General features: G+C 70.7%; 52 protein-coding genes and 1 tRNA gene (1 of these 53 running past the window's edge). 32 read left to right on the top strand and 21 right to left on the bottom strand.

Annotation, left to right across the window (positions count from 1 at the left end; genetic code table 11):
* A protein-coding gene (locus AB0I88_RS18060) for a polysaccharide deacetylase family protein (RefSeq protein ID WP_361025109.1) crosses the window boundary here: on the bottom strand, positions 1-847 show its 5' portion. It extends 443 nt beyond the left edge of the window; only the first 847 of its 1290 coding nucleotides appear in the window; the start codon lies at positions 845-847; the stop codon falls past the left edge of the window.
* A 244-nt stretch (positions 848-1091) separates the two neighbouring features.
* A complete protein-coding gene (locus AB0I88_RS18055) occupies positions 1092-2264 on the bottom strand; it encodes a glutamate--cysteine ligase (RefSeq protein ID WP_361025106.1) in 1173 nt (390 codons plus the stop codon).
* Between the two features lie 131 nt (positions 2265-2395).
* Between AB0I88_RS18055 and AB0I88_RS18050 the strand changes: the two genes are divergently transcribed.
* Positions 2396-3769, top strand: a complete 1374-nt coding sequence (locus AB0I88_RS18050) for a carbohydrate-binding protein (protein ID WP_361025103.1) — start codon at positions 2396-2398, stop codon at positions 3767-3769.
* A 129-nt stretch (positions 3770-3898) separates the two neighbouring features.
* On the opposite strand, the gene AB0I88_RS18045 is transcribed toward AB0I88_RS18050, so the two are convergent.
* A complete protein-coding gene (locus AB0I88_RS18045) occupies positions 3899-4546 on the bottom strand; it encodes a DedA family protein (protein WP_361025100.1) in 648 nt (215 codons plus the stop codon).
* 130 nt (positions 4547-4676) lie between these two features.
* On the opposite strand from AB0I88_RS18045, the gene AB0I88_RS18040 reads away from it, so the two are divergent.
* The 7 genes from AB0I88_RS18040 (at position 4677) to AB0I88_RS18010 (ending at position 11139) form a co-directional block, all read left to right on the top strand.
* Positions 4677-5024 carry a PadR family transcriptional regulator gene (locus AB0I88_RS18040; RefSeq protein ID WP_361025097.1) on the top strand — a complete coding sequence of 116 codons (348 nt, stop codon included), beginning with the start codon at positions 4677-4679 and terminating at the stop codon, positions 5022-5024.
* Positions 5021-6277 (top strand): hypothetical protein, encoded by a 1257-nt coding sequence (locus AB0I88_RS18035; RefSeq protein WP_361025094.1) that lies wholly within the window; start codon positions 5021-5023, stop codon positions 6275-6277. The genes AB0I88_RS18040 and AB0I88_RS18035 overlap by 4 nt, the downstream gene beginning before the upstream one ends.
* A complete protein-coding gene (locus AB0I88_RS18030; RefSeq protein ID WP_361025091.1) occupies positions 6270-7916 on the top strand; it encodes an alpha-amylase family protein in 1647 nt (548 codons plus the stop codon). Before AB0I88_RS18035 ends, AB0I88_RS18030 begins: the two co-directional genes overlap by 8 nt.
* A gap of 50 nt (positions 7917-7966) precedes the next feature.
* Complete coding sequence (gene fabG, locus AB0I88_RS18025; protein ID WP_361025088.1) at positions 7967-8731, top strand: 3-oxoacyl-ACP reductase FabG; 765 nt, start codon at positions 7967-7969, stop codon at positions 8729-8731.
* Between the two features lie 48 nt (positions 8732-8779).
* Entirely contained in the window at positions 8780-9172 is a 393-nt protein-coding gene (locus tag AB0I88_RS18020; RefSeq protein ID WP_361025085.1) for a hypothetical protein, read from the top strand.
* Position 9173: 1 nt separating this feature from the next.
* Entirely contained in the window at positions 9174-10637 is a 1464-nt protein-coding gene (locus AB0I88_RS18015) for a glutathionylspermidine synthase family protein (RefSeq protein ID WP_361025082.1), read from the top strand.
* 103 nt (positions 10638-10740) lie between these two features.
* Positions 10741-11139 (top strand): hypothetical protein, encoded by a 399-nt coding sequence (locus AB0I88_RS18010; RefSeq protein ID WP_361025079.1) that lies wholly within the window; start codon positions 10741-10743, stop codon positions 11137-11139.
* On the opposite strand, the gene AB0I88_RS18005 is transcribed toward AB0I88_RS18010, so the two are convergent.
* Together AB0I88_RS18005 and AB0I88_RS18000 are read right to left on the bottom strand one after the other, a co-directional pair.
* A complete protein-coding gene (locus tag AB0I88_RS18005) occupies positions 11087-11521 on the bottom strand; it encodes a hypothetical protein (protein ID WP_361025076.1) in 435 nt (144 codons plus the stop codon). The two genes, AB0I88_RS18010 and AB0I88_RS18005, sit on opposite strands and share 53 nt — an antisense overlap.
* A complete protein-coding gene (locus AB0I88_RS18000; RefSeq protein ID WP_361025074.1) occupies positions 11514-11879 on the bottom strand; it encodes a hypothetical protein in 366 nt (121 codons plus the stop codon). Before AB0I88_RS18000 ends, AB0I88_RS18005 begins: the two co-directional genes overlap by 8 nt.
* 446 nt (positions 11880-12325) lie before the next feature.
* Between AB0I88_RS18000 and AB0I88_RS17995 the strand changes: the two genes are divergently transcribed.
* Entirely contained in the window at positions 12326-12652 is a 327-nt protein-coding gene (locus tag AB0I88_RS17995; RefSeq protein ID WP_361025071.1) for a hypothetical protein, read from the top strand.
* 7 nt (positions 12653-12659) lie between these two features.
* On the opposite strand, the gene AB0I88_RS17990 is transcribed toward AB0I88_RS17995, so the two are convergent.
* Positions 12660-13640 (bottom strand): AraC family transcriptional regulator, encoded by a 981-nt coding sequence (locus AB0I88_RS17990; RefSeq protein ID WP_361025068.1) that lies wholly within the window; start codon positions 13638-13640, stop codon positions 12660-12662.
* Positions 13641-13930: 290 nt separating this feature from the next.
* Between AB0I88_RS17990 and AB0I88_RS17985 the strand changes: the two genes are divergently transcribed.
* Positions 13931-14287 carry an STAS domain-containing protein gene (locus AB0I88_RS17985; RefSeq protein ID WP_361025065.1) on the top strand — a complete coding sequence of 119 codons (357 nt, stop codon included), beginning with the start codon at positions 13931-13933 and terminating at the stop codon, positions 14285-14287.
* Positions 14288-14395: 108 nt separating this feature from the next.
* Here AB0I88_RS17985 and AB0I88_RS17980 read toward each other — a convergent pair whose 3' ends face one another.
* From AB0I88_RS17980 to AB0I88_RS17965, 4 genes are all read right to left on the bottom strand, one after another.
* Positions 14396-15904 (bottom strand): MDR family MFS transporter, encoded by a 1509-nt coding sequence (locus tag AB0I88_RS17980; protein ID WP_361025062.1) that lies wholly within the window; start codon positions 15902-15904, stop codon positions 14396-14398.
* Between the two features lie 51 nt (positions 15905-15955).
* On the bottom strand, positions 15956-16510 hold the full coding sequence (locus AB0I88_RS17975; protein ID WP_361025059.1) for a helix-turn-helix domain-containing protein: 555 nt from the start codon (positions 16508-16510) through the stop codon (positions 15956-15958).
* Between the two features lie 40 nt (positions 16511-16550).
* On the bottom strand, positions 16551-17012 hold the full coding sequence (locus AB0I88_RS17970; protein WP_361025056.1) for a hypothetical protein: 462 nt from the start codon (positions 17010-17012) through the stop codon (positions 16551-16553).
* Positions 17013-17295: 283 nt separating this feature from the next.
* Complete coding sequence (locus tag AB0I88_RS17965; RefSeq protein WP_361025053.1) at positions 17296-18951, bottom strand: CocE/NonD family hydrolase; 1656 nt, start codon at positions 18949-18951, stop codon at positions 17296-17298.
* A gap of 91 nt (positions 18952-19042) precedes the next feature.
* On the opposite strand from AB0I88_RS17965, the gene AB0I88_RS17960 reads away from it, so the two are divergent.
* The 4 genes from AB0I88_RS17960 to AB0I88_RS17945 all read left to right on the top strand — a co-directional run bounded on the left by AB0I88_RS17960 (position 19043) and on the right by AB0I88_RS17945 (position 23653).
* On the top strand, positions 19043-20554 hold the full coding sequence (locus tag AB0I88_RS17960; RefSeq protein WP_361025050.1) for a protein kinase: 1512 nt from the start codon (positions 19043-19045) through the stop codon (positions 20552-20554).
* Positions 20555-20640: 86 nt separating this feature from the next.
* Positions 20641-22533: a capsular polysaccharide synthesis protein gene (locus AB0I88_RS17955; RefSeq protein ID WP_361025047.1), complete on the top strand. Its 1893-nt coding sequence runs from the start codon at positions 20641-20643 to the stop codon at positions 22531-22533.
* Between the two features lie 191 nt (positions 22534-22724).
* Positions 22725-23258 carry a DUF1269 domain-containing protein gene (locus tag AB0I88_RS17950; RefSeq protein ID WP_361025044.1) on the top strand — a complete coding sequence of 178 codons (534 nt, stop codon included), beginning with the start codon at positions 22725-22727 and terminating at the stop codon, positions 23256-23258.
* Entirely contained in the window at positions 23258-23653 is a 396-nt protein-coding gene (locus AB0I88_RS17945; protein ID WP_361025041.1) for an STAS/SEC14 domain-containing protein, read from the top strand. The genes AB0I88_RS17950 and AB0I88_RS17945 overlap by 1 nt, the downstream gene beginning before the upstream one ends.
* Positions 23654-23816: 163 nt before the next feature.
* On the opposite strand, the gene AB0I88_RS17940 is transcribed toward AB0I88_RS17945, so the two are convergent.
* Positions 23817-24179 carry a hypothetical protein gene (locus AB0I88_RS17940; RefSeq protein WP_361025038.1) on the bottom strand — a complete coding sequence of 121 codons (363 nt, stop codon included), beginning with the start codon at positions 24177-24179 and terminating at the stop codon, positions 23817-23819.
* 99 nt (positions 24180-24278) lie between these two features.
* Entirely contained in the window at positions 24279-25298 is a 1020-nt protein-coding gene (locus AB0I88_RS17935; RefSeq protein ID WP_361025036.1) for a hypothetical protein, read from the bottom strand.
* Positions 25299-25698: 400 nt separating this feature from the next.
* Between AB0I88_RS17935 and AB0I88_RS17930 the strand changes: the two genes are divergently transcribed.
* From AB0I88_RS17930 to AB0I88_RS17920, 3 genes are all read left to right on the top strand, one after another.
* A complete protein-coding gene (locus AB0I88_RS17930; RefSeq protein WP_361025034.1) occupies positions 25699-27222 on the top strand; it encodes a glycosyltransferase in 1524 nt (507 codons plus the stop codon).
* 22 nt (positions 27223-27244) lie between these two features.
* The gene (locus AB0I88_RS17925) at positions 27245-28108 is read left to right on the top strand and encodes a glycosyl hydrolase (protein ID WP_361025031.1); all 864 of its coding nucleotides are present in this window, start codon (positions 27245-27247) and stop codon (positions 28106-28108) included.
* Positions 28109-28247: 139 nt separating this feature from the next.
* Positions 28248-29504 (top strand): nucleotide sugar dehydrogenase, encoded by a 1257-nt coding sequence (locus tag AB0I88_RS17920; RefSeq protein ID WP_361025028.1) that lies wholly within the window; start codon positions 28248-28250, stop codon positions 29502-29504.
* A gap of 266 nt (positions 29505-29770) precedes the next feature.
* Here the strand turns inward: AB0I88_RS17920 and AB0I88_RS17915 are convergent.
* The 3 genes from AB0I88_RS17915 to AB0I88_RS17905 all read right to left on the bottom strand — a co-directional run bounded on the left by AB0I88_RS17915 (position 29771) and on the right by AB0I88_RS17905 (position 31352).
* Positions 29771-29842 (bottom strand) — tRNA-Arg (locus tag AB0I88_RS17915).
* 107 nt (positions 29843-29949) lie between these two features.
* The gene (locus tag AB0I88_RS17910) at positions 29950-30564 is read right to left on the bottom strand and encodes a DUF305 domain-containing protein (protein ID WP_361025025.1); all 615 of its coding nucleotides are present in this window, start codon (positions 30562-30564) and stop codon (positions 29950-29952) included.
* 2 nt (positions 30565-30566) lie between these two features.
* Positions 30567-31352 (bottom strand): DUF3105 domain-containing protein, encoded by a 786-nt coding sequence (locus AB0I88_RS17905; RefSeq protein ID WP_361025022.1) that lies wholly within the window; start codon positions 31350-31352, stop codon positions 30567-30569.
* Between the two features lie 86 nt (positions 31353-31438).
* Between AB0I88_RS17905 and argS the strand changes: the two genes are divergently transcribed.
* From argS to thrC, 4 genes are all read left to right on the top strand, one after another.
* On the top strand, positions 31439-33103 hold the full coding sequence (gene argS, locus AB0I88_RS17900) for an arginine--tRNA ligase (protein WP_361025020.1): 1665 nt from the start codon (positions 31439-31441) through the stop codon (positions 33101-33103).
* Positions 33104-33106: 3 nt separating this feature from the next.
* Positions 33107-34492 carry a diaminopimelate decarboxylase gene (gene lysA, locus AB0I88_RS17895; protein WP_361025017.1) on the top strand — a complete coding sequence of 462 codons (1386 nt, stop codon included), beginning with the start codon at positions 33107-33109 and terminating at the stop codon, positions 34490-34492.
* Positions 34489-35787 (top strand): homoserine dehydrogenase, encoded by a 1299-nt coding sequence (locus AB0I88_RS17890; RefSeq protein ID WP_361025014.1) that lies wholly within the window; start codon positions 34489-34491, stop codon positions 35785-35787. The genes lysA and AB0I88_RS17890 overlap by 4 nt, the downstream gene beginning before the upstream one ends.
* A gap of 93 nt (positions 35788-35880) precedes the next feature.
* Positions 35881-36930, top strand: coding sequence for a threonine synthase (gene thrC, locus AB0I88_RS17885; protein WP_361025011.1), 1050 nt, complete (start codon positions 35881-35883; stop codon positions 36928-36930).
* On the opposite strand, the gene AB0I88_RS17880 is transcribed toward thrC, so the two are convergent.
* The gene (locus AB0I88_RS17880; protein WP_361025008.1) at positions 36927-37478 is read right to left on the bottom strand and encodes a MarR family transcriptional regulator; all 552 of its coding nucleotides are present in this window, start codon (positions 37476-37478) and stop codon (positions 36927-36929) included. The genes thrC and AB0I88_RS17880 overlap by 4 nt on opposite strands.
* Positions 37479-37517: 39 nt before the next feature.
* Between AB0I88_RS17880 and AB0I88_RS17875 the strand changes: the two genes are divergently transcribed.
* The 5 genes from AB0I88_RS17875 to AB0I88_RS17855 all read left to right on the top strand — a co-directional run bounded on the left by AB0I88_RS17875 (position 37518) and on the right by AB0I88_RS17855 (position 46657).
* Complete coding sequence (locus AB0I88_RS17875) at positions 37518-40784, top strand: efflux RND transporter permease subunit (protein WP_361025005.1); 3267 nt, start codon at positions 37518-37520, stop codon at positions 40782-40784.
* 60 nt (positions 40785-40844) lie between these two features.
* Positions 40845-42101, top strand: coding sequence for an MFS transporter (locus AB0I88_RS17870; protein ID WP_361025002.1), 1257 nt, complete (start codon positions 40845-40847; stop codon positions 42099-42101).
* A gap of 20 nt (positions 42102-42121) precedes the next feature.
* Entirely contained in the window at positions 42122-43066 is a 945-nt protein-coding gene (thrB, locus tag AB0I88_RS17865; RefSeq protein WP_361024999.1) for a homoserine kinase, read from the top strand.
* A 293-nt stretch (positions 43067-43359) separates the two neighbouring features.
* Positions 43360-45357 (top strand): transcription termination factor Rho, encoded by a 1998-nt coding sequence (gene rho, locus AB0I88_RS17860; protein WP_361024996.1) that lies wholly within the window; start codon positions 43360-43362, stop codon positions 45355-45357.
* A gap of 133 nt (positions 45358-45490) precedes the next feature.
* The gene (locus AB0I88_RS17855) at positions 45491-46657 is read left to right on the top strand and encodes a nitric oxide synthase oxygenase (RefSeq protein ID WP_361024993.1); all 1167 of its coding nucleotides are present in this window, start codon (positions 45491-45493) and stop codon (positions 46655-46657) included.
* Between the two features lie 514 nt (positions 46658-47171).
* Here the strand turns inward: AB0I88_RS17855 and AB0I88_RS17850 are convergent.
* From AB0I88_RS17850 to AB0I88_RS17840, 3 genes are read right to left on the bottom strand one after another with little or no spacing between them, the layout of a single operon-like run.
* A complete protein-coding gene (locus tag AB0I88_RS17850) occupies positions 47172-47789 on the bottom strand; it encodes an RNA ligase family protein (RefSeq protein WP_361024990.1) in 618 nt (205 codons plus the stop codon).
* Between the two features lies 1 nt (position 47790).
* Positions 47791-48687 carry an AAA family ATPase gene (locus AB0I88_RS17845; RefSeq protein ID WP_361024987.1) on the bottom strand — a complete coding sequence of 299 codons (897 nt, stop codon included), beginning with the start codon at positions 48685-48687 and terminating at the stop codon, positions 47791-47793.
* 10 nt (positions 48688-48697) lie between these two features.
* Positions 48698-49738 (bottom strand): RNA ligase, encoded by a 1041-nt coding sequence (locus AB0I88_RS17840; RefSeq protein ID WP_361024984.1) that lies wholly within the window; start codon positions 49736-49738, stop codon positions 48698-48700.
* 199 nt (positions 49739-49937) lie between these two features.
* Between AB0I88_RS17840 and rpmE the strand changes: the two genes are divergently transcribed.
* On the top strand, positions 49938-50162 hold the full coding sequence (gene rpmE / locus AB0I88_RS17835; RefSeq protein ID WP_183217236.1) for a 50S ribosomal protein L31: 225 nt from the start codon (positions 49938-49940) through the stop codon (positions 50160-50162).
* Between the two features lie 83 nt (positions 50163-50245).
* Positions 50246-51337 (top strand): peptide chain release factor 1, encoded by a 1092-nt coding sequence (gene prfA, locus AB0I88_RS17830; RefSeq protein WP_361024979.1) that lies wholly within the window; start codon positions 50246-50248, stop codon positions 51335-51337.
* Here the strand turns inward: prfA and AB0I88_RS17825 are convergent.
* Both AB0I88_RS17825 and AB0I88_RS17820 read right to left on the bottom strand, forming a co-directional pair.
* Positions 51321-52667, bottom strand: a complete 1347-nt coding sequence (locus AB0I88_RS17825; protein ID WP_361024976.1) for a PQQ-binding-like beta-propeller repeat protein — start codon at positions 52665-52667, stop codon at positions 51321-51323. The two genes, prfA and AB0I88_RS17825, sit on opposite strands and share 17 nt — an antisense overlap.
* Complete coding sequence (locus AB0I88_RS17820) at positions 52664-54160, bottom strand: GGDEF domain-containing protein (RefSeq protein WP_361024973.1); 1497 nt, start codon at positions 54158-54160, stop codon at positions 52664-52666. The genes AB0I88_RS17825 and AB0I88_RS17820 overlap by 4 nt, the downstream gene beginning before the upstream one ends.
* Before the next feature lie 127 nt (positions 54161-54287).
* Here AB0I88_RS17820 and prmC point away from each other — a divergent pair, with 127 nt between their 5' ends.
* From prmC to AB0I88_RS17800, 4 genes are read left to right on the top strand one after another with little or no spacing between them, the layout of a single operon-like run.
* Complete coding sequence (gene prmC, locus AB0I88_RS17815) at positions 54288-55103, top strand: peptide chain release factor N(5)-glutamine methyltransferase (RefSeq protein WP_361025263.1); 816 nt, start codon at positions 54288-54290, stop codon at positions 55101-55103.
* A gap of 36 nt (positions 55104-55139) precedes the next feature.
* The gene (locus AB0I88_RS17810; RefSeq protein WP_361025260.1) at positions 55140-55784 is read left to right on the top strand and encodes an L-threonylcarbamoyladenylate synthase; all 645 of its coding nucleotides are present in this window, start codon (positions 55140-55142) and stop codon (positions 55782-55784) included.
* A gap of 1 nt (position 55785) precedes the next feature.
* Complete coding sequence (locus tag AB0I88_RS17805) at positions 55786-56382, top strand: phosphotyrosine protein phosphatase (protein WP_361024970.1); 597 nt, start codon at positions 55786-55788, stop codon at positions 56380-56382.
* A 15-nt stretch (positions 56383-56397) separates the two neighbouring features.
* Positions 56398-57318: an L-threonylcarbamoyladenylate synthase gene (locus AB0I88_RS17800; protein WP_361024968.1), complete on the top strand. Its 921-nt coding sequence runs from the start codon at positions 56398-56400 to the stop codon at positions 57316-57318.
* Positions 57319-57407 lie beyond the last annotated feature (89 nt).

Genomic DNA, 57407 nt, shown 5'->3' with positions numbered 1-57407 from the left:
CGAGAATCTGGTGCGGCTTCTTCTTGCCGATGCTCAGGTCGTGACTCCACGTGTGGTTGCAGAGCACGTGCCCGGCCTCGGCGATCTTCCGTACCAGGTCCGGATGCCGCCGCGCCTGCGTGCCGACCAGGCAGAACACCGCCTTCACCTGGTGCTTCTCCAACAGTTCCAGGATCTTCGGGGTCTGCTCCGGGTCCGGCCCGTCGTCGAAGCTCAGCATCACCACCTGGGATCCGGTGGTACGCAGCGAGTTGAACGGGCCGTCACCGGGCGGGACCACGACCTGTTCCGGCTGTTTCCCGGTGGGCTGAGCGGCGGGCGCGGACGTGGGCGGCGGCGAGGGCGCCACCGACGGCCGGGTGGTCGCCGGAAGCGCCTGCACAGACCCCGGCTCGGCCTTCTTCTCCGGCTTCTTCTTCTCGCTCCTGCTGATCACGCCGACCGCCTCGGCGGCCGCCGTCATCACGCTGTTGCTCTCCCCGCCGGACTGCGGGATCGGCACGGCGGTGAGCAGCAGGCCCGCGGCGACGAGCGTGCCGAGCAGCACCTGCGGCCGGTTCTTGGCGGCCCGCACCCAGTCCTCCACCGGCACGGTGGTGGGCGCGCGATGCGCGCCGGAGGACACCCGGTCCTTCGTGGACCGGCGCCGGCTGTGCGCGTGCCTGGCCTCCGCGGCGCGCGACCGGCGGGTGACCGTGCGAGACGACCCAGACGATTCGTACGCCCCCGCACGGTGCCGTGCGCCGTCCCCGGCGTCCAGGAAGGCGACCCGGGGCGCCGCCGCCGACTGCACCCGCGTGGGCCGGGGTGCGGGGACCGCTACCGTGGCCGGCTCGGCCTCCGACACGGGCTGCACCCGCGTGGGCCGGGGCGCGGGAACCGCCACCGTGGCCGGCTCGGTCTCTGGCGCCCGGTGCCGCCCCACCGGTCTGTCCCCTCGGGACGTCGGCGCTGGTGAGAGCGAGGTGTGCGGCGGCATCCGTAATGCCTACCGTGCCGCAAGATCGAGCGCGATACCGAATCAGTCACCTTGTCAGTACACGCGGTGATATTTCCTGCTCACCTGGTGGGTGTGCGCAGCGCAACATCCGTCAGATCGGGGATGTCGCGTCCTCTCCGCGGGTGGCCGCGGCGAGCCAGGTCACCACATCGGCGACCGAGCCACCGCGGGCGAGCAGGGCCCGCTGCCGGGCCGCGCCGGTGCCGTGTTCGCGCAACCGTCCCATCAGGAGGGTGACCGTGGCGAGGTCGCCGTGCCGGTCCAGTTCCGGCCGGACGTAGTCGAAGAGCTGCCGGAACAGTCGCCAGGCCGGGCGCGGCTCCCGGGTGGCCATGTCGATGTTCAGCCCTTCCAGGCCGTCGTGTGCGGCCCGCCAGTGCGCCGCCATCAGCAGCGGGTGCGGCACGTCCGGTGCCTCCGCCCCGTCGCGCACCTCGTTCAGCAGGGTGGCGACCAGGGCCCGGGTCAGCGCGGCCAGCAGCACGGCGTCGTCGGCGGTGGGGGTCACGTCGCCCATCCGGATCTCCACTGTGGGGTAGTTCGCGGAGAGCCGGGCGTACCAGTAGAGCATCCCCTCGTCGAGCATCGCGCCACTCTGCTCCAGGTCCCCGACCAGGGTTTCGTAGTGCTCGTGCGAGCGCAGGTAGGGCGTGGGGCCCACGGTGGGCCACCGTTCCCACATCATCGACCGCCAGCTCGCGTAGCCGGTGTCGCGGCCGGCGAACAGCGGCGAGTTGGCGGCGGCCGCCTGGAGCACCGGCAGCCAGGGACGCAGATGGTTGAGCACCTGCACGCCGGTCTCCGGGTCGGGGATGCTGACGTGCACGTGGGTGCCGCACATGCCCTGTCCCGGCGAGAGGTCGCCGAAGCGTTCCCGCATCCGGTGGTAACGCGGCTCGTCGACGATGCGCATGTTGGGCCCGGCGGCCGGCCCGGTGCCGACCGCGATCAGGCGCGCGCCGGCCCGATCGGCCGCACCGGCCACCGCGGTGCGCAGCCGGCGCAGGGCCTCGGCGAGCGCGTCCAGTCGCAGCTGCGGCGGGCTGGCCACCTCGATCTGGCTGCGGTGGTATTCGTGCTGCACCCCGTCGCGCAGCTCGTCCGGCAGTTCGGCGAAGACCTCGTCGACGGCTTCCACGGCGCGCGGCTCGACCCCGTCGACGAGCAGGTACTCCTCCTCGACGCCGAGGGTGAGCAGGTCGTCGCGTTCGGCCTTGGCGGCGAGCTCGGGTGAGATCGCCGTCCCCTCGGTGACGGTTTCCATGGCCACCGGTTACCCGGCGCCCGCTCCCCGGAAACGATCGGTGAACTTCCATGTTGACAACACCACGAAACAAGCGTGCAATCTGAGAGAGCGCTCTCTCCGTCATGATTCCCCGCGAAAGGCGCGTCCCCATGAAAACTCCCCGACGAATACTCGCCGTGGCCGCCGCGTTGCTCGCGGTCGGCGCCTCCGTCACCTTCGTCGCACAGGCCGAGGCCGCCGTCCCCGCCGCCCCCGCGGGTATGAGCCTGGTCTTCGGCGACGACTTCACCGGCGCCGCCGGCACCGGCCTCAACCGCGCCGATTGGCTCTACTCCACCGGCACCGGATACCCCGGCGGCGCACCCAACTGGGGCACCGGCGAGATCGAGACGATGACCGACTCGACCGCGAACGTCTACCAGGACGGCGCCGGCAACCTGGTGATCAAGCCGATCCGTGATTCGGCCGGCCGATGGACTTCCGGCCGGGTCGAGACCCAGCGCACCGACTTCGCGGCCCCGGCCGGCGGGAAGATGCGGATGGAGGCGCGGATCCAGCAGCCCAACGTGACCGGCGCGGCCGCGGCCGGGTACTGGCCGGCCTTCTGGGCCCTCGGCGCGGCGGCCCGGCCGGTCGGCGCGACCAACTGGCCGTCCATCGGCGAGATCGACATCCTGGAGAACATCAACGGCCGCTCGAGCGTCTTCGCGGCCCTGCACTGCGGCACCAACCCGGGCGGCCCGTGCAACGAGACCACCGGCCTGAGCAGCGGCGAGCGGGCCTGCAACGGATGTCTCGGCAACTTCCACACGTACGCCGTGGAGTACGACCGCAGCGTTTCGCCGGAGCAGTTGCGCTTCTACCTGGACGGGGCCAACTACTGGACCCTGACGTCCACCGCGGTCGACGCCACCACCTGGAACAACGCCCTGCACCACGGCTTCTTCATGATCCTCAACGTGGCGATCGGCGGCGGGTTCCCGGCGGCGTTCGGCGGCGGCCCGACCGCGGCCACCCAGTCCGGCGTGCCGATGCTCGTGGACTACGTGGCGGTCTACCAGTCCGGCGGCGGCACCACGCCGACGACCGGTCCCACCACGGCACCGACCGGCACGCAGCGCGACGCCTACGCCCGGATCGAGGCCGAGTCGTTCAACGGCTCCGCCGGTGTGCAGGTCGAGACGTGTTCGGAGGGCGGCCAGGACGTCGGCTGGATCGCGAACGGTGACTGGCTCCAGTTCAACAACGTCAACTTCGGGACCGGCGGGGTGAAGGACTTCGTGGCCCGGGTGGCCTCCGGCGCGGGCGCCGGGGTGAGCGGCCTGATCGAGGTGCGCCTGGACAGCCGGAGCAACGCGCCGATCGGCAGCTTCGCCCTCGGCAACACCGGCGGCTGGCAGACCTGGACCTCGATCCCGGGCAACGTGTCGAACGTGACCGGATCGCACACCGTCTACCTGACCTTCACCAGCGGTCAGCCGGCCGACTTCGTGAACGTCAACTGGATCCAGTTCCGGAAGTGACGGCGTCGCGGGGCGGCTCTGCGACCCGGTGACGGACGGGCCCCGTGAAGAACGAACAGGGAGGTCGCGGCGGCCGGTGCGGCCGCTGCGACCTCCGAACGTCACCGTGGCCGCCGGGCTCTGACGCGGTCAGACGCGGGTGGCGGCGCGCTGCCGCCGCTTGCGCACCTTCTTCACCGACCAGGACGCGATGGCCACCGCGAAGAACGCCCAGATGGCGTAGTCGAACCAGTGGCTGTATTTCTCCACGTCCTGCCAGCGGGACCCGAGCGCGTAGCCGGCACCGACGAACAGCGCGTTCCACACCCCGCTGCCGATCGCGGTGTAGAGCATGAACTGGCCCATCGGCATGCGGTTGGCGCCCGCCGGGATGGAGACCAGGCTGCGCACCACGGGAGCGCAGCGGCCGAACAGCACGGCGGCCCGTTCGTGCTTCTCGAACCAGCGATCCGCCTTGTTCAGATCGTCCGAGTCGACCAGCGGGATCCGGTCCAGCCAGTGCTTCAGCCGCTCCTCGCCGAGCCCTCGGCCCAGCCAGTAGAGCGCCACCGCGCCGATCAGCGCGCCCAGGGTCGCGGTGACCCAGACCAGGATCACGTTGACCCGGCCTTCGCCGGCCAGGTAACCGGCCATGGAGAGGACCAGTTCGCTGGGGATCGGCGGGATCAGGTTCTCCAGCGCGACGAGCAGGCCGACACCGATCTCCCCGAGCGAGTCGATCACCGAAGCGACCCAGCCGGTGAGTCCGCCGAGGTTGCCGAGATCGCCTTCGGCCATGTGTGCGCCTCCAAGGATGGTGGTGGGACTGCCGGGCGTTTCCAGCTTGCCGTCGGTAGCTGTGAGGTACCCGAGAGTCTCCTGGCGAACCGCCCACCGTATATACCTGTAATCGGTATATGCTTCCGCCATGAGTGAGAGTCCGATGCGGGAGCCGACGTTCCTCGTGCTCACCGCCCTGGCCGAGGAGCCCCGGCACGGCTACGCCGTGATCGAGGATGTGGCCGCCATCACCGGCGGGCGGGTGCGGCTACGGGCCGGCACCCTCTACGCCGCTCTCGACCGGCTGCGCACCGAGGGCCTGATCGAGGTCGACCGCGAGGAGGTGGTGCAGTCCCGGCTGCGCCGCTACTACCGGCTCACCGGGGCCGGCGAGCGGAGCCTTGCCGCCGAGACCGACCGCCTGCGCAGCCAGGCCACCATCGCCGAGCGCCGCCTGCGCTTGCGCCGCGACCAGCTCGGAGGTGCCCCCGCATGACCGACCGCACCGCAGCGAAGCAAGGGCCGGGAGGGCATGCGAACGGCTGGCTCGGCATGACCGACCGCACCGCAGCGAAGCAAGGGCCGGGAGGGCATGCCAACGGCCAGCCCGGCATGACCGACCGCACCGCAGCGAAGCAAGGGCCGGGAGGGCATGCCAACGGCCAGCCCGGCATGACCGACCGCACCGCAGCGAAGCAAGGGCCGGGAGGGCATGCGAACGGCCAGCTCAGCGTGAACGCGCTGGAGATCCGTTACCGCCGCCTGCTCCGGGCCTATCCGGCCGGCCACCGCGCCGACTACGAGGAGGAGATGATCGGCGTTCTGATGTCCGGCGCCGGGGAGGGCCGCCGCTTTCCCTCCCCGGCCGACACGTTCGACCTGCTGCGCGCGGGCCTCACCGTCCGTCTCGGCCGGGTCTTCCACACCAACAGGGGTACGGGCTGGCGCGACGCCGCCGCGGTCACCGGCCTGTTCGCCGCGCTGGTGTTGGCCGGCGCCGCGGTCAGCCGGCTGGCGGCGGGCCTGTGGTTGTGGGGACGGGGCGACCCGATGCGCGGCCTCGGCGTCGACGGCCTGATGCTGGCCGACCCGGCGGCGCGCGCGGTGATCTGGCCGCTGGTGGTTTTGGCGGCCGTGCTGGGCCTGCGCCGGACGGCGGTGGGGCTCGCGGCGGCCGGTGTGCTGGTGCAGGCCGGCGTGATGATCCTGTGGTCGGCGATCCTGCTGCCTGTCTGGCCGATGTTCCTGCTCTGGCAGTTGGGCCTGGCGATCGTGGTGACCGGCTTGTTCGCCTTCTCCGATCGTCCGGTGCGGGCCGTCGTGGGGGTGCGGGGCCTGGCCCTGGTCGCCGCCGCGGCGGTGGTCGCGGCGGCGACCGAGACGGCGGCCCGGTTCGGCGTCGAGGAGCGGCCGTGGTTCGATCCGCGGTCCTTCGACGTGTTCTGGGACCTCGTCCACTACTGGGTGCCGGGCCTGATCCTGGCCGCCGCGGCGTGGACCGCCGGCCGCCGGGTGCGGGGCCGGGTCGCGGTGCTGTCCGCCTCCATCCTGATGATCGCGTTCGTCCTGCAGGCGCTGGACCAGGTGGTGACCGAGTTGCGCTACTCGGGCCCGACCGTGGGCGGCGTCCTGTCCGCCGCGCTGCTGTTCCTGCTGCCGCTCGCGGTGTTCGGTGGCGGGGTGCTCCTTCTGGGTGTCCGGGAACGTTTGGCCGCCCGGGGCCACGGACATGTAAGGGCGCATGAGTGACCGCTGGTACTCCAAGGCCGTCGTCTACTGCCTCGACATCGACTCCTTCGCCGATTCCGACGGTGACGGCTGCGGTGACATCCGCGGTCTGATCGGACGGCTCGACTACCTGGCCCGGCTCGGCGTCAACTGCCTGTGGCTCAATCCGGTCCACCCGTCGCCGGGCCGCGACGACGGGTACGACGTGTCCGACTTCTACAACGTGGACCCCCGGTTCGGCAGCCTGGGCGACTTCGCCGAGCTGCTGCATCAGGCCGCCAACCGGGGGATCAAGGTGATCATCGACCTGGTGGTGAACCACACCTCGGACCAGCACCCGTGGTTTCAGTCCGCCCGATCGTCGCCGGACTCCCCGTACCGTGACTGGTTCGTCTGGAGCGAGACCGCTCCGCCGGACCGGAACCAGGGCATGGTCTTCCCCGGCGAGCAGGAGGCCACCTGGACCTTCGACCGGACGGCGAAGCTCTGGTACTACCACCGGTTCTACAAGTTCCAGCCCGACCTGAACATCAAGAATCCCGAGGTCCGGGCCGAGATCAAGAAGATCTGCGCGTTCTGGTTGCAGCTCGGGGTGGCCGGTTTCCGGATGGACGCCGTGCCGTTCATCATCGAGGAGACCGAGCCGGGGAATCCGTCGTCGCCGATGGACTTCGGTTTCCTCAGCGAGCTGCGCCAGCACGTGCAGTGGCGGCGCGGCGATGCGGTGCTGCTGGCCGAGGCCAATGTGGAGCCCGACGGGCTGGTCGCCTTCTTCGGCGACGACGGCGGGTCGAGCAACCGCATCCACATGCTGTTCGACTTCATGCTCAACGCGAAGCTGGTGCTCGCCCTGGCCCGCCGGGACCCGGAGCCGATCATCGACGCGTTGCGTGACACGCCGAAACTGCCGGCCGGCGGCCAGTGGGCCACCTTCCTGCGCAACCACGACGAGATCGACCTGTCCCGGCTCACCGCCGAGCAGCGCCGCGAGGTGTTCGAGCAGTTCGGGCCGGACGAGGAGATGCAGCTCTACGGGCGGGGCATCCGCCGTCGCCTGGCCCCGATGCTGGGCAACGACCGGCGCCGGCTGGAGCTGGCGTACGCGCTGCAGTTCAGCCTGCGCGGCACCCCGGTGTTGCGGTACGGCGAGGAGATCGGGATGGGTGACGATCTCTCGTTGCCCGGCCGCAACGCCATCCGTACCCCGATGCAGTGGTCCCTGCTGCCGAACGGTGGCTTTTCCACGGCCGACCCGGAGGACCTGGTCCGGCCGGTGATCTCCGGCGGCGAGTTCGGGTTCGAGAAGGTCAACGTGACCCTGCAGCGGCACGACTCGTCGTCGCTGCTGTCCTGGTTCGAACGGATGATCCGGACGCTTCGTGAGGCCCCCGAGATCGGCAGCGGCAGTTGCACCCACGTCGACGTGCCGATGCCGCGCGGTGTGCTGGCGCACCGGGCCGACGACGTCACCGGCACGATGCTGTTCGTGCACAATCTGAGCGACGCCGACGCGGTCGTCGATCTCGGTACGCTGGCCGGTGAGGGCGAGTTCCCGAACGACGTCCTGGCCGACCAGGAGTATCCGGAACCGGACGGACTCGACAAGATCAAGGTCGCCGGGTACGGATACCGGTGGATCCGGATGCGCAGAACCGCCTGACCCGGTCTAGCATCGGCCGTCAGTAGGAGAGATCACTGCTGGAGGCCGCAATGTCGCAGTCCGTACCCTCTCGTGTCGCCATCGTGACCGGGGCCGCACGCGGCATCGGCGCCGCGATCGCCCGGAAGCTCGCCGCCGACGGCATGGCCGTCGCGGTCGTCGACCTGGACGAGAAGGCCTGCGCCGACACGGTGGCCGCCGTCGAGGAGGCCGGCGGCCGGGCGATCGCTGTCGGCGCCGATGTGGCCGACTCCGATCAGGTGGCGGCGGCCGTCGAGCGGACCGTCGCCGAGCTGGGCGCTCCGACCGTGCTGGTCAACAACGCCGGCGTGCTGCGCGACAACCTGCTCTTCAAGATGAGCGAGGACGACTGGGACACCGTGATGGCGGTGCACCTGCGTGGCGCCTTCCTGTTCACGAAGGCCTGCCAGAAGCACATGGTCGACGCCGGGTACGGCCGGATCATCAGCCTCTCCAGCACTTCCGCCCTGGGCAATCGCGGTCAGGCCAACTACGCTGCCGCGAAGGCCGGTGTCCAGGGCTTCACCAAAACCCTGGCGATCGAGCTCGGCAAGTTCGGCATCACCGCGAACGCTGTCGCGCCGGGTTTCATCGTCACCGACATGACCAAGGCGACCGCGTCCCGGATCGGTGTCGACTTCGCCGACTTCGAGAAGGCCATGATCGGCCAGATCCCGGTGGCCCGCGCCGGCCGGCCGGAGGACGTGGCGAACACCGTCGCGTTCCTGGCGAGCGAGGGCGCCGGGTTCGTCTCCGGCCAGGTGGTCTACGTGGCCGGCGGACCGAAAGACTGAGAAGATCCAGGTTGCTGGCAACTTGCTGAGAAGAGTTACAAAGTAATCATGAACCGACGCATGAGTTCCCGGACCGTGTCGTTGACCAGCACCTTCCTCCTGCTGGCCGCGGGAGGAACGGCGGCGTGCGACAACGACGAATATGTCGACGAGGGCTTCTACTGTGCCGACGCCAATGGCGTGATCGTCGACGAGGACTACTGCGACGACGACGGTGGCGGCGGGGGCGGTGGCTTCTTCATCTGGCACTCCTCCGCCTACCGGTCGGGCTATCCGGTCGGGTCGAAGTTGCCGTCCGGCGGGACCAAGTTCGCGTACAACGACTCGGCCTCGCGTGCCAAGTTCGGGCTGCCGTCGAGCGGCCGGATCAGCAACGGGACGGTCAAGACGAGCGTGGTCGGCAAGGGCGGCAGCGGCTCGTCGAGCAAGTCCGGGAGCTGAGGTGCGGCGGATCCCGTACGGACCGGTTCGCGACGGTTGGCAGCTGACCAATTTCAGTCTCGGCCTGACGTACAACGACGAGGTGCTGCCCGACGGGACGACGTACTCGTACTGGCAGGAAGGCCCGTACTACGAGTTCACCGCACCCGAGATCGAGGAACTGGAGAGCGCCGTCACCACCCTCTACGCCATGTGCATGGAGGCCGGCGACTGGATGGTCGGCCAGTGCCCGCGGCGTACTGCGGAGGGCCGCCGGCAGGGCTTCTTCACCTCGATCTGCACCACCGAGTCGTGCTTCCTGACCCGCATCGGGATCCCCGAGTACACGCACGAGCAGATCATCCGGACCTGGTTCGACGGTGACGCGGAGACGTGGACGCACCAGGACAAGGACCCGGACATGCGCCTGCCGATGCAGACGCCGGACTATTCGCCGACCGTCTACGGTCGCTTCGATCTGTGGTACAACGGCGCCGGCACGGTCCCGCGCCTGCTCGAGTTCAACGCGCAGACGCCCACCTCGCTGATCGAGTCCGCGGTCATCCAGTGGCACTGGATGGACCAGACCGGCGTCGCCAAGCACGAGTGGCGGCAGTGGAACTCGATGCACGAGCGCCTGGCCGGCTGGGAGGGCGAGCCCGGCGAGCCGGGCGACCCCGGCGCGTGGCGGCGCAACATCGGCAAGTTGCGCGAGGCGCGTCCCTGGCTCCCCGAGAAACCCAAGATCTTCTTCGCGTACGAGACGAGCGAGACGTCCGGCGAGGACCGGATGAACGTGGCGTACCTGATGGCGACCGCGGAGGAGGCCGGTTACCCGGTCGAGCTGATCGCGATGAGCCAGATCGGCTGGGATGTGGCCGGCGACCGGGTGCTCTTCGTCCCCGCGCCCGGCCAGGAGCACAAGGCCGAGCCGATCGACGTCATCTTCATGCTCTACCCGTGGGAGTGGTTCTGGCACGAGGAGGGCGGCAAGGCCTTCTTCCGCAACATGGCCGACCCGGAGAAACGCGGGACGGTGTGGATCGAGCCGCCGTACAAGGCCGCCCTGCTCGGCAACAAGGCCCTGCTGCCGGTCCTGTGGAAACTCTTCGGCGACGACCCGGAGCGGTCCAGATACCTTCTGCCGGCCTACTTCGCCGAGTCGTCCGGCGCCGCCTCGCTGAGGTCCTACGCCAAGAAGCCGGTCTGGGGCCGGGAGGGTGGCTCGGTCACCCTGGTCCGCGACGGCGACCCGGTCACCACGGTCCCCTCGGAGTACGGCGCGGACGGCCGCTACGTCGTACAGGAGCTGTGTGAGCTGCCGTCCTTCGACGGCCTGGAAGGCACCGTCCACCCGGTGATCGGCGCCTGGCTGATCGACGGCGAGCCGGCCGGCATGGGCATCCGCGAGGGCCTCGGCACGGCCGGCCTGGTGACCACCAACACCTGCAACTTCATCCCGCACGTGATCGGGACGGACGAGTAGGATCTAACCGGTTGTATCTATTTTAAAAATAGACAATGTGGTATGATGCTGGCTTAATCTGCCTAATGTGGTCCCGCGTCGTCAATCGCGAAGGGAACCACTCATGGACAGCATCCGCGTCGATCGTCTGCTCGCCGCCTTCACCGGGACCGATCTCACCGAACTGGGTGGCTGTGTCGCCGACTCGTTTCTCTACGCCGACGGCGACGGCGCCCGGCCGGTCACCCGCTCCGGCTTCCTGAACGCGCTGCCCGAGCGGGCCGAGCTCTTCGCGAGACTCGGCATCGGCCCGGCCGTGCCCGCCACGGTGGATTGCGAACGGCTCGACGATCACTACCTGCTGGCGCGTACCACCTGGACGGCGCCGCGCGCCGGCGGTGAGCCGGTCACCCTGGCCTCGTCATACCTGCTTCACGACGACGGTGAACGGTTGCGGGTGGTGGTCTACCTCAACCACGGGACGCTTCCGGCTTGTGACGCCAGATCCACCACAGGCCGATGAAGGGCAGCACCAGCGGGACGTATCCGTAGCCGCTGCCGAAGCGGGACCACACCGTGTCGTCCGGGAAGGCGACGCTGTCGATGATGCTGAGCGTGCCGATGAGCAGCACGCCGACCAGCTCGACGGTGCAGCTCACCAGGGCGATCATCCGGCCCCGTGGCCCGCCCCGGGCCAGGCCGACGGTCGCGGCGAGGTAGACCAGGCCGGCCAGGGCGGACAGCAGGTAGGCCAGTGGCGCCTCGGAGAAGTGGGTGGTGATCTGCACCAGGGCGCGGGCGCTCGCGGAGAGGGCGAAGACGCCGTAGACGAGCAGCAGCACCCGGCCGAGTCCGGAGCCGAGCGCGGCGTCGCCGGGTCGGGTGGTGGTGGTTTCCTCAGGCACCGGTCACCGACGCGATCTGCTGCAGGCGCAGCACCAGTACGGGCAGAATGAGGCAGCCGACCCCGAGGATCACGTTGCCCCAGCGGGTCGGCTCCATCTTGGCGAGGACCAGCGCCGTCGGGACGAAGGCGATCGTGGTGATCAGATAGCCGGCGAAGGTCGCGGTGTCGGACGGGCGGCTGCCGTCGAAGAGGCCGATCACGGCGATCACGGCCAGGACCGCGACGAGCGCTCCGAGCACGACGGCGGCGGCCAGGTCGAACCGGCTGGGCGCGCGGTCGAGCGCGGCCCGGAGCAGGTACCACGCCGCCAGCAGCAGGGCGGCGACGATCGTCGCCACCGACAGGGGACCGTTCACCCGGCCAGGTTACTGAGGACCCCGCGGCCTGATCACGTCCGGCCCGGAGCACAGTGACGTGATGGCGGTCGATCCGGTGCGCTTCGGACTTTTCGGCGCCGCCCCGGGCGCCGGAGGACCGGCCGGGCCGGAATGCGATCGCCGTACATTCGATTCCCGGGGCCCTACGCCGGGTAGCCGAGATCGGCAACGCAGACTGGCCGAACTGAGCGCTAACTGGACAGAACCTGCGCGTTACGGATGGACGCAAAGTAGTGGGCCGAATACATTTTCGGCTTGTCACGTGCGCCGGGAGGACGGCCCGGTGGCGGTCGTCGCGGGCCCGCGACGCCGCCGGGCGCGTGTCGGGGTGAGGGGATGCACTGCATGACCGACCGCAGAGTCAGAGGCACGACGAATCGCATCACAGCCGGAACGAAGCCGGCCCGGCTCGGGGGAGCGCCGGCGTGACCGGCCTCTGGGATGCCGAACGGGACGCGTCCGCGGTGGTCCAGGCCCTGTCCGGCCTGGCCGAGATGGCGCGTGACCTGGAGACGGCCGATCCCCGGGTGCTGCGAAGCCTGGCCGAGAACGGCGAGGCGGCCGCCGAACGCGTCGTCGCGTTCCTGCGGCAGCAGTGCCGGGCCGGGGACGGCGAACTCGCCACGGTGCCGCCGCGCCTGGCATCCTGGCACGACTGGACTCCACTGCGGGGCCACCTGTTCGGGGCGGCCACCGCCCCCCGGCGCCCCGACGGGGTGCCGCAGCCACGCCGATGCGACCCGGGCGAGTGACACCCGATCAGGTATCACCGGCCCGCAGGGTCTCCGACGGCGAGACGCCGAAACGCTTCCGGTACGCCGACGCGAACCGGCCGAGGTGTGCGAAACCCCAGCGATGGGCCACCGTGGCGACCGTGACGGCGGCCGGATCGCCGCGCCGCAGCGCCTCGTGCGCCCGGGTGAGCCGGACGTCCTGGAGATAGGCCATCGGCGCGCAGCCGACGTACCGCCGGAACCCGGACTGCAGTGAACGGACGCTGATCCCGGCGATGGCGGCCAGCTCGCCGACCGTGAACGTGTGCTCCGGCTCGCCGGTGATCGCCTCGATGGCACGGTGGATCGGCCGGGGTGTGCCGGTGGCGGGCGGCGTGACCAGCTCCTCGTGGTACCGGTGCGGCACGCTCAACAACAGCCCGCTGAGCACGCTGCCACACAGCTGCTCGGCGATGAGCGGCTCGTGGATGAGGCTGCTCTCGTGCTCCAGCTCGTCGTGCAGCAGCCGGATCAGACGGCTCCAGCTGTGTGCCGGGCCCTCGGTGAGATCGAACGAGGGCGGCAGGTCGATCGGCCCGTCGACCGGGTGGCCCAGCAGCCCGGCCAGCTCCGCCTCCAGCGCCCAGCTCTCGATCCGTACGCCGAGCTCCGCGCTGTTCGGTTCGTGCCGCAGGCGGGCCCGGTCCCCGGGCCGGAACGCGAGCGCCGTGGCCGGGGTGGCGGTCAGCTCCCGCCCGTCGCACCGCACCCGTACGAGTCCCGCGGTGGGCAGGGCGACGTGGTACGCCTCCGCCTGGCGGACCTCCAGGGTCGCGCTCCGGGCGAAGGTGAGGTGACCCACGGTGAGAGGTCCGAGTTGGATCACCTCGGCGTCCAGGTCGAGATCGGCCCCGACCGACACCGGGCGGTAGAAACGATTCAGGACCTCGCGGGCCCGCTCGCCGTCGACGCTGTCGCAGTAGACGGTTCCCGGCGCCGGGATGGCGCGCGGAAGGGCGTCAACCATGCGGCCCGGGGTTCCAACGCATGCGGTGAGTATTCGGTCCGAATCAGTGGACAGTCAACGTGCCCGCCACGCAGTGACCGTTCCAGCACATTCCGGCCATATGAACTACTCTGGCGTTCCGCGCCTACGTGGCGTAACTTGCAGACCAGCGGATTGTTGAAGGTACGCGGGCTCAGGTCGGCGTCCTTCAGTGATCGCCTCCAGCGCCCGGCCCATCTCCGGCCGGCGCGACCGAGTGTCCCGCGGCATGTCGGCGTCAGCCCCGGCTGTGCGCCAGAAAGAGGGCAGCTGTGTACCTGCCGATCACGACCCGCCAGCTGGCTGACGGCACCGTCGAGATCGCACCTAGCGGCGAGATCGATCTGGACAACGCTCACGTGATGCGGGACGCGGTGAACGACGTCCTCACCGGCATGACACCCGACCGGATCTGTCTGGATCTGCAGCGGGTGATGCTGATCGACAGCATCGGGATCGGCATTCTGGTCGCCTGCTTCCACACGGCCGCCGCGAGCGGCGTGAAGCTGGTGGTGAGCCACCCGAGCGCCACCGTCTACCGGCAGCTCTGGGTCTCCGGGCTGGTCGGGCTGCTCGGCTGCGCCGAGCCGGCGAACCCGCGGACCTCGGTGGGCCTGCGCCCGTCCTGATTTCACCCCTCCGGGGAGGGCCGGCCGACCGATTACGACCGGCCCCACCACGGTACGGGCCGGGTTCTGCCGCGTGGCCTCGTTCCCACGCGATCCGCGCGACAGGACCTAGTGCGGGGCTGTCTCCTGACGGAGCCGTTCGTCGCCGCTCAGCGTGGACAGCGGCCTCTCCTTGATGAAGAGGACCGCGATCACGGCGAGGAACGCGATCGGGGCGCCGATCAGGAACAGGTCGGCCGTGGCCGTACCGTAGATCTCCGCGATGACGGTCTTGACCTGCGGCGGAAGCGTCTGCAGATCAGGGACCTCGCCGCTGCCGGAGGCCGCGGCGCCGAACTTCTCGGTGAAGAGCGTGGTGACCCGGTGGGTCAGCACCGCGCCGAGCGCGCTCACCCCGATCGAGCCGCCCATGCTGCGGAAGAAGGTCAGCGCCGAGGTGGCGGCGCCGAGCTCGGCCGCGGGCACGTCGTTCTGCGCGGCCAGCACCAGGTTCTGCATCAGCAGGCCGACACCGACGCCGAGGACGGCCATGTAGGCGGAGATGACCGGGACCGCGGTGTACGCGTCGATCGTGCTGAGCAGCAGCATCCCGACGGTCATCACGATCGAGCCGGCGACCAGGTAGATCTTCCACTTCCCGAATCTGGTGATCAGAGCGCCCGCCACGGTCGACGAGACCAGCAGGCCGAAGACCATCGGCAGGCCCATCAGGCCCGCGACGGTCGGCGACTTGCCGAGCGACACCTGGAAGTACTGGGAGAGGAAGACCGTGCCGCCGAACATCGCCACACCGACGAGCACGCTGGCCACGATGGCGAGGGTGACCGTCCGGTGCCGGAAGATGTCGAGCGGGATGATCGGCTCCTTGGCCTTCGATTCGACCAGCACCGCCAGCGCGAGGATCACCAGGCCGGCCGTCACCATCGCCGCGGTCTGCCAGGACGCCCAGTCGAACTTGTCGCCGGCCAGCGTGGACCAGATCAGCAGGGTGCTGACGCCGGCCGTGATCAGCAGCGCGCCAAGCCAGTCGATGCTGACCTCCTTGCGGGACACCGGCAGGTGCAGCGTCTTCTGCAGCAGCGCGATGGCGATCAGCGAGAACGGCACGCCGATCAGGAAGCACCAGCGCCAGCCCAGCCACGAGGTGTCCACCAGCACGCCGCCGATCAGCGGGCCGGCGATGGTGGCGACACCGAAGACCGCGCCGAACATGCCGGAGTACCGCCCGAGCTCGCGCGGCGGGATCATGGCGGCCATCACGATCATCGCGAGGGCGGTCATGCCGCCCGCGCCGACGCCCTGGACGACCCGGCTTGCCAGCAGAATCTCGACGTTCGGGGTGAGACCGGCGATCAGCGACCCGGCGACGAACAGGCCGAGGGAGAGCTGGATCAGCAGCTTCTTGCTGTAGAGGTCGGCCATCTTGCCCCAGAGCGGGACGGTGGCCGTCATGGCGAGCAATTCGGCGGTGACGATCCAGGTGTAGACGGACTGGCTGCCGTTCAGGTCGGCGATGATCCGGGGCAGGGCGTTGGCGACCACGGTCGAGGCCAGGATGCTGACGAACATGCCGAGCATCAGGCCGGACAGGGCCTGCACGACCTCACGGTGGGACATCCGCCCCGATGATTCGGCGATTTCGGTCTCTACTGCTGTCATCGACTTCTTTCAGATCTTCGAGGTGATGGCGAAGGCTGCGCGGACGTGCTCGATCAGTGGCCGGGAGCCGCCGTCACCGGCCCAGCGGATCACCGCGACCCGGACGACGGCGTTGGCCACCGAGGCGACGACCTGGGGAAACAGATCGCCGGGCGAGAGGCCGGTGCGTTGCGCGACGGCCCGGCCGAGGCGTTCCTCGTTGGTGGCGGCGGCCGCGATGAGCAGCGGCAGCAGTTGCGGATTGGCCGAGATCACCCGCGTCCGGAGCAGCCAGAGGTCACGGTCCCGCTGGATCTGCTCGAAGGCCGGGGCGAGCGCCTCGGCCAGCGCGTCCAGCAGCGGACCGGGCCCGAGGACCAGCGATTCGGCGCAACCCTCCAACGGGTCGCCGATCAGGGCGTGCTCCTTGGTGGCGAAGTAGTTGAAGAACGTGCGCGGCGACACCTCGGCCGCCGCGCTGATCTCGTCCACCGTCACCCGGTCGGCGCCGCGCCCGTCTGCCAGGCGCAGCGCCGCCGTGATCAGGGCCAGGCGGGTCTGCCTGCGTTTGGTCTCGCGGTCCACGGGCCGAGGTTAGAACCAAACTTGCAGTTTCTGCAAAGTTTTAATCGTTGATCTGGGCCCGCTCGATCTCGGCGAGGGTCGCGGTCCACCACGGGGCCGGCTCGCGGCCGGCCAGCAGATCGGCCAGCAGGACGGCGGCGTTACGAGCCAGCGCGCCCGGTTCCGGCGGCGGCGTCCCGTCCTCGTCCAGGACGCCGAGGGCCCCGGCCAGCAGCCAGAGCACCACCTGCGGATCGGCCTGCTCCGGCCAGGACCGGACACAACTCGCCAGCGCGGACCGTACGTCGTCGGCGGTGAGCCCGTCCGGGTGACCGTCCTCCAGCAGCAGGCGCACCGCGGTGCCCAGGACCAGGCCGTTCCGCGCCGGGTCGAGCGCGGCCAGGCGGGCCACCGCGTCGTCGAGGGCCGTCGGGTCCAGCGCCCGGACCGCGACGATCGCGGCGGTGGCCGCGACGGCGATCGGGCGGGCCGGTGCGGGCAGATGCCGCCAGGTATCCGTCATGAGGGCGACCCTACGGCCGTCGTCCGTACGTACGCGCCCGGCAGGCCGGATGCGGAACCGTGACCGACTGCACCGAGCGGCAGTGGGCCGGGCCGTGCAACGGCCTCAGGGGTGAGGGCCGGGAGGGCGCGGCACAGCCGGACCAGCCGTGACCGACTGCACCGAGCGGCAGTGGGCCGGGCCGTGCAACGGCCTCAGGGGTGAGGGCCGGGAGGGCGCGGCACAGCCGGACCAGCCGTGACCGACTGCACCGAGCGGCAGTGGGCCGGGCCGTGCAACGGCCTCAGGGGTGAGGGCCGGGAGGGCGCGGCACAGCCGGCACAGTGGGGATCAGCAACCTTGACCGGGCAAGGTGGACGGTGTGCAGGCAGGGGGCCATGTGGCGGCCTTCGGCCGGGCCGCCGGGGGTGCCCAGATTGCGGGCGAACCGGGGGAACGCGCCGCCGGAGATCTGCAACCGCAGGCGGTGACCGGCCCGGATCCGGTGGAAGCACGGGTCCAGGGTCAGGGTGACGTGCTGGACCTGCCCGGCCGGCGTCGCCGGGTCGAGACGCAGATGCTTGTCGGTGATGTTGGACGACCGGCCCCGCTCGTCCACGTCGCAGATCCGGGCGAAGACGTCCCCGTACGGGTTGTCCAGTTCGACGGCGAGTTCCACGACGGGTGAGCCGATCACGTCGACGGCTGTCGGCAGTGGCTCGGTGGTGAAGGTGAGCACGTCGGAGCGCCGTTCCAGCCGCCGGTTGTCGCGGACTCCGGCCGCTCCGGCGAGGATGCGCCCGCCGACCGAGGGCGTCGGGTTCGCCGGGTCGTACGTGAACGCGGCGTTGCCTTCCGGTCGTTCGGGCGCCACCGTGGTGAGGCCGCGGTCGGCGCGCGGGTGGAAGGCGACGGGTTCGGTGGGCGGCGGCCAGGCCGGCATCTCGTGCCAGGCGTCCTCGCCGGTGCGGTGGACCCGGACCGGCTGTTTGCGGGCGGCGGGCCCACCGGCGAGGTGCTGGTCGAGCCAGGCCACGCTCTCCCGGGCGACCAGCCCGGCGGCGCGGGTGGCCACCTGGACGTGGGTCCACGGGCCGACGGTGAGGGCCACGTCGACGCCGCGGCCGGCGAGTGCGGCGTACTGCTGCAGGGTCTGGTCGAGGAACAGGTCCTGCCAGCCGCCGATCAGCAGGACCGGCACGTCGGCGTGGTGGAGGGCGCCGCCGGCGCGGTAGGGCGCCCACCACGGGTCGTCGCCGTCCGGATGGGACAGCCACTCCCGGTACCAGGGGGCGCGGCCGCGGAGCACCGGGACGGCGGCGTGCGGCAGCGGCAGCCCGGTGAGGCCGGGCGCCACCCGGCGGGGCGCGGACGCCATGGCGAGCAGCCGCCGCAGCCCGCCGCCGTCCTCCTGGTGGGCGATCTGGTCGCTCCAGCCGAGGAAGTCGCCGAGGGTGAAGGCGCCGGTGCCGTACACCGCCTCGCGGAAGTCGTGCGGCGCCACGTAGATCACCGCGGCCCGCAGTTCGGGCGGCGGATCCTGGAGCAGCGTCCATTGCGCCCACCCGAGGTAGGACGCCCCGAGGGTGGCCAGCCGCCCGTCGAACCAGGTTTGTTCGCGCAGCCAGGCGACGGTGTCCCGGCCGTCGTCGGTCTCCTGGGCCATCGGCCGGAACTCGCCGTCTGAGCCGAAGGTGCCGCGCACGCTCTGCAGCAGCACGTGGTAACCGCGGGCGGCCAGCAGCCGGCCGTTGAGGGCCGAGGTGGGCAGACCGCGGCCGTACGGCGTGCGGATGAGCACCGTGCCGCGTGGCTCGACGGTGTCCGGCGCGAAATGATCACCGATCAGTTCGGCGCCGTCGCGCATCGGCGTACGCACCCGGGAGATCGAATACGAGTGGATCGCCGGGGTCTGGCCGAGCACCCGGCCGAGAATGCTGTCCGCCGTCGAGACCGCCATGTGCCGAACAATATCCGAATGTGAAAGACGAATGGAATTCGAAAGCGACTCGGATGTGCGAATTCCCGCGCGTTTCGGCAGACTGCCTCGGGTGGAGGTGGAGCGGAAACTCGGTGGCCGGTATCGGCTGATCAATGAACTCGGCCGTGGTGGCATGGCCGTCGTCTGGCACGCCCTGGACGAGGTGCTGAATCGCCCGGTGGCGGTCAAGGTGCTGGCCGGGCGATATGCCGGCGATCCGCGGTTCGGTCGGCGGATCCTGCAGGAGGCGCGCTCGGCGGCGACCCTCTCGCATCCGAACATCGCGCAGATCTACGACTTCGGGGAGTCGGAGGAGAACGGGCGGGCGGTCCCCTATGTGGTGATGGAATTGATCAACGGCCCGACTCTGCAGCAACGGGTGTCGCGTGGCCCGATTCCGCCGCGCACGATTTTCCGGATCTGCGGCGAGGTGGCCACCGCGCTGGCCGTCGCGCACGCCGACGGGCTCGTGCACCGGGACATCAAGCTCGCCAACATCATGGTCACCCCGTCCGGCGCCAAGGTGGTGGACTTCGGTATCGCCGCCGTCGCCGGCCCCGCCTCGCCCGAGGACGCCCTGCTCGGCACACCCGCCTACCTGGCGCCGGAACGGCTCACCGGCGGTGCGATCGAGCCGGCGTCGGACGTCTACGCGCTCGGCGTGCTGCTCTACCGGCTGCTCGCCGGGGGCTCGCCGTGGACTGTGGAGACCACCACCCAGATGCTCAAGGCGCACGTCTACCAGGAGCCGCTGCCGCTGCCCGCACTGCCCGGGGTGCCCGCCGAGATCATCGACCTGGTGGCCCGCTGTCTGTCCAAGGAGCCGTCCGGCCGTCCGGGCGCGGCCGAGGTGGCGGGCCTGCTGGGTGACGCGGCCGAGGCCGCGGGCGTTTCCCGAGCCGATGGGGTACGCGCGACCGCGCCCGATCCGGACGACACTTTCGGCGAGGTCACCCAGCCGGCGGCGTTGCCGGGGGACGAGTGGACGGTGCCCGCCTCACCCGTACCGAAGAAGGGTCGCCGGCGTGCCCGGCTCCTGGCCGGAGTGCTGGCCGCGGCCCTGCTCGCCGCCGTGCCCCTGCTGCTCGCCGGGCGGGAGGGTGAACCGGACGGTGAGGCGGGCGTGGCGGCTCCGCCGGCCGCCTCACCGAAGGTGACCAGGCGCGGTGCCGCGGGCCCGGGTGCCACACGCACCGCGGAGTCCACCACCCGGCCCGCGACAGCGCCGTTGAACAGCGCAAGCGCCGCGATCGGCGAGTCCGGTCCGCCGAGCGTCCCGGACCGCCCGGCGTTTCCGTCGAACCCGGCCCCGCGACCCAGCGTGAGTGTCATCGGCCCGTCCGTCCCGGTCGAGCCGGCCGGGACGCGCCTGGAGTCGCCGGGCGGCTCGGTGCTGGCCCGCTGTGTCACGGCGGGTGCCGAGCTGCTGGCCTGGGAGCCGCGGCCGGGTTTCGCCGTGCAGCGGGCCGATCCGGGCCCGGCGCTGGCCGCCGCCGTGGTCTTCGCGGGTGACCTGGCGCGTTACCGGATGACCGTGACGTGTGTCGGCGACCGCCCGTCCGCGGTGGTGCTGCCTCTGTGAGACGTGTGTTGCCGGTTCCCCCGCTGGTCGCCGGAGCGCGTCGGATGTCCGACTAAACTGCGGCGGCACGCTGCGAAGGGACATCGATGACGGCGACCGCGCCCACTGACCAGAGCATGCTGGCCCGGTTCCGGGCCGCGTTCCGGCCCACCCCGCCGCCACCGCAGCCCGAGCCCGCGCCGGCCCCGCCGTCGGTGCTCAACCTGGCGCCGGACCCGGGTTTCCGCGGCGATCCGGAGGCCGTTCCGGTCTCCGCGGTGACGTCCGCCGAGGCCGTCGAGGTGCCCGGCCGTCCCGGCGTGACCGGCTTGCGGGTGACCGGGCGGACCGGCGATCCCGGTACATTCGTGGCGCCCGCGGGGATCACGCTGCGTCCCGGCGGCACCTATTCGGCGGGTGTCTCGCTCTTTCTCGCCGAGCCGCTCGGCGGGCCGTCGCAGCGGTCCGCGCCGCGGCTGATCGCCGAGTGGACGGCCGCCGACGCGGCGGCCGGGGCGCGGTCGGCGCCGGCCCGCAACGAGCACGGGCACCACCGGATCAGCCTGACGTTCACCGTTCCGGCCGGCGCCCGGGAGGCGGGCCTCCGGCTGCACGCCGGCACGGCGGCCGGGCAGGGCGCGGTGATCTGGTACGACCTCACGGTCACCGAGACCACCGAGCCGGTCGGGCACTTCGACGGTTCGACGCCGGACGACGCCTGGTACGGGTACGAGTGGACCGGCGAGCCGAACGCGTCACCGTCACGCCGCACGCTGCTGGCCTCCGCCCCGGCCACCGGCCTGCCCCCGCTCACCGGCGCGGAGGCGGCGTTCCTGCGGTCGTCGGCCGGTGACGACGCGCTGGCGCTGGCCCGGATCGCGCTGGCCGAGGGCGATCTGCCGGCTGCCGGGACGGCGCTGCGCCGGGTGGTCAAGGCCGGCGACCCGGACGGCGAGGCGGCGTACGAGCTGGGCCTGATCGCGCTGGCCGGGAAGCGCTGGGCGGCGGCCGAGCAACTGTTGCGCGGGGCGGCGGCGAAACGCCCGGAGGACTTCGCCCGGGGGTACGCGCTGGCCGGCGCCTACGACCGGTTGCGCCGCCGGGACGACAGCCGACGTGCCTCGGCCGCGGCTCTGGCGTACGACACCAAGCTGCCGTTCGACGGCCCGGCGGTGCTGGACTCCGACGTGTCCGCCTTCGGTGCCCGCCGCGAGCTGGGGATCTTCCTGGCCGAGCATCTGGCCCAGATCCGCACGCAGGCCGCTCAGCGGCTGGAGCGCCCGGTGCACAGCTGTTTCGACCAGCCGATCTTCGTCTACTGGGCGCAGGGCTTCGACGTCGCGCCGCCGGTGGTCCGCGCCTGCCTCGCGGCGCTGCGGGCGCACAATCCGGGCGTGCACGCCCTGTCCCGGGCCGACATCGGCAGCTACGTGGACGTGCCGGAGGATCTGGCGGCCGCGTTGGAGGGCGACCACGCCCACTTCTCCGAGCTGCTGCGGATGCTGCTGCTGGAGAAGTTCGGCGGGGTCTGGGTGGACGCCACCTGCTTCGTCTCGGAGCCGCTGCGCCCGCACGTGGACCGGGCGCTGGCCAAGGGCAGCGTCTTCGCGTTCGACTACACCGGGCCGTACCTGTCGAACTGGTTCCTGGCGGCCCGGCCGGGCAGCTACATCATGCATCTGTGGCGGGCCGCGTCGTTCCTGTGGTGGGAGAAGCGTGGCGAGCTGATCGACCCGCTGCTGCACCACCACATCTTCGAGATGCTGTGGCACTCCGACGACCGGTTCCGGTCCGAGTGGGACGCCGGGATGCGGCTCAACGCGACGCCGCCGCACGCGCTCCAGTCGGTCATGCTGCGGCCGTACGAGCCGGAGATGTTCCAGACGATTATGGAGGGGGCGTTCGCTCACAAGCTGCGCCTGCGGTACGAGACGGGTGAACTGAGCAGCGAGTCGTATCTGGCCCGGATCATTCGCGGCGACCATTCCTACGGTGCGTGACCCTTTCCGTTCGCACCTGCTCCGCTCGGCGGCTCATTCCCGGGGCTACCGGGATGGACCGGCCTTTCCGCATCGTGTGCGAATCGGTCACCGTCGAGCGGCCCGGCCACGCCGCCTCATCTGCCCGGGGTGAGGCGGCCCGGCCGCCGGTGACGGCATGCTCCCCGGAAAACTAGGCGAGGAGGTCCGTGATGGCGGTCGACATGTTTCTGGTCTACGTCGGGGTGTACGCGAATGTCGCCCAGGCGCAGGCCGACTACGACGCGGTGAAGGAACTCCACCGGGAAGCGAACCTGATCGACGCGTACGACGCGGCCGTGATCGAGCGCAAGCCGAACGGCAAGACCGAGATAGTCAAACGGCACGAGACGCCGACCCGGGTGGGCGGCGTGGTCGGCGGCGGCCTCGGCCTGGCCACCGGCCTGGTCGTGGCGCTGTTCCCGTTCGCGGCCCTCGGCGGCGGGCTGCTGGCGGCGAGTGCCGCCGGAGGCGCTGCCCTCGGGGCGCTGGCCGGGCACGCCGCGGCCGGGCTGAGCCGGCACGACCTCAAGGAACTCGGCGAGTACCTGGACGAGGGCGAGGCCGGCCTGGTGGTGATCGCGGTCGCGGACATCGGCTCGAAGGTGGAGCAGGCGATGGCCAACGCCGAGAAGACCACGAAACGCGAGCTGCGGGCCGACACCGCCGAGATCGAGAAGGACGTCGTCGCGGCCGGGGAGAAGTAGTGATCGAGACCCTGCCGGACCTTCCGGAGACCGTGCTGGGTTTCCGGTTCGCCGGATCGGTGTCGCGGGAGGAGTACCGCACGGTCTTCCTCCCGCGGACCCGGGCCGCGCTGGACGCGGGCTGGCGGATCCGGCTGCTGGTGGTCGTCGAGGACGACTGTGGCTGGTTCCAGCCGGGAGCGTTCTGGGAGGACCTGAAATTCGGGCTGGGCACCGCCCTGCGGCACCACGCGCTGTGGGAACGGATCGCGCTGGTCTCCGACACCGAGTGGGTGTCCCACGCGGCGTCGATCTTCGGCCGGGCCATGCCCGGTGAGGTGCGTGTCTTCCCCCGGTCCGGCCTGGAGGACGCGAAGACCTGGTCCGCGGCCCGGACCGTCCGCCCGGAGAAGTAGAAGGGCGCCGGGGCAGGGTTGCCGACCTCTCCCGGCTCGCCGGAGCCCACGCCGGGGCCGCCCGCGGCGCGGCCCCGGAAGTGCCGTCACGGTGCGTGCGGGAAGCCGCCACGGCGGGTGTGACCGTGGGGTGGTGAGGCGCCGGGCGAGAGCCCTCGGGTGATCAGCTGGTCAGCCAGGCCCGCGCGTTCTTCAGGGGAATCGCGAAGAAGGTCGCGTTGCCCCATCGCAGCGTCTGTCCGGGCTTGTCGAGTGGCTCGATCACCCACGCGTTGATGATGCGCTGACCGTCGATGTTGGCGCTGTCGCCCCCGCGGCCGTCAGCGAACTCGATGGCGCGTAGCCATCCGACGCCGTCCTGGTCACCCCGCTGGCCCGCGGAGAACTCGACGACGAGGTCACCGACGCGAGGCCGCTTCATCCGTTCACGCAGCTCGGCGGTCAGGAAGGGCATGTTGGGTGCCAGGGTGGCGCACCACAGCTCGTTGGCGAGCACGGCGATCAGTTGAGTCTTGCTTGGTAGCACGTCGAAATCATTTCATGTTGTCTCCGGGCTCTTGAAGGCACTCGGCCGGCCGCCTCCGCCCGCCGGGCGGAAAGGGCTGAGGCGGCACGGACCGGGCGATCAGGAGGGCCGGCCGGAGGGCTCTGGCGCGGACGTGCCGGCCGCCTCACGATCGTTGACCACGACGCCCCCGAGATGCTTCTCGACCAGGTCGGCCCGGACGGTGTCGGTGCGGGTGTCCTTCTCCGTGATGGCGCTGCCGTCCGCGTTCGCGACGACGCCGTACACCAGGTAGTGCCCGCGAACCTCCCACGCCAGGTTCGCGGCGGCCCGGCTGACGATGTCCGAGGAGCCGCCCGCGACCAGACCACCGAAGCGCCCCGTGCCCGCGTCCACGGCCTCCTTGATCGCGGCGGCCGCCTTCTCCGTCTTGGTGCGGCTCTCGAGGTTGAAGACGCCGGCCGTGATGACGAGGGCGCTGTCGGGGGATGCCAGCGTCGCGCGTACCACCTGGGTGCAGCCCGCCGTCGCCAGCGCCTCCGCGACGGCACCGCTGGCCGCGGTGTCGCATTTCGCGGACTCCTGCGTTTTGAGGACCTTGTACGGTCCGCCGGCGCCGTCCACGGTCCCGGCCGGGAAGATCTGGTCGATGGTCAGCGGGGCGGGGTCGGCGTTGCGGTCCTCGATCCGGCGTTCCTGCTCGGTGAGCGGCTGTTCGGCGGAGTTCCGCAAGTAGTACCAGCCGCCACCCGCGCCGGCCACCAGCGCCAGAAGGAGCAGCAGGACGAGCGGCTTGCGCGAGCGGCGCCCGGTCTCCGGCTCCGGTCCGTGCCTCTCGGGTTCCCGCGGCGCCGTGCCGCTGTTCCCTCCGGGCCCTTCCGGAAAGCCGGCGCCCCGGGTCGGCGTGCCCCACTGATCCACGTCGCCGGCCGGGCGCCGGCCGGGCACGCCGTAGCCGCCCGGTGGGATCTGTGGTGCGGGGGAGACCGGCGGGCGTGGCTGATCGCCGGGCCGGATGTCGGTTCGCGGGCGGGGGATGTCGCCGTGCCGGGAGGCGTCGGAACCGGGTGGCGCGGTCCGTTGCCCCCACGGCTCGCCCGGACCACGCGTGGCGTCGCGCCTGCCGTAGTCGTAGGTCATCGCACACACCGTAGTGAAGGGGACAGGAGATGCACAGGCGAGATTGGAACATTCTTCGCCGATGTCTTCCAGCCCGGGGCACCCACGGACTCGGATGTACAGAGAGTGAGATAAGGGGCCTTTGCCTCATGGTGCTACTCACTGTGACGACAAAACCGGCGAATGGGTCAATATTTTAAGCCTCCTTAAAAAACCACTGTGAAGTCGGTCCGGCGGGGGAGCGCTCCGGCGCAACCGCTGTGTAACGTGTGCCCGCTGCCACGGGCAGATCAACCTCTGTAGAAAGCTAGGTTCACGTGAGTACCCACCTCGGTTTGTTCGAAGTGCTCCTCACTGCGGTTGGCATCGTGACGACCTTCGCGTTATCTGTGCGCCTGTTCTGGCGGCGCGGGATGAAGCCGTGACGAAGGCCGCCAAGACCGCGAAGTGGACCCCGGGACGCGCCCTTCCCGCAGTGGTTCTCATGGTCGGGGCCTCATCGCTGTGGCTCTTCCACCATCTGACTCGGTTCAAGAACTTCGACACCGACGTGTCCGCGTACGAGGTGGTCTACGCCTTCGCGTTCGTGGTGTTCTTCCTGCAGCTGATGCTCGCGACCTTCGATCGTCCCAAGCGGGTCACCGCGGAACAGACCGTCGAACTCGCGAAGCTCAGGGTGGTGGCGGTCGTCCCGCTCTACAACGAGGACGTCGATGCCGTCATCGCGACGATCCGTGGCCTGCTCGCGCAGACGCGCCCGCTGGACGCGATCTTCGTCCGTGACGACGGCTCGAACAAGGTGGACTACCTGCCCACCGAGCTCTGGGCGATCGAGGCCGCGAACGAGGCGAACATCCCCCTCGTGTGGGTCCGCGACCAGAACCGGGGCAAGCGGGCGACCCACGTGGCGGCCTCCCTGCGCTTCGGCGGCTGGGCGGACGCCTACCTCACGATCGACTCCGACTCGGTGCTGTCCCCGGACGCGCTCGAAAACCTGCTGAAACCCCTGATCGACCCCAAGGTCATGTCGGTCGCCGGCGTGTTCTTCACCTACAACCTCAGGGGCCCGATCGCCCGCGCGGTGGACCTGATCTGCACGGCGTCCCAGCTGACCGACCGGTCCGCCACGTCCGCCCTGGGGTCAGTGCTCGTCAACTCGGGCGGGATCTCGCTGTACCGCGCCCGGGTGATCGACGAAAGCCGGCACGGCTATGCCAACGAGGAGTTCTTCGGGCGCCGCGTCGAGTTCTCCGACGACTCCTACCTGACGCTGCAGGCCCTGATCCGGGGCAAGACCGTCCAGCAGGCGAACGCCTTCGCGTTCTGCGTCATGCCGGAACGACTCGGCAACCACCGCCGGCAGTTCCTGCGCTGGCTGCGTGGCTCGTTCATCCGCTCCTTCTGGCGGTTCAAGTACCTGCCGCTGGGGCGGATCGCCTACTGGCTGCACGCCGTGAAGTGGGTGCAGACCGTCGCCTCGACCATCATCGTCGTCTCGCTCTTCGTGGTGAAGCCGGTGGCCGACATCATCGCCTGGGTGCGGGGTGCGGGAACCGACGCCCTGATCGCGGACGGCGAGATGCTCCTGCTGACGCTCGCGATGCTGATCGTCTTCGGCTACGTCCAGCTCCTGAGGATCTTCACCGTCCGGCGGTCCGATCAGTCGAGGCCGGCACAGTTCGCCTGGTTCCTTCTCCTCGGCCCGGTCGCGACCGTCTGGCAGTGGTCGGTGCTGCGGGTGTGGAGGATCTGGGCCATCGCGTCCTGCATGCGATTCAAGTGGGGTACCCGTCAGCAGATCGAGGTCTCGATCGGAGGTGACCATGAAACGGTGCTTGCTAGTGCTGCCGCTGCTGCTACTGGCTGGATGCGTGACGAAACCAGAGTCTTCTTTCCAGGGCCGGCAGAGCGCGCTCGGATCGAGCGCTACCGCTCAACCCGCTAGCGCGATCCACGCCACCGTCGACATGCTCAAGGAGGACAAACCCGTATTCGGTGTCACGTCTGACAAGCCGGCCGCGGCCGAGTCCGACGAGATCGCGGAAAAGACCGGATGCCGGCCGAAATGGCGGGGCGTCTACGCCTCCATCGGCGCTCCCTTCGAGCTGTCCAGGCTGACCGACGCGGCGGGCACTCCATTCCTCACCGTGCAGCCGAAAGAGATCGGCACCAAGGTGGAACAGGAAGAATGGTCGCTGGCTTCGGTCGCCGCGGGAAAGCAGGACGAGAGGCTGCGTGCCGTCGCGAAAACCATCACGGAATACGGTGACCTGGTCGTTGTCCGGTACGCGCCGGAGATGAACGGGGACTGGTCACCGTGGGCGGCCGGCGTCAACGGCAACACCCCGGCACAGTACGTGAAGGCCTGGCGGCACGCCGTGACCGTGTTCCGGGAGGCCGGAGCGACGAACGTCCTGTGGCTCTGGGCACCGAACATCGCCCGCGGCGCGACGGTGAAGGGCATCTCCCAGTTCTGGCCCGGCAGCGATTGGGTCGACCTGGTGGGCTTCACCGGTTACGGGGTCGGCAGCGCGTACTACGGCGTCGAGACCAAGGCGAGTCAGACCTTCGACCCGACCATGAAGCTTCTCGCTCGCTACAAGAAGCCGGTCGTTCTCGCCGAGACCGGATCCAACGGATCGGGCAAGGTCGAATGGATCAACAGTCTGGGTCCTTGGTTGCTTGAGAATCCGGAAGTCCTTGGTCTGATATGGACGCAGGCGCCGCCGCCGCATTCCAGTGCGGACTGGCGTTTCGACGAGACGTCCAGCAGCACGAAGGCTTTCAAGAAGTCTCTCGTGCCGTATCTGACGTGTCTCTCCGACCGGTAGGACGATCGGCGTCGCCAATGATCCGTGGAAGGCTCTCCGCGGATTTGCAATTCGGTTCGGCATGTTCGCCGGAACCGCCTTCATTCGGCTGGCCCTGCAGATGCTCGGTCTAGCAGTCACTCAGTAAAGAGGAGCAATCGTGGCTGTCGACGTAGTCATTATCGGGCTCGGATACGTCGGGCTTCCGCTGGCCCGCGAGGCGACGGCGGCAGGCATGTCCGTTATCGGCTTCGACGTGAACAAGGCGTTGGTGGACTCGCTCAACGCCGGCCGGTCGCATATCGACGACCTCTCCGACGAGGACATCGTCGAGATGACGAACCGCGGCTTCCGGGCCACGACCGACGAACGCGAGATCGCCACGGCCGACGCGGCCGTCATCTGCGTCCCGACGCCGCTGTTCGAGGAGGGCGGCCCGGACCTCGGCGCCGTCCAGGCGGCCACCAAGGCCGTGGCGCGCAACCTGCACCCGGGAATGCTCGTCGTCCTGGAGTCGACGACCTACCCCGGCACCACCGACGAGCTGGTACGCCCGCTGCTGGAGGCCGGCGGTCTCGTCGCCGGTGAGGACTTCCACCTCGCCTTCTCGCCGGAGCGCATCGATCCGGGCAACCAGGAGTTCGGTCCCGGCAACACCCCCAAGGTCGTCGGCGGCCACACCCCGGCCTGCACGGAGGCCGCCGCAGCCCTGTACGGACGTTTCGTCCAGACCGTGGTGCGGACCAAGGGCACCCGCGAGGCCGAGACCGCCAAGCTTCTCGAGAACACCTACCGGCACGTCAACATCGCGCTCGTCAACGAGATGGCGAAGTTCTGCCACCGGCTCGGGATCGACCTGTGGGACGTCATCAACGCCGCATCCAGCAAGCCGTTCGGATTCCAGGCGTTCTACCCCGGCCCGGGTGTGGGCGGTCACTGCATCCCCATCGACCCCAACTACCTGAGCCACAACGTGCGCGTACGGCTCGGCTACCCGTTCCGGTTCGTCGAGCTCGCGCAGGAGATCAACGCGACGATGCCGGCGTACGTCGCACGGCGGGCCCAGAACATCCTCAACGAGGCCGGCCTGGCGACGAGTGGCGCGAACATCCTGCTGCTGGGTGTGACCTACAAGGCGAACATCGCCGACGAGCGGGAGTCCCCGGCCGTCCCGCTCGCTCGCGACCTGAGGAACCTCGGAGCGAAGATCAGCTACCACGACCCGTACGTGGCGGAGTGGCGCCCGGACCTCGACGCCCTGCGGGTCGACGACCTGGAGAGCGCGGTGGCCGCGGCCGACCTCGTGATCCTGGTGCAGAGCCACCGCGACTACGACGCGGACCGGCTCGCCTCGATGGCGAAGCGCTTCTTCGACACCCGCGGGGTCACGAGCACCGATGACGCGCAACGTCTCTGACGAGACGGGGCCGCGCATCCCGGCAACAGGAGGCGCGGCCGGCTGATCGGTTCGTGAACTGACGTCGGCCTGGAGAACGGTGTGCGCATCGCCGCTGATCCGTTCTTCAGGCCGCTCGCCGAACCGGCCGGGCGTACGAAAGAAAGTGAAGTAAGCCGCGCGGAATCCACCCACCGTGTGGGCGGAGCCCGCGGTCGGGCTTCACGCCGGAAAGCACAATGGGCACCGGTTCGCGTTTCTCCGCGAACCGGTGCCCGATTACTTTGTGCCCCCGGCAGGATTCGAACCTGCGCTTTCGCCTCCGGAGGGCGACGCTCTATCCCCTGAGCTACGGGGGCTCAGTGAGGAAGAGCCTAGCAGGACCTTGGAGAGCCCGGCCAACCGGTATCGCCCGGAAACGCGCGAGCCGCCGGCGTGATGCCGGCGGCTCGTCGATAAGCGCAGGTCAGGAGGCGGTTTCGAGCCGCTTCTGAAGATTCTGCATGTCGGTCAGGTCGCGCTGCTGGCTGTTGATGGACAGTTGCGCCGACTCGACGACCTCGGGCTCGTCGCTGAGCTCCACCACCTCCTGGGCCATGTGGATGCCGCCCAGGTGGTGGTCGATCATCAGCTTGATGAAGAGGCGGTCCTCCTCGATGCCGGTGGCCTCGCGGAGCTGCTTCAGCTCCTCGGGGGTGGCCATGCCGGGCATCAGGCCGTCTTCGACGCTCTCCGCCCCGCCCGGCATCCACGCCATGGCGGGCTGCGAGCCGGTCGGCTGGAGGTTCCACTCGCGGAGCCAGGCCTGGAACATGCCGATCTGACCCTGCTGGGTGAGAGCGATGTCACGGGCCATCATCCGGACCTCGGCGTCGGTCGCCCGGGTGTACGCGATCATGCCCATCTCCACCGCCTGCGAGTGGTGGGTGGACATGTCGCGGGCGAAGCCGGCCTCCGGTGAGCCGTCGGCCGGCAGGGTCTCGCCCCGGGGGATAAGGAAGCCGATGGCCACCCCCAGGAGCAGGCCCACGACCAGCGCGGCGGGTAGCCACCAGCCGGGGCGGCGCTTCTCCTCGGACAAGGTCAGCTCTGCGGGACGGAGCCGGTGGCGGACACTCCGCCGTCACAGGCGGCGGTCGGGCCCTCGATGGAGGCGTTGATGCGCAGCGACTGGATGAACTCGTCGATCCGCTGGTCGTCCACCGAGTCGACCTTCAGCTGGTAGCCCCACGCCTGGAGGGCGACGTTGGTACTCAGGCCGGGCACCGGGCTCAGCATGAGCTTCTCCTTGCCCTCGACCCGGTCGACGAGCTTCTCCACCTGGTCGGCGGGGAGGCCCTGTTTGTAGGTCACCCAGACGGTGCCGTGCTCCAGGCTGTGCACGGCGTGCTCGTTCGCGATCGGCTCGGAGTAGACGACGCCGTTGCAGTTCTGCCAGCTCGGGTTGTGCTCCCCGGCGACCGGCGGTTGCTGCTCGTACGACAGCTTGCCGTTCTTGTGCTGGCTGCCCTTCACGAGATCCGGGTCGGACTCGCGGTAGTTGATGATGCCGGCGATCGCCGCTGCCCGCTCGGCCCACGGCACGGACTGCTTCTTCTCCTGCTGGAGCGAGGCGACGACGCCCCAGCCGATGATGGCGACCGCGATCAGGACGACCGCGCCGGCGACCGCGATCGGGCCCCAGTTGCGCCCGCCGGCCACCTTCACCGGCGTAACCGGCTTACGGCCCTTTCCGGCGGGCCGGTTGCCCCCTGGCCGGCTCGGCCCGGTCTTGCCAGACTTGCCGGAAGGCGGCTTGCCCTGACCGGTGGTCTTGCCGACCTTTACGGTGGACGGGACCCGTTCGGGACCCGGCGTGCTCATGCTCATCGTGCCTCGTCGATTCGTCAGAATGGGGCGGGGCGGGGCGCGGGTGGCCGCCGAACGCCGAAGTCTACCCCCGATAGCATGGTTGAGTGACTCCCGCCAACCTTGCTGACACCGTTCTCTCAGCCGCTCGTGCCGTTTTCGAGACGCGTGGACTCGACGTCGGAGCGCTGCCCGACACGACATCGGTGGAGCGGCCGCGTAACCCCGAGCACGGCGACTACGCCTCGACGCTCGCCCTCCAGCTGGGCAAGAAGGTCGGGGTCGCCCCGCGTGAGCTGGCCTCGGCGCTGGCCGAGGAGCTGGGCCGCCGGGACGGCATCAAGTCGGTGGAGATCGCGGGTCCCGGTTTTCTGAACATCCGGCTCGACGCCGCCGCGGCCGGTGTGCTGGCCCGCGACATCGTGCTCGCCGGTTCCGCCTACGGGCGGACCGAGCGGCTCGCCGGGGAGCGCGTCAACCTGGAGTTCGTGTCGGCCAACCCGACCGGGCCGGTGCACATCGGCGGGGTTCGCTGGGCCGCCGTCGGCGACGCCCTCTCCCGGGTGCTGCGCACCGCCGGCGCGGACGTCGGCACGGAGTACTACTTCAACGACGCCGGCGCGCAGATCGACCGGTTCGCCCGCTCTCTGCTGGCCGCCGCGAAGGGTGAGCCCGCCCCGGAGGACGGCTACGGCGGCGCCTACATCGCCGAGATCGCGGCCGATGTGGTCGAGGCCGAGCCGGACGTGCTGTCCCAGGAGCCGGAGGCCGCGCAGGAGACGTTCCGGCGGGTCGGCGTCGAGCTGATGTTCGCCGAGATCAAGAAGACGCTGGCCGAGTTCGGCGTGCACTTCGACACCTACTTCAACGAGAAGGACCTGCACGACCGCGGTGAGCTCCAGGAGGCCCTGGACCGGCTGCGTGAGCAGGGGCGCGTGTTCGAACAGGACGGGGCCACCTGGCTGCGCACCACCGACTTCGGTGACGACAAGGACCGGGTGCTGCGCAAGTCCGACGGCGACTGGACGTATTTCGCCGCCGACTGCGCCTACTACCTGGACAAGCGCAAGCGGGGCTTCGACCGGATCGTGATCATGCTGGGCGCCGACCATCACGGCTACATCGGCCGGATGAAGGCGATGTCCGCGTGCTTCGGCGACGACCCGGAGAAGAATCTGGAGATCCTGATCGGCCAGATGGTCAACCTGGTCCGCGACGGTGAGCCGGTGCGGATGAGCAAGCGTGCCGGGACCGTGGTCACCCTGGAGGACTTCGTCGAGGCGCTCGGCGTGGACGCCACCCGGTACGCGCTGGCCCGCTACTCCTCGGACTCCCCGATCGACATCGACATCGACCTGTGGACCCGGGCGACCAGGGACAACCCGGTCTACTACGTGCAGTACGTGGCGGCCCGGACCTGGAACGTCGCGGTCAACGCGAACGACAAGGGCGTCACCCGGGGCACGCCGGAGGACTTCAAACCGGAGCTGCTCAGCCACGAGAAGGAGAACGATCTCCTCAAGGCGCTCAACGAGTACCCCGATGTGGTGGCCCGGGCCGCCGAGCAGCGGGCGCCGCACCACGTGGCCCGTTACCTCGAGGAGGTCGCGGGGGCGTACCACCGGTTCTACGACAAGTGCCTGGTGAGCCCCAAGGGCGACGACCCGATCACGGAGACTCACCGGGCCCGGCTGTGGCTCAACGACGCCACTCGTACGGTGATCGCGAACGGTTTGGCCCTCCTCGGGGTCTCCGCTCCGGAGAGGATGTAAGGCATGCGCGCACACGAGGCCGGGGCCCTGCACGGTGACCTCGGCAGCCGCGGGCCGGCCTGGCTGCGTACCCCGGAGGACGTGAACGCCCTCGTGCCGCAACTGTGGCCGCGGACCGTGAGCCGCACCGGGGCCGGGTCTCTGCAGATCGGCGGGGTGGACGTCCAGGATCTGGCGGCCGACTACGGCACGCCGGCCTATCTGCTGGACGAGGAGGATCTGCGGGCCCGCTGCCGGGACTTCGTGGCCGCCTTCGCCGAGGCCGACGTCTACTACGCCGGCAAGTCGTTCCTCTGCAAGGCCGTGGTGCGGATCGTCGAGGAGGAGGGGCTCTTCCTCGACGTCTGTTCCGGCGGCGAGCTGGCGGTGGCGCTGGCGGCCGGTTTCCCGGCGGAGCGGATCGGTTTCCACGGCAACAACAAGTCGGAGAGCGAGCTGCGCCGGGCCCTGGAGGCCGGGGTGGGCCGGATCATCGTCGACTCGTTCCACGAGATCGCCCGCCTGACCGCGCTCGCCGGCGAGCTGAACAAACGGCCCGGCGTGCTGCTGCGGGTGACCGTCGGCGTCGAGGCGCACACTCACGAGTTCATCGCGACCGCGCACGAGGACCAGAAGTTCGGTTTCTCGCTGGCCGGCGGGGCGGCGTTCGCGGCCGCCGCGCAGATCCTCGACGAGGGCGTGCTCGACCTGCGCGGCCTGCACTCGCACATCGGCTCGCAGATCTTCGACACGAGCGGGTTCGAGGTGGCCGCCCGGCGGATCCTGGAGCTGCAGGCGCAGATCCGGGACGCGCGCGGGGTGGAGCTGCCGGAGCTGGATCTGGGCGGCGGGTTCGGCATCGCCTACACCACCCAGGACGATCCCTCGACTCCGGGCGATCTGGCCAAGCGGATCAACAAGATCGTCGAGTCGGAGTGCGAGCTGGCGTCGCTGCGCAAGCCGCATCTGTCGATCGAGCCGGGCCGGGCCGTCGTGGGCCCGGCGGTCCTCACGTTGTACGAGGTGGGCACGGTCAAGGACGTCGACGGCATCCGCACCTACGTGAGCGTCGACGGCGGCATGAGCGACAACATCCGGACCGCCCTCTACGACGCCTCCTACTCGGCGACGCTCGCGAACCGCAGCAGCGCCGGCGCCCCCATGTTGGCCCGAGTGGTGGGAAAACATTGTGAGTCCGGGGACATCGTCGTGAAGGATGAATTCCTGCCCGCCGACGTGCAGCCCGGAGATCTTATCGCGGTCCCCGGGACCGGCGCCTACTGCCGGAGTATGGCCAGCAACTACAACCACGTTCCTCGTCCACCCGTGGTGGCGGTGCGCGACGGCGCGGCCCGCGTCATCGTGCGGCGGGAGACCGAGGACGACCTGCTTGCATTGGATGTTGGATGAGCCCCGCCAAATCGGTCCGCCTCGCCCTGCTGGGGTGCGGCATCGTCGGTTCCGAGGTGGTCCGTCTGCTGCACGAGCAGCGGGAGGACCTGACCGCCCGGATCGGCGCCCCTCTGGAAATCGCCGGCATCGCGGTGCGGCGTCCCGGCCGTGAGCGCGGCGACCTCCCGGTCGACCCGTCGCTGTTCACGACCGACGCTCTCGGCCTGATCAAGCGTGACGACGTGGACGTGGTGATCGAGGTCGTCGGCGGCATCGAGCCGGCCCGCACCTGGCTGGTCGAGGCGCTGAGGGCCGGCAAGAGCGTCATCACGGCCAACAAGGCGCTGCTCGCCGAGGACGGCGGCGCGCTGCACGACGCCGCCGCCGAGGGCGGCGCCGATCTCTACTACGAGGCGTCGGTGGCCGGCGCGATCCCGCTGCTGCGCCCGCTGCGCGAGTCGCTGCACGGGGACCGCGTGACCGCGGTCACCGGCATCGTGAACGGCACGACCAACTTCATCCTCTCCTCCATGGCCACGACCGGCGCGGGCTTCAACGAGGCCCTCGAGGAAGCCACCGAGCTGGGGTACGCGGAGGCCGACCCCACCGCGGACGTCGAGGGTTTCGACGCCGCCGCGAAGGCCGCCATCCTCGCCTCCCTGGCGTTCCACACCCGGGTCACCGCGGCCGACGTGTTCCGTGAGGGCATGACCGCGGTGACCGCCGGCGACATGGCCAGCGCCAAGGAGATGGGCTGCACCATCAAGCTGCTGTGCATCGCGCAGCGGGGCCCCGATTCGGTCTCCGTCCGGGTGCACCCGGCGATGATCCCGCTCAGCCACCCGCTGGCCGGGGTGGGCGACGCCTTCAACGCGGTGTTCGTGGAGACCGAGGCGGCCGGCCCGCTGATGTTCTACGGGCGGGGCGCCGGTGGCCGGCCGACCGCCAGCGCGGTCCTCGGCGACATCGTGGCGGCGGCCCGCAACCGGCTGACCGGTGCCCGGGCCCCGAGCGAGAGCAATTACGCCCAGTTGCGGGTCCGCCCGATCGGCGAGTCGCTGACCCGCTACCACATCAGCCTGGACGTGGCCGAGAAGCCGGGCGTCCTGGCCAGCGTGGCCGGGGTGTTCGCGCAGCACGAGGTGTCCATCGCGACGGTCCGTCAGTCCGGCCGCGCGGACGACGCGAAGCTGGTCATCGTCACGCACAGCGCGCCGGACGCGGCTCTCGCCGCCACGGTGGAGTCGCTGTCCCGGCTGGACATCGTCCGTTCGATCGCCAGCGTGCTGCGGGTCGAGGGCGGGGCCGGCTGATGGTGCGACCGGACAACGTCGGGGCCGTCCGTAACCGTCCTGAATAATGGCCTGCAATTCCCGAAGATCGACACGCGAGTGAGGAGTACGGCCATGTGGCGGGGCTTGATCGAGGCGTATCGGGACCGGCTGCCGGTCACCGGCGCCACCCCGGTGGTCTCGTTGCACGAGGGGAACACCCCGCTGGTGCCGGCGCCGGTGCTGTCCCAGCGGACGGGCGCCGACGTCTACCTCAAGGTGGAGGGCGCCAACCCGACCGGCTCGTTCAAGGACCGGGGCATGACGATGGCCGTGTCGAAGGCCGTCGAGGAGGGCGCCAAGGCGATCATCTGCGCCTCGACCGGCAACACCAGCGCCTCCGCCGCGGCGTACGCGGCACGTGCCGGCATCACCTGCGCGGTGCTCGTGCCCCAGGGCAAGATCGCGCTGGGCAAGCTGGCCCAGGCGCTCGTGCACGGCGCCCGGCTGCTCCAGGTGGACGGCAACTTCGACGACTGTCTGGCGCTGGCCTCGAAGCTGTCCCAGGACTACCCGGTCGCGCTGGTCAACTCGGTGAACATCTTCCGGCTGCACGGCCAGAAGACGGCGTCCTTCGAGATCGTCGAGGCGCTCGGGGACGCTCCGGACATCCACTGCCTTCCGGTCGGCAACGCCGGCAACATCTCCGCCTACTGGATGGGCTACCAGGAGGACAAGGAGGCCGGAAACTCGACGAGGCTGCCGAAGATGTACGGCTTCCAGGCCTCCGGCGCCGCCCCGATCGTGAACGGCAAGGTGGTCGAGCACCCGTCGACGATCGCCACCGCGATCCGGATCGGCAACCCGGCCAGCTGGACCAAGGCGCTGGACGCGCGGGACGCCTCGGGTGGCCTGATCTCGGCGGTCACCGACCGGGACATTCTGAACGCGTACCGGCTGCTGGCCCGTGAGGTGGGCGTCTTCGTCGAGCTGGGCAGCGCGGCCAGCGTGGCGGGGCTGTTGCAGCAGGCGGCGGCCGGCCGTGTCCCGGCCGGTTCCCGGGTGGTCTGCACGGTGACCGGGCACGGCCTGAAGGACCCGGAGTGGGCGATCTCCACCGCCCCGTCGCCGACCGTCATCGCGAACGACGCGCTGATCGCGGCGAAGGCCCTCGACCTGGCCTAACCCGGTGGTTCGCCCGCGGCGGCCTCCCGGACCAGCAGTGCCATCGCTTGAGCGACGATCACGAGCTCCTCGGCTGAGAGACGGCTGAGGAGCTCGCGCTGTTTGGCCGCGCCCGCGGTGATGATGCCTTCGATGAGCTCGGTGCCCGCCCTGGTCAGCCCGATCCGGCGAACACGCCGGTCGTGCACGTCCTCGGTGCGCGTGACGAGCTCCTGCACGACCAGCCGGTCGACCATGCCGCTGAGCGCGGCGGCTCCCACACCGATCATCCGGGCCAGCTCGCCGCCGGCCATCGTGCCGTGCCGGGCGAGCAAAAACATGATCTTCAGCTGCGACATGGTCAGGTGTGAGGAGAAGAGCGGATCCGACCGATCGGAGGCGAACAGGTGCTCCAGACGGATCTGTGCGCCCATGATATCTGCGATGAGCTGCTCTTTCTCGCCCACCGCGTGCTCCTTTTGTGACGTGCTGATGGCCGGTACGGGTCCATCCGATGTCGGACGGTACCAGTGGACCCCCATCGAAAACCATTTGTTCGCGTCATGCAAACTATCAGTATCGACCGAATCTTTCTCGGGGGAGCGCCAATGTCAGGTCTGACACGGCTAAGCCTTGCCAACCGAGGTCTCGTCGCCCTGATCGCCATCGTGCTCAGTGGCTTCGGGCTCTACGCCATCCCGTCTCTCAAGCAGCAGCTCTTCCCCTCGATCGAGCTGCCCGCCGCGTTCGTGAGCGCGGTGCTGCCCGGCGCCTCACCGGAAGCGGTCGAGGACCAGGTGACCAAGCCGATCGAGGACGCGGTCAAGGGCATCGACGGCATCGACAGCGTGACCTCCACCTCGCGGGAGAGTGTGTCCAGCGTCGTCGTGCTCTTCGAGTTCGGCACGGACATCGAGTCCGCGGTCAACCAGGTGACCACCTCGGTCAACCGGATTCAGTCGCAGCTTCCGGAGAACGTCGACCCGGCCGTCTTCGCGGGCGGCACCGACGACATCCCGGCGATCGTGCTGGCCGCGTCGTCCGGTGACAACGACGAGGCGGCGCTGCTCGCCAAGCTCAACGAGACCGTGGTGCCCGAGATCAACGGCATCGAGGGCGTCCGCGACACCCAGGTCACCGGCGCCCGCGCCGAGCAGACGGTGATCACGCCGGACATGGCGAAGATGGGCGCCGCCGGCGTCAGCCCCGCCTCGCTCACCACGGTGCTGCAGGCCAACGGCGTCTCCATCCCGGCCGGCACCGTGGTCGAGGGCGACAAGTCGCTGACCGTGCAGGTGGGCACCCCGATCACCACGGCCGAGCAGCTGGAGAACGTGTACCTGACCGGCTCACGCGGTCCGGTCCGGCTCGGTGACGTGGCCGCCGTCGAGAGCAAGCTGCCGCCCGCCGAGTCGTACACGCGGACCGACGGGGTGAACAGCCTCGGCATCGCGGTCACCGCACGGCCGGACGGCAACCCGGTGGAGATCTCGCACGAGGTCCGGGACATGCTGCTCGATCTGGAGCAGGCGTCCGGCGCGACACTGACCGTCATCACCGACCAGGCGCCGTACGTGGAGCGCTCGATCGAGAGCCTGACCACCGAGGGCCTGCTCGGCCTGCTGATGGCGGTCGTGGTGATCCTGATCTTCCTGATGAGCGTCCGGTCCACGCTGGTGACCGCGGTGTCCATCCCGCTGTCCGTGCTGATCGCGCTGATCGCGCTCTGGGTCGGCGACTTCACCCTCAACCTGCTCACCCTGGGCGCGCTGACCATCGCGATCGGCCGGGTGGTGGACGACTCGATCGTCGTCCTGGAAAACATCAAACGCCATCTCGAGTACGGCGAGGAGAAGGTCCACGCCATCCTCACGGCGGTTCGTGAGGTGGCCGGCGCGGTGGTCGCCTCGACCCTCACCACGGTCGCCGTGTTCGCGCCGATCGGGCTGGTGGGCGGCCTGGTCGGGCAGATCTTCTCGTCCTTCGCGATCACCGTGACGGTGGCCCTGCTGGCCTCCCTCGTGGTGTCGCTGACGATCGTGCCGGTGCTGGCGTACTGGTTCCTCAAGCCGCCGCCGGCCGGCGCCGACACCGAGGCGATCCGCAAGGCCGCCGAGGAGAAGGAACTGCGCAGTCCGCTGCAGCGCGGCTACCTGCCGGTGATCCGCTTCGCCACCACCAAGCGCTGGACCACGGTGCTCATCGGCATCGCGGTGCTGATCGGCACCTTCGCCCTGAGCACCCGGCTGGAGACCAACTTCCTCGACGAGTCGGGGCAGGACAGCATCACGATCAGCCAGGAGATGCCGGCCGGCACCAGCCTGGCGGCCACCGACGAGGCGGCCAAGCAGGTCGAGGCGGTCCTGGCCGACCAGGACGGCGTCAAGACGTACCAGGTGACCGTCGGCGGCAGCTCCGGCAACCCGTTCGCCGGTGGCGGCGGGGCGGGCACCGCCACCTACAACGTGGCCCTGGAGGAGGACGCGGACGCCGCGGAGATCTCCGACGAACTGGACACCAAGCTCGACGCCCTGTCCGGCGCCGGTGAGATCAAGATCGGACAGGAGGGTTCCGGCCTCGGCAGCAGCCAACTGTCCGTGTCGGTTACCGCCCCCGACAACGAGGTCCTGACCGCGGCCACCGAGCAGGTCCGTACGGCGATGACCGGGGTGGCCGGGGTCGCCGATGTCGACACCTCGCTCGCCGAGAGCGTGCCGCGCCTCGACGTGGTGGTGGACCGCAAGGCCGCCGCGCAGGTGGGCCTCACCGAGGCGCAGATCGCTCAGACCGTGGCGTCGCTGTTCCGCTCCGCCCCGGCCGGCCAGATCAACGTCGACGGCACCACCCAGGATGTCGTGGTCTCGTTCGGCAAGGCGCCCACCGACCCGGCCGCGCTGCGTGCGGTCCCGCTGCCCACCCCGGGCGGTGTGGTCCCGCTCGACCAGGTCGCCGACGTCAAGCAGGTGGACGGCGCGGTCGAGATCAACCGGGCGGACGGCAGCCGTACCGTCACCGTGACCGGCGCGGTCACCGGCGACAACCTCACCGAGATCAACCAGGATCTGACCGCCGCGCTGGAGGAACTCGAACTGCCGGCCGGCGCCGAGTGGACCATCGGTGGCGTCAGCGCCGACCAGGAGGAGGCGTTCTCGCAGCTCGGCCTGGCCGTGCTCGCCGCCATCGCGATCGTCTTCGTGATCATGGTGGCCACCTTCCGGAGCCTGATCCAGCCGGTGATCCTGCTGGTGTCGATCCCGTTCGCGGCGACCGGCGCGATCATCCTGCTGCTGGTCACCGGCACCGCGCTCGGCGTGCCCGCCCTGATCGGTGTACTCATGCTGGTCGGCATCGTGGTGACCAACGCCATCGTCCTGATGGACCTGATCAACCACTACCGGGCCGCCGGGTACGGCGTGCAGGAGGCGGTGATCGAGGGCGGCCGGCACCGGCTGCGCCCGATCCTGATGACCGCGATCGCCACCATCTTCGCGCTCATCCCGATGGCGCTGGGCCTGACCGGCGAGGGCGGCTTCATCTCCCAGCCGCTGGCCGTCGTGGTGATCGGTGGTCTGGTCAGCTCGACGCTGCTGACCCTGGTCCTGGTGCCGACGCTCTACACCATGGTGGAGAACCGCAAGGAGAAGAGCCGGGCCAAGCGGCAGGCGAAACGGCTGCGCAAGGGCCAGGCCGCCGGCGAGCCGAAGCACGCCGCCGACGAGCCCGCCGACGACCTGGTGACGGCCGGCGCGGCCCCGGAGACCAGCGGTGGCGCGCACGAGGCGCCGGAGACCGGCGGGAAGTCCGCGCTGCGCGGGCTCACCGACCAGTTCGAGGTGCTGAAGATGCCGCGCAAGCCGGCGAAGCCGGCCGAGTAGGCGACGAGATCCGATGCCCGGCCCCTGCGGCCGGGCATCGGCGTATCTAGACTCCGGTACGTGCCAGCAGACTTCTCGGTCCTTACCCGCAACCGGGACTTCCGCAGGCTCTTCGCCGCCGAGCTGGTGGTCTTCGGCGCCGACTGGTTCGTCATGGTGCCGCTGCTGGTGCTGCTGCCCGAACTGACCGGCGGCGGCACGCTGGGCGCGCTGGTGCTGGCCGTGGACACCGGCATCCTGGCGCTGCTGCTGCCGTTCACCGGCACGGTCGCCGACCGGCTGGACCGTCGCAGGATCCTGATCCTGTCGAACGCCGCGGCCTTCGTGTCCGTGCTGCTGCTGTTCACGGTGCGCTCCGCGGCGACCGCCCCGCTGGCCTTGGTCGCGGTCGGCGCCATCGCGGTGTCGAAGGCGTTCTACTCCCCGGCCGCGTCGGCCGCCCTGCCCAACCTGGTGGACGCCGCCGACCTGCCGGCCGCGAACACCATCGCCGGCTCGGCGTGGGGCACCATGACCGTGGTCGGCGCGTCTCTCGGCGGCGTCGTCAGCAGTGTCTTCAGCCCGTACGCCTGCTTTGCGGTGACCGCTGCCTGCCTGCTCTCCGGAAGCCTGCTGACCGCCCTGATCCGGCGTCCGATGCAGGCGCCGCGCAGCGGTGACGGCGAGCCTCCGCGGGCTCTGCCCGCCCTGATCGAGTCGCTGCGCCACATCGCCCGCCGCCCCCGCCTGCGTGCGCTGGTGACGGTCAAGTCGGCGGTCGGCCTGGGCAACGGCGTGCTGACCGTCTTCCCGCTGATCGCGGCGGCGCACGGGGCGGGAGCGATGGGCACCGGGCTGCTGTTCGCGTTGCGCGGCGCGGGCGCCCTGGTCGGCCCGCTGGTGATGCGCCCGGTGCTGACCCGCCCGTCCTGGCTGCTGCCCGGCCTGGCCCTGTCCATGGGCCTGTACGGCGTCGGCTACCTGGGTGTCGCCTTCGCGCCGTGGTTCCCGCTCACCCTGGCTCTGGTCTTCGTGGCGCACTTCGCCGGCGGCAGCAACTGGGTGCTGTCCAATTTCGCGCTCCAGGGCGAGGTCCCGGACGGGCTGCGCGGCCGGGTCTTCGCCACCGACATGATGCTGGCGACGGTCGCGATCGCGGTGAGCCAGCTGGCCGCGGGCGCGTTCATCGACCGGGTCGACCCGGAGTGGATCATCGCGGGTTGCGCGTCGATCACGCTGACCTATGCGATCGGATGGCGGCTGGCGACCCGCCGGCTCAGGCCCTCCACCGAGCCGTCATTCGGGATTACCGGGACCGGGGAGCCTCCCCCGAAATGATCAACCCCTAGCATGTGGCGATGGGCTTGTCCTTCGTCACCGAACCGGTCTCCGTCAGCACGCCGGCGACCAGCGCGAATCTGGGTCCCGGCTTCGACGCCCTGGGCCTGGCTCTGACGCTGTACGACGATCTGACCGCCCGGATCACCGGCGACTCCTACACCGTCACGGTGCACGGTGAGGGCGCCGGCCAGTTGCCGTCCGGCCCCGACCATCTGGTGGTCCGTGCCATGCTCGCGACCTTCGACGAGGCCGGGCAGCGGCCGCCGGGCGTCGCCGTCGAGTGCGTCAACCGGATCCCGCAGGCCCGTGGCATGGGCAGCTCCTCGGCGGCCATCGTGGGCGGCGTGCAGTTGGCCCGCGGCCTGATCGAGGGCGGTCTGGAGCTGATCGACGACGCGGCCGCGCTACGGATCGCGGCGCGTCTCGAGGGCCACCCCGACAACGTGGCGCCCTGCCTGCTCGGCGGGTTCACCATCGCGTGGACCGAGGAGACGGGCGCCCGCGCGGTCTCCCTGGTCCCGGCAGCGGGCGTGCGCCCCACCGTTTTCATTCCCGCCGAGTTGGGGTATACGGCTTCCGCGCGCGCCGCGCTGCCGCCGGAGGTCCCGCACCATGACGCGTCGTTCAACGCGGGGCGGGCCGCCCTGCTCACGCACGCGCTCACCACGGATCCGGCCCTGCTGTTCCCGGCCACCGACGACCGGCTGCATCAGAGTTACCGTGCTCCGGGGATGCCGGGCACGGCGTCTCTGGTGGCGGCTCTCCGTTCGGCCGGAGTGGCCGCCGTGGTCAGCGGGGCCGGCCCGACCGTGCTCGCGTTGACCGAGGTCCCGGGCGATTTCGCACCGGGTGCGCACTGGCACAGCGAAGTGCTGGGCGTGGATGACGCCGGTGCTCGTGTGAAAGGGGGTATGGTGGAACACGCCGAGCGGGGCCCTGTTGCCGCAGGTCGCACGAGTTGACTACGCTCAAGACCTAGCACAGCCGCGAAGCAAGCGATCTCTGCGGTTCGGCGCACCCCCGAGATTTCTGGCCTACGGCCTATCTCAACTCTCACCAAGGCAAACGCCGGGCAGCATCCATAGATCGCTGCACTCGCCGAGACCTACCCGTCAAGCCCTGGCGGGCAGGGATACCGGTCGAGCTGCCGTGCTGCACCAACTCCCGCGCCGCTGTTGCGAAGCGGGTTCCGAGGGCACCCGGCCCAGGCTGCAGTTCCGGGTGACTTCGGGCTTTTTCCGACGGAAGGAATCCATTGAGCGACACCACCGACGTGACGTCGGGTGTTTCTGACGTCGCTGACGGCGCCGGCACCACCGCGACCGCTACGAAGCGCCGCCGGGGCGGCACCGGGCTGTCCGCGATGCTGCTGCCCGAGTTGCAGAGCCTCGCCGCCTCCCTCGGCATCTCCGGCACCGCCCGGATGCGCAAGGGTGAGCTGATCGCCGCGATCACCGAGCGCCAGAGCGGCGGAACGCCTGCCGCCGAGCCGGCCCCGCGCCCGCGTACCAACAGCTCCGAGGCTGTCGCCGCCCCCGCGCAGCCGGCCCCGGTACAGGCCGCTCCGGTGCAGGTCGCGCCGGTCGAGGCGCCCAAGACCGCAGCGGCTCCGGCTGAGACGGCTCCGGCCGAGCGCCCGGCCCGGAGCCGCCGTGAGCGCGCTTCCCGGGAGCCCCGGGAAACCGCGCCGCGCGAGCCGGAGACGGCGACCGTGGAGGCCGCCCCGGCTCCGGCCGAGGCCCCCGCGCCCGCAGTGGAGACCACCGAGCGCCCCGAGCGGGGCGACCGGCCGGAGCGCGGTGAGCGCAACCGGGACCGGCAGCGCAACCAGCGTGACGGTCAGCGGGACAGCCAGCGTGACGGTCAGCGGGACAGCCAGCGTGACGGTCAGCGGGACAACCAGCAGCGTGACAACCAGCAGCGTGAGGACCGCGGCAACGACCGTGGCCAGCGCGCCGACCAGGGTCACGACGACGACGACAACGACGGCGACGGCGGTCGCCGGAGCCGGCGCAGCCGCTTCCGGGACCGTCGCCGGGGCCGCGACCGTGACGGCGACCAGCGCGACGACAACCGTCGTGAGGGCCGGGAGCCGCACGTCGCCGAGGACGAGGTGCTCGTCCCGGTCGCCGGCATCCTGGACGTGCTGGACAACTACGCCTTCGTCCGCACCACCGGCTACCTCTCCGGGGCGAACGACGTCTACGTCTCGATGTCACAGGTCAAGAAGTACGGTCTGCGCCGAGGCGACGCGGTCACCGGCGCGGTGCGGTCCGCGCCGCGCGACGGTGGCAACGACGGCCAGCGGCGGGACAAGTACAACCCGCTGGTCCGCCTGGACACCATCAACGGGATGGAACCCGACGAGGCCCGCCGGCGTCCGGAGTTCTACAAGCTCACGCCGCTCTACCCGCAGGAGCGTCTGCGGCTGGAGACCGAGCCGCACATCCTGACGACCCGCATCATCGACCTGGTGATGCCGATCGGCAAGGGGCAGCGTGCGCTGATCGTCTCGCCACCGAAGGCCGGCAAGACGATGGTGCTGCAGGCCCTGGCCAACGCGATCACCCGCAACAACCCCGAGTGCCACCTGATGGTCGTACTCGTGGACGAGCGGCCCGAAGAGGTCACCGACATGCAGCGCACGGTGAAGGGCGAGGTCATCGCGGCCACGTTCGACCGTCCGCCGCAGGACCACACCACGGTCGCCGAGCTCGCCATCGAGCGGGCCAAGCGGCTGGTCGAGCTGGGCCACGACGTGGTCGTGCTGCTCGACTCGGTGACCCGGCTCGGCCGGTCGTACAACCTGGCGGCTCCGGCGTCCGGCCGGATCATGTCGGGTGGTATCGACTCGACCGCGCTCTACCCGCCGAAGCGGTTCCTCGGCGCGGCGCGCAACATCGAGAACGGCGGCTCGCTGACCATTCTCGCCACCGCGCTGGTGGAGACCGGGTCGATGATGGACACGGTGATCTTCGAGGAGTTCAAGGGCACGGGTAACGCCGAGCTCAAGCTGGACCGCAAGATCGCTGACAAGCGGGTCTTCCCGGCCGTGGACGTCTCCGCCTCCAGCACCCGTAAGGAGGAGATCCTTCTGGGCAAGGAGGAGCTGGCGATCATCCACAAGCTCCGCAAGGTGCTCAGCTCGCTGGAGTCCGGCGCGGCTCTGGACCTCCTGATGGACCGGCTCAAGCAGACCCGGACCAACATCGAGTTCCTGATGCAGATCGCCAAGTCGACGCCTGGCGAATAACCACCCGAATGCGACGCGGCCCACCCAATCGGGTGGGCCGCTTCGCTTTTGTCGCACATCTTGTCTGATTCGCCCGCTACGGGGTCGTGCGAACCTCCGGTATCCCCATCCCTCGACAATCCGGAGGCGCTCGATGATCGTGCCCGGCTACCGGGACCATCCGGCCGAGCCCTGGGATCCGAGCTCACCCGTCGACCCTGGTGAGGCCGAGGACTTCCTGCGGTGCTGCTACACCGAGAACCCCCGCCTCGGCCCGGTCGAGCCGCGACTCGCCATCGTCCGCGCGCAGATCGCCGCGACCGGCAGCTACGTGCATACCACCGACGAACTCACCCACGGCGCGAAGATGGCCTGGCGCAACGCCGGCCGGTGCATCGGGCGCCTCTACTGGCGCAGCCTCATGGTGCTGGACCGGCGACGGGCCCGGACCGCCGACGAGATCTACTCCCTGCTGGTGCAGCATCTGCAGACCGCCGGAACCGGGCAGATCCGGCCGGTGATCAGCGTCTTCGCCCCGGCCCTGCCCGGTCAACCGCACGCCCGGGTCTGGAACGAGCAGCTCATCCGCTACGCCGGGTACCGGACCGAGGCCGGCGGCACGGTCGGCGACCCACGGCTCATCGAGTTCACGGCGGCCGTCCGCGGCTACGGCTGGCAGGGCAAGGGTGAGGCGTTCGACGTGCTGCCGCTGGTCATCGAGACACCCGGCGACGGGGTGCGCCTCTACGAACTGCCCGAACGCGCCATCCGCGAGGTGCCGCTGAGCCATCCCGAGTTCTCGTGGTTCGCCGAGCTGGGGCTGCGCTGGCACGCCGTCCCGGCGATCGCCAACATGCGGCTCACCGTCGGCGGCGTGCACTATCCGCTCGCCCCGTTCAACGGCTGGTACATGGGCTCGGAGATCGGCGCCCGGAACCTCGCCGACGCCGACCGATACAACCTGCTGCCGCTGGTCGCCGCACGGATGGGCCTGGACACCAGCCGGGAGTCGACGCTGTGGCGGGACCGGGCGCTCGTCGAGCTCAACCGGGCCGTCCTGCACAGCTTCGAACAGGCGGGCGTCAAGATGAGCGACCACCACACCGAGTCGCAGCGCTTCATGACCCACCTGCGCAACGAGGAGAAGGCCGGCCGCCGTGTGCCCGCCGACTGGACCTGGATCGTCCCACCCATCTCCGGCGGCCTCACCCCGGTCTTCCACCGCTACTACGACGAGTTCGACCAGCGCCCGGCCTTCTACCTGGACGACGACGCCGCCGACCTGGCCCGGCACGGATCCCGCTGCCCCTACCGCGGCTGACGTCTGCCGTGGCCCAGGCGCCTCTCTCACCCTGTCGTCCTGTCGTCCTGTCGTCCGGAGGGCCGGTGTGCAGGGCGATGTGTGCTCGGAGAACCGATGTGTGCTCGGAGAACGTGACACCCGTGGTGGGTGTGACGACACCCGTTGCCGGTGTCACGTCTGCGGAACACAGATGGCCGTGATCCGTGTCCCGTCTCCCCGGACGGGGATTCGTCTCCGCGTGTGCTGCCAGCCGGTGACCGTGACGGTGGTTGCGTGTGGCGGCCGGCCGGTGCCGCACGCTGGAGTTCGAAGCGCTGGTAGCGAGCCTTTATTGATAAGCCGGCAGGGTCAGCGCTCACGCCCAGCCGGGGGACTGTCTTGATGCGCGTACGGGGCCTGGACCACCGATCTCAGCCCGGTGCGGGCGTCGCGGGCGTGAGTGGGCAGTGAGATCGCGGAATGCCCACGGCGGGCACGGGTAGGCGTACCGGAAAGGGAAAGCGTGAGAAGGGCGCTGAGGCCGCGGCAGAGGCTATGCGAACTCGTTGACCGGGAAGTCGTCGCGATGACGCCAGGCGGCCTCGGTGCGGACGTGACCGGGCCGGACCCACTTCAGGAGTTTGCGATCGGATTCGGACGCCGGGATGCGGCCGGCGGCGCGGACCACGAAGCCTTCCGAGCAGTCCTCGGTGCGCTGGGCGGCCCAGGCGGCGCGAGCCTCGGAGAGGCTGCCGCCGCGGTAGAGGACCGGGACGACCGGCAGCTCCAGACGGCGCGCCCAGTCGACGGTGTCGTCCCAGCCGAGCAGTGTGTCCGTCTCGTCCCAGATGCCGAAGACCAGGAAGACGCCGGGCAGGTCGGTGTAGGCGACGCTGCGGCGAGCCCACATGGACTCGCCGCAGACCCGCCAGTCGTCGGGGATCCGGTACGCCGTCATCGCCCACAGCGCCTTCGCCGGACGGTCCCACGGGTGGGTGCCGGAGTCGAGCGAGCGGGCGAACATGGTGTCGCGGGTGAAGGTGAGGTTGCCGCCGTCCATCTTCTCGGTCACCACGAGCTCGCCATCCAACCAGGACAGATCACGCTGAATCCGGTCGTCAGCGGTCGCTCCCGGTGAGTCGGGCAGATGGAACGTCCGCGGGTATTTCACCCTAGAAATCTCCCTCCGCCACCTGGAAGACGGTCAGGCCGAGCTGCCGCCACATGCGTACCACCTGTTGACGGTCGTCGAACACTCCGACGATCCGCCAGCGCTCCCTGACCTCTCGGTCGAAGATCTCCCGCTTGACGATCGAGTCCTTCCGGCTGTCGCCCTCGGCCCGCATGAACAGACCTTCGTACGGCACCCCGACGAACAGGTCCAGCCAGGCCTCGGTCTCGGCGCGGCACACCGCGTCCCGCCCCGAGCAGAAGACGATCGCGTGCCCCGCGGCGTGCATCGCCCGCACCGCGGTGATCACCGACGGATTCGGCTCGTCCTCACCGACACGGCGCCAGTCGTACGGGCTGCGGCCGTTCATCAGCGCGACGGTGCCGTCGATGTCGACCAGCACCGCCTCCGGCAGCCCCGGATCCGGCCGGTAGACCACGCCCGGCCCACCCGGGTCGACGAACGGCACCGGCAGCGGCAGCCTCTTCCCCGCCAGGTAACGGTCGTGCAGGCGGCGGATCGCGTCCGCGCCGACCCGGTCGCCCTCGCCTCGCTCGGCGTCGCGCCGGACGCACTCGTCGACCGGCACGTCGGTGAAGTCGTGCACCTCGAACGACGCGCCGAACCGGGCCGCCATCTCGGCCCACTCGCGGACCGTCTTGGCGCGCAGGTTCGTGTCGTCGACGATGACGCTGGCCCGGGCACCCAGCAGCGCCTCCACGGCGGCCCGCTGGGCGCGCGTGACCTGCCCCTCGGCCACCTGTGTGTAGAGGCGGCCGCCGTGCAGCATGCGCCGCAGGTCGTCGCGGTTGACCCGGACCACGCCGGGCTGCAGCTTGTGCGCGAACGTCGTCTTGCCGGAGGCCGGCAGACCGCGCGTGATCAGAAGTCGTGTCATCCCCAGTCCCTCAACCGGCCGGCCGGACCCGCTGCCACAGGCCGGGACGGTAATCCTTGCCGTCCAGCCGCAGGAACAGTTCGGCGCGGTGCTCGCTGCGCACCGCCTCGATCGCGAACTCCTTGCGGCCCCAGCCCTCCGGCAGGCCGGCGACGATCATCGCGTAGGCGGCCTCGACCGCGGCCGCCCGCTTTTCGACCTCCGCGGTCAGCTCCGCCACGACGCCCCGCGCCCAGACGTGGAACTCGTCCGGCAGCGGCTCGAGCAGGGCGTCCAGGTCGCCGCCGGTCACCAGCAGCTCCCACACGCTGCGCGCGGTGAGGCCGGTGACCAGGCGGTGCAGCCGGACGTAATCCGCATACTTGATCTTCAGCCGCTGGTCGGCGTCGGTGAAGTGCACCACCAGACCCTCCCGGCCGTCGCGCGGCGGGGCGGCCAGCGCCTCGGTCAGGCTCGCGTAGCCGAACGTCTCGACCACCGGGCCCGGCCATCCCGGCACCGCCTCGGGGCCGAAGCTGCGGCCGGTCGCGATGTCCACCGCCCCGAGCAGCACCAGGTCGTCGAGGCCCTGGTAGTCCACGACGATGCGATTGCCCGGGTAGATGATCTCCACGAGCACGGTCAAACCCGCCGGGGGTACGAAGGACGCGTACCGCGTACGCAGAAGGTCAGTGGCGTGCAGAGCCTGGTCGGAGGCGAAGGACCCGCGGGTGGCGACGGCGTAGCCGGAGCCGTCGTGGTAAATGACGCCGAGGCTGCCGTCCAGTTTGTCGGTGACGGTCACCTTCGCGTCCGCCGCGAGGGCCGGCGCCTGGGTCTCCGTGTGGTTGAAGAACTTTTTCATCGGCCGGGCCGCGATCCGGCCGTCGGCGTCGACGATGAGGCCCCGGCAGGCCAGCGTGACCGGCGTCCAGGCGCCGCTGTACTGGCAGGCCTCGGTGTAGTTGTAGATCACGAACGGCAGGCTGGGGTGGCGCTGCGTCCGGATCAGACCGTTTCCGATCGCCTCGGTCAACTCGACCGGATCGAGGACGTCGCGGAGCAGCGTCATGGGGTGCCTGCCAAGGGGGGTGGAATGAACGGAGGGACGCTCACGTTAACCAGCATGAATCCGGTTGCGCCTCCTGATTTCCGGCCGGTACGGGAGGCATGGCAGACTGGTACATCGGCCAGTAGGGGTTCCGGTTCACGCCTTTGTCACAACGGTGGGGCGACCCGGCGACCCGATCATCGAGAGGGACCGAGAAGACATGAAGAGCGGCATCCACCCCGAGTACTCGACCACCGAGGTCGTCTGCTCCTGCGGCAGCACCTTCACCACCCGCAGCACCGCGAAGGGCGGCGAGATCCGCGTCGAGACCTGCAGCGCCTGCCACCCGTTCTACACCGGCAAGCAGCGCGTCCTCGACACCGCGGGCCGGGTCGCGAAGTTCCAGGCGAAGTACGCCAAGGTCACTGCCGCGAAGAAGAAGTAACCGCGTCAACGGCGCCCGTCCCGGTTTCCGGGGCGGGCGCCGTTCGCATGTGGCCCGCTGGTTCCGTTGGCTTGGGAGATTCGATGAGTAACGACCGTTTGAGCACGCTTCTCGCCGAGTACGTGGACCTGGAGAAGCGGATGGAGGATCCGTCGATCCACGCCGACCAGGCGCTGGTCCGCCGGGTCGGCCGCCGCTTCGCCGAGCTGGCCCCGCTGTACGCCGCGCACCAGGAGCTGGAGGCCGCCCGCGCCGACCTGGTCGCCGCGAAGGAACTGGCCGCCGAGGATCCGGCGTTCGCCTCCGAGGTCGAGGCGGTCGCCGCCATGCTGCCCGCGCTGGAGGAGAAGCTCGGCGAGATGCTGATCCCGCGCGACCCGAGCGACGCCAAGGACGTGATCATCGAGATCAAGGCGGGCGAGGGCGGCCAGGAGTCGGCGCTGTTCGCCGGTGATCTGCTGCGCATGTACACCCGGTACGCCGAACGCCGCGGCTGGGTGGTCGAGGTGATCGACTCCCAGGAGTCGGACCTCGGCGGTGTCAAGGACATCTCGGTCGCGGTGAAGACCCGGGGCGTGCCGGAGGGCGGCCACGGGGTCTGGTCGCGGATGAAGTGGGAGGGCGGCGTGCACCGGGTGCAGCGCGTCCCGGTCACCGAGTCGCAGGGCCGCATCCACACCTCGGCGGCCGGCGTGCTGGTGCTGCCCGAGGCGGAGGAGGTCGACATCGACATCCAGGCCGGTGACCTGCGGATCGACGTCTACCGCTCGTCCGGCCCGGGTGGGCAGTCGGTCAACACCACCGACTCCGCCGTGCGGATCACACACCTGCCCACCGGCACCGTGGTGAGCTGCCAGAACGAGAAGAGCCAGCTCCAGAACAAGGAGTCGGCGATGCGGATCCTGCGGTCCCGGCTGCTGGCCCAGGCACAGGAGGCCGCCGACGCGGCCGCCGGCGACGCCCGGAAGGCCCAGGTCCGTACGGTCGACCGGTCCGAGCGGGTGCGCACCTACAACTTCCCGCAGAACCGGATCACCGACCACCGGATCGGCTACACCGCCTACAACCTCGACCTGGTGCTCGGCGGCGAACTGGACGGCGTGCTGGACGCGCTGGCCGGCGCCGACCGGGCGGCCCGCCTCGCCGGGGACACCGACCTCAGCCGACGTCAGTGATGGTGATCCGGTCGCCGTCGCGGCAGCCGACGTAGCGGCCGTCACCGCCGCAGAAGCCGTCGCCGGCGACCGGGATGACGCCGAGCACCACGGAGCGGCCGGTCCGCAGGTCGAGGCGGCGCAGCACAGATCGCGAGTTGTCCGGCGGCAGGCTGAGCGACAGCATCATGATGTCGGCCTCCCGGTCGTGGTGGAGCACGTAGCCGCGGGCGCCGGCACCGATCACCCGGCCGTCCTCGGCGTGGATCAGGGTCTGCTGGACGTCTTCCCCGGTGCCGCTGATCAGCACCCGGTCGTCGGGCAGCGGGCTCACGCCCGGATAGCCGGACCGGCGCCATCGTTCCGCACCGGAGGCCGGGTCGAGGGCCACGACGTTCGTCCCGTCGCCGAGGCAGAGCACCGGGCCGCAGTCCTGCACATACGGGTTCTCGGCGGTCTCCCGCTCCCAGGCCCGCTCCAGGGTGCCCACCCGGTAGGCGGTGACCTTGCCCTGACGCTGGGTGACGTTGTCGTTGACCAGCACCAGCCCGGTCGCCGTGGAGAGCGAGCTGCCCCGCCCGAGCGTCGGCTGCTGCTCGATCCACGGCAGGCGGCGCTGCGCCGCGGTGACGCCGTCGGCGTAGCGCAGCACGGTCGTCTCGCCGGCGGCGCCGAGCACCACGACGTGTGCCGGGGCCGTCCCGTCGAGCTGGAGCATCGCGGTCTCCGCGCCCTTGAGGCGGCGCTCCCAGACGACGGAGCCGTCCCGGGCCCGGACCAGCCGGATCGCGATCAGATTCTTCCGGTCGTACTCGTGCAGCAGGACCGTGTCGCCGGTGTCGGACCCCTTCAGGGTGCCGGGATGCTTCCACAGCCGCTCGCCGGTCGCGGGGTCCATCGCCGTCACCGTACCGCCGAAGATCTCCACCCCGTAGCTGCCGTCCTCGAACTCGACCTCGACGGTCTGCTCGTCGCCGGGGATGAGCAGCACCTCCTGGTTCTGCCCGGCGTGCAGCCAGGACATCTGAGTGCCGGTGTCACGCTCCCAGAGGACCTTGCCGGTCTCCACGGCGTACGCCGTCAGCCGGGCCCCGCCGCCGTCGTCCCGGTGCACGTAGACGACGTCGTCGCGGATCGCCATGGTGTCGTTCTGGCCGAACGGGGCCGACCACAGCTGGCGGAACCCGGCCGGCACCGGCCGGGCCGACGCGCCCAGCAGCACGGCACACAGCAGCGCGAGGCCGATCAGAGCCATCCGCCGCACCGAGCCCTGCCGGAACTCGGCCCTCGGCGCCGACTCCGGTGAGTCGGCCGGAACCCCGCTGACGTCACCCAGCTCGATCACGGTCATGTCGGTTTCCGGCTCGCCGCCGCGGCCGCCAGCGCGGCGCTCAGCCCACGGCCGTGGGCGCCCACCTCGGACCAGCCCGAAGCCAGCCCGATCGGGGTGCCCGGGACCAGCGCCTGCCAGTTCTCCGCGGTCGCGGCCGCGCCGATCCGGCGGGACACCTCGGCCGCCTGATGCGGGCCGGCGCCCGGCAGGACCAGCACGAACTCGTCACCGGCGAACCGGGCCACGAAGTCGCCGCGGCGCATCACCCGGTGCAGCACCCCGGCGATCCGCTGGAGCACCAGGTCGCCGCAGTGCCGGCCGTGCCGCATGTTGACCGAGGTGAATCCGACCACGTCGCAGACGCCGACCGCGGCCCGTTCGCCGCGCGACAGCAGGCTGTCCACATAACGCTCCAGTTGGCGGCGGTTGGGTAGCCCGGTGAGCGGGTCGATGAGTGTCTCGTCGCCGTACCGGCCGGGGTCGCGGTGGGTCTCCTGGGCGTCCAGCCGGGCGGCGACACCGTCCAGATAGCCGTCCCGGAGCTGGTCGATGCGCTGGGCGGCGAGGCGGAACGCGTACCGGTCGGCGGCGTGCGCGGCGGCGTGGTCGCCGGCGCTGGCGTGGCAGATGCTGCGCAGCCGGGCCGGCTCGGGCGCGCCCAGCACCTCGGCGGAGACCGGCACCGCCTGCAACAGGGTCAGCGCCCGCTCCGGCTTGCCGGACGCGATCGCCAGGCAGACCGCGCCGAGGTGCCGCAGGTCCCGGGTCCGGACACTGTCACCACCGCCGGTCAGCCAGCGGGCGGCGTCGGCTCCGGTCGGCTCGCCGAGGGCGGCGCGGCGGGCCAGCGCGTAACCGTAGACGGCCCGGCTGCCCGGGCGCAGCTGATCGGTGGCGACGTAACGGGACAGCTCGGCGTCGATGTCGCGGAGCACCCGCAGGCAGCCGTCGGTGTCGCCCTGATGGTCCAGCGCCACGGCGTTGCGCAGGCGGATGCCGGGCGCGGCGAACACCTCGGACGCCAGGCCGGCGGCCGCCCCCGCCTCCCGGGCCTGCTCGATGGCGGTCAGCGCCTGGCCGTGAAAACCCAGGTACGAGTACGCCATGGCGAGGTCGTGCCAGCCCCAGGCGGTCTCCGCGTCGCCTTCCGGGACGGCGGCCAGCGCCCGCGACGCCTGCACCAGGTGGGTGACGCCACGGTCCAGGTTGCTCTGCAGGTGGGCGCCGACGGCCGCGAACGCGTGCAGTTGGCCGCGCAGATAAGGGTCGGGCACCTCACGGACCGCCTCTGCCGCGGCGGCCATCGCGACCGCCAGCTCGGCCAGCCGCCCCAGGTTGATCAGCGCGCCGAACCGCTGCACCAGCGCATACGCCCGGGTGGTCGGATCGGAGGCGGAGGAGAGCACCGCGTCGAGAATCGGCAGCGCCTGCGCGGACTGCCCGTTCTGCTGCAGATGTCCCGCGCGGCGGAGATCCTCGACGTGTTCCGCGAGCTGGTCCAACCAACTCACCAGGCGCCTCCCACGGCCTCGGCGGGTCGCCGGCTGCCCCGCGTCCGCGACGTCTCATGATTATGCCGTGACACCGCGACACGAACACCCCCGTGAAGGCACGGATCGGACCCGGCTGGCACCGGTGCTGGCTGCCGCCACGGCCGATCTCGCGGCGGCCGGGGTGGCGTCGCCGCGGGCCGACGCCGAGCAGCTGGTCGCCCACGTGCTGGGGGTGCCGCGCGGGCGGTTGCTGCTGATCGACTCGATCCGTGCCGTCGAGGTGGACCGGTTCCGTGAGCTGGTCGCCGAGCGGGCCCGCCGGATCCCGTTGCAGCACCTGCTCGGCACGGCCGCGTTCCGGTACGTGGAGCTGGCGGTCGGCGACGGCGTCTTCGTACCCCGGCCGGAGACCGAGCTGCTGGCCGGCTGGGGGGTGGCCCGTACCGGCCCGGGCGCCGTGGTGGTCGATCTGTGCAGCGGCAGCGGCGCCATCGCGGTGTCGATCGCCGACGAGACGAGAGCCGGCCGGGTGATCGCCGTGGAACGATCCCCGGCGGCGCTGACCTGGCTGCGCCGCAACACCGCGTCCCATCCGGTGATCGAGGTGGTGGCCGGGGACGTCACCGACCCGGGGCTGCTGTCCGGCCTGCACGGCGCGGTGGACGTGCTGCTGTGCAACCCGCCGTACGTGCCGGACGGCACCCCGGTCCCGCCGGAGGTGTCCGGCCACGACCCGGCCGAGGCGGTCTTCGGCGGCGGCGACGGGCTGACCGTGATCCGGCCGGTCGTCGAGCTGGCCGCCGCCCTGCTCAAGCCGGGTGGCTCGGTCGGGATCGAGCACGACGACGTGCACCGGGAGGCGGTGCCCGCGCTGCTGCGGGCGGACGGCCGCTTCACCGAGGTGGCCGCGCACGAGGACCTCAACGGCCGTCCCCGGTACGCGACCGCACGCCGCCGGTAGGGCACCGTGTAGCCGCATGGCAGACTGCATCTCGTGATGCTCTACGACTGCTCCACCGTCACGGACCGGGACCGTGGCGTCGCCGCCGCGGTCGAGGCGGCCAAGGGCGGCGAGCTCGTGGTGATCCCCACCGACACCGTCTACGGGGTGGGCGCCGACGCCTTCGCGCCGCACGCCGTCAATCAGCTGCACCACGCCCGCGGCTCGGATCGCCGGGTGCCGCCGCCGGTGCTGGTCGGCTCGCGGCACACCCTGGACGGGCTGGTGTATTCGCTGCCCCGCGCGGCCCGGGAGCTGGCCGACGCGTTCTGGCCCGGCGCGCTCACCATCATCGTGGAGCACTCGCCCAGCCTGAGCTGGGATCTCGGCGACACCGGCGGCCAGGTGGCGGTGCGGATGCCGCTGCACCCGGTGGCTCTCGAGGTGCTGCGTGAGGTCGGCCCGATGGCGGTCACCGCCGGCAACAAGCTCGGCTCGCCGGCGCCGCTGACCGCCGAGGAGGCCCGCGACCAGTTGGAGTACACGGTTCGCGTCTACCTGGAGGCCGGCCCGGCCGCCGACCCGGCGCCGAGCACGATCGTCGACGTCACCGGTGACCTGCCCCGCGTGCTGCGGGCCGGCGCCATCCCGCTGGAGAAGCTGCGTGACGTGGTTCCGGACATCATTGATGGGCAGGCCTGATTTGCCTCCGTTCACCGTTCTGCACGTCTGCATGGGCAACATCTGCCGGTCCCCGATGGCCGAGCGCCTGCTGGCCCGGGCGATCCGGGACCGGGCCGGCGACATCGACGGCGACGCGCTGCTGCGCAGCGTGAGCGCCGGCACCGGCGGTTGGCACGAGGGCGAGGAGATGAATCCGCCGGCGGCCCGGCTGGTCCGCGCCCGCCGCGCCTCCGACGAGGACTTCCTGGCCCGCAAGCTGCGCGGCGACTTCATCGACGGCGCCGACCTGATCCTCACCGCCACCGCCGACCAGTACGACTACGTGGTGGCGCTGCGCCCGGAGGCCGCCGATCGTACCTTCGTGCTCGGCGAGTTCGGCCGGCTGCTCGGCGCGGTCGACGCCGCCGCGCTCCCGCCGGCCGAGGCGAAACCGGAGGCGGTGCGCGCCCGCGGCGTCGCGATCGTCGGGGAGGTGGCCCGGCTCCGCGGCACGGACGCGCCGCAGGCCGCCGACGACCTGGACGACCCGTGGGGCCGTGGCGACCAGACCTTCCAGCGGGTCGCCGACGAGATCGAGGACACCACGATGCCGCTCGCCGCGCTGCTGCTGCCCTGACCGGTGCCGATCCAGATGTCCAGTGCCGTGATCGGCTCCGCCGCGAACCGCGTCGTCCGGCCCGACGCCGAAGGGCTGCGCCGGGCCGCGGAGATCCTGCGCGCCGGCTCGGTGGTGGCCTTTCCCACCGAGACCGTCTACGGCCTCGGCGCCGACGCCTTCTCCGCGAAGGCGGTCGCCGAGATCTACCGTCTGAAGAACCGTCCCACCTGGAACCCGCTGATCGTGCACGTGCCCGACGTGGCGGCGGCGCGTGAGCTGGCCGGCGAGTGGCCGGACCGGGCGGACGAGCTGGCCGCGGCGTTCTGGCCCGGCCCGCTGACCCTCGTCGTGCGGCGGGCCGCCCACCTGCCCGGCATCGGAGCGGCAAACGACACGGTCGCCGTCCGGATTCCGGCCCATCCGGTCGCCCTCGACCTGCTGCGGGCCTCCGGCCTGCCGCTGGCGGCGCCCAGCGCGAACCGTTCCGAGGGCATCTCGCCGACCACCGCCGGGCACGTGATCCGCAGCCTGCCCGACGTCCCGCTGGTGCTGGACGGTGGCGCCTGCTCGTGGGGCATCGAGTCGACCGTGCTGGACCTGACCGGTGAGGTGCCGCGGCTGCTGCGCCCGGGAGCGCTCGGGCTGCGTGTGCTGCGGGACGTCACCGGCCCGATCGCGCTGCCGGAGTCGGAGACCGTGGACGGCACGGCCCGCCCGTCGCCGGGGATGAGCCGCCGCCACTACGCGCCACGCGCCACGGTCATCCTCTGCGAGGACGTGACCGGCGTGGACCGCTTCACTCTGGCCGGGCCGGTCGGCGTGCTCACCTACGAGGGCGGCGAGGGCACCGAGGTGCTCTCCGCCGACCCACGGGAGTACGCCGCCGACCTGTACGCCGCCCTGCACCGCCTGGACGACGCGGGCTTCGCGACGATCCTGATCCAGGAGTGCTGAGCAGCCGCACCCCGCCCTGGAGCCGGCCCACGTTGCCGACGATCACGGCGGCCGGGCGGCGGGGCATGGGCGGGCCGCCGTCCAGCCGG

The sequence above is a fragment of the Actinoplanes sp. NPDC049802 genome, assembly GCF_040656595.1.
Lineage (GTDB): Bacteria > Actinomycetota > Actinomycetes > Mycobacteriales > Micromonosporaceae > Actinoplanes.
This window is presented reverse-complemented; position numbering and strand designations above follow the sequence as displayed.

Bases quoted from the DNA above. Each gene is read 5' to 3' on its own strand.
- AB0I88_RS18055 (WP_361025106.1), bottom strand. From the start codon at position 2,264: ATGGAAACCGTCACCGAGGGGACGGCGATCTCACCCGAGCTCGCCGCC.
- AB0I88_RS18050 (WP_361025103.1), top strand. From the start codon at position 2,396: ATGAAAACTCCCCGACGAATACTCGCCGTGGCCGCCGCGTTGCTCGCG.
- AB0I88_RS18045 (WP_361025100.1), bottom strand. From the start codon at position 4,546: ATGGCCGAAGGCGATCTCGGCAACCTCGGCGGACTCACCGGCTGGGTC.
- AB0I88_RS18040 (WP_361025097.1), top strand. From the start codon at position 4,677: ATGAGTGAGAGTCCGATGCGGGAGCCGACGTTCCTCGTGCTCACCGCC.
- AB0I88_RS18035 (WP_361025094.1), top strand. From the start codon at position 5,021: ATGACCGACCGCACCGCAGCGAAGCAAGGGCCGGGAGGGCATGCGAAC.
- AB0I88_RS18030 (WP_361025091.1), top strand. From the start codon at position 6,270: ATGAGTGACCGCTGGTACTCCAAGGCCGTCGTCTACTGCCTCGACATC.
- fabG (WP_361025088.1), top strand. From the start codon at position 7,967: ATGTCGCAGTCCGTACCCTCTCGTGTCGCCATCGTGACCGGGGCCGCA.
- AB0I88_RS18020 (WP_361025085.1), top strand. From the start codon at position 8,780: ATGAACCGACGCATGAGTTCCCGGACCGTGTCGTTGACCAGCACCTTC.
- AB0I88_RS18010 (WP_361025079.1), top strand. From the start codon at position 10,741: ATGGACAGCATCCGCGTCGATCGTCTGCTCGCCGCCTTCACCGGGACC.
- AB0I88_RS17990 (WP_361025068.1), bottom strand. From the start codon at position 13,640: ATGGTTGACGCCCTTCCGCGCGCCATCCCGGCGCCGGGAACCGTCTAC.
- AB0I88_RS17980 (WP_361025062.1), bottom strand. From the start codon at position 15,904: ATGTCCCACCGTGAGGTCGTGCAGGCCCTGTCCGGCCTGATGCTCGGC.
- AB0I88_RS17970 (WP_361025056.1), bottom strand. From the start codon at position 17,012: ATGACGGATACCTGGCGGCATCTGCCCGCACCGGCCCGCCCGATCGCC.
- AB0I88_RS17965 (WP_361025053.1), bottom strand. From the start codon at position 18,951: ATGGCGGTCTCGACGGCGGACAGCATTCTCGGCCGGGTGCTCGGCCAG.
- AB0I88_RS17955 (WP_361025047.1), top strand. From the start codon at position 20,641: ATGACGGCGACCGCGCCCACTGACCAGAGCATGCTGGCCCGGTTCCGG.
- AB0I88_RS17950 (WP_361025044.1), top strand. From the start codon at position 22,725: ATGGCGGTCGACATGTTTCTGGTCTACGTCGGGGTGTACGCGAATGTC.
- AB0I88_RS17935 (WP_361025036.1), bottom strand. From the start codon at position 25,298: ATGACCTACGACTACGGCAGGCGCGACGCCACGCGTGGTCCGGGCGAG.
- AB0I88_RS17925 (WP_361025031.1), top strand. From the start codon at position 27,245: ATGCTCAAGGAGGACAAACCCGTATTCGGTGTCACGTCTGACAAGCCG.
- AB0I88_RS17905 (WP_361025022.1), bottom strand. From the start codon at position 31,352: ATGAGCATGAGCACGCCGGGTCCCGAACGGGTCCCGTCCACCGTAAAG.
- lysA (WP_361025017.1), top strand. From the start codon at position 33,107: ATGCGCGCACACGAGGCCGGGGCCCTGCACGGTGACCTCGGCAGCCGC.
- AB0I88_RS17890 (WP_361025014.1), top strand. From the start codon at position 34,489: ATGAGCCCCGCCAAATCGGTCCGCCTCGCCCTGCTGGGGTGCGGCATC.
- thrC (WP_361025011.1), top strand. From the start codon at position 35,881: ATGTGGCGGGGCTTGATCGAGGCGTATCGGGACCGGCTGCCGGTCACC.
- AB0I88_RS17875 (WP_361025005.1), top strand. From the start codon at position 37,518: ATGTCAGGTCTGACACGGCTAAGCCTTGCCAACCGAGGTCTCGTCGCC.
- thrB (WP_361024999.1), top strand. From the start codon at position 42,122: ATGGGCTTGTCCTTCGTCACCGAACCGGTCTCCGTCAGCACGCCGGCG.
- AB0I88_RS17855 (WP_361024993.1), top strand. From the start codon at position 45,491: ATGATCGTGCCCGGCTACCGGGACCATCCGGCCGAGCCCTGGGATCCG.
- AB0I88_RS17845 (WP_361024987.1), bottom strand. From the start codon at position 48,687: ATGACACGACTTCTGATCACGCGCGGTCTGCCGGCCTCCGGCAAGACG.
- AB0I88_RS17840 (WP_361024984.1), bottom strand. From the start codon at position 49,738: ATGACGCTGCTCCGCGACGTCCTCGATCCGGTCGAGTTGACCGAGGCG.
- rpmE (WP_183217236.1), top strand. From the start codon at position 49,938: ATGAAGAGCGGCATCCACCCCGAGTACTCGACCACCGAGGTCGTCTGC.
- prfA (WP_361024979.1), top strand. From the start codon at position 50,246: ATGAGTAACGACCGTTTGAGCACGCTTCTCGCCGAGTACGTGGACCTG.
- AB0I88_RS17825 (WP_361024976.1), bottom strand. From the start codon at position 52,667: ATGACCGTGATCGAGCTGGGTGACGTCAGCGGGGTTCCGGCCGACTCA.
- AB0I88_RS17810 (WP_361025260.1), top strand. From the start codon at position 55,140: ATGCTCTACGACTGCTCCACCGTCACGGACCGGGACCGTGGCGTCGCC.
- AB0I88_RS17800 (WP_361024968.1), top strand. From the start codon at position 56,398: ATGTCCAGTGCCGTGATCGGCTCCGCCGCGAACCGCGTCGTCCGGCCC.